Source organism: Aeromonas sp. 61P (assembly GCF_051919545.1).
Taxonomy (GTDB): domain Bacteria; phylum Pseudomonadota; class Gammaproteobacteria; order Enterobacterales; family Aeromonadaceae; genus Aeromonas; species Aeromonas veronii.
Genome location: NZ_JBQBEL010000001.1, coordinates 4,308,038 through 4,364,197, shown reverse-complemented (window position 1 = coordinate 4,364,197; position 56,160 = coordinate 4,308,038). Strand labels below are relative to the sequence as shown.

General features: G+C 60.8%; 49 protein-coding genes, 4 pseudogenes and 2 riboswitches (2 of these 55 only partly in view). Of the genes and pseudogenes, 36 read left to right on the top strand and 17 right to left on the bottom strand.

Going from position 1 to position 56,160, the window contains the following annotated elements:
* The 4 genes from ACTG2O_RS20240 to ACTG2O_RS20225 all read left to right on the top strand — a co-directional run.
* On the top strand, positions 1–599 hold the 3' portion of the coding sequence (locus ACTG2O_RS20240; RefSeq protein WP_279489000.1) for a substrate-binding periplasmic protein. Its footprint begins 166 nt before the window's first position; only the last 599 of its 765 coding nucleotides appear in the window; the start codon falls outside the window, past its left edge; its stop codon occupies positions 597–599.
* Positions 600–691: 92 nt separating this feature from the next.
* Positions 692–2,176, top strand: a complete 1,485-nt coding sequence (locus ACTG2O_RS20235; protein ID WP_040066667.1) for a L,D-transpeptidase family protein — start codon at positions 692–694, stop codon at positions 2,174–2,176.
* 164 nt (positions 2,177–2,340) lie between these two features.
* Positions 2,341–2,886, top strand: a complete 546-nt coding sequence (locus tag ACTG2O_RS20230) for a DUF882 domain-containing protein (protein WP_005338458.1) — start codon at positions 2,341–2,343, stop codon at positions 2,884–2,886.
* 47 nt (positions 2,887–2,933) lie between these two features.
* Positions 2,934–3,185 carry a DUF3862 domain-containing protein gene (locus ACTG2O_RS20225; protein ID WP_439976548.1) on the top strand — a complete coding sequence of 84 codons (252 nt, stop codon included), beginning with the start codon at positions 2,934–2,936 and terminating at the stop codon, positions 3,183–3,185.
* 85 nt (positions 3,186–3,270) lie between these two features.
* Here ACTG2O_RS20225 and ACTG2O_RS20220 read toward each other — a convergent pair whose 3' ends face one another.
* Together ACTG2O_RS20220 and cysZ are read right to left on the bottom strand one after the other, a co-directional pair.
* Complete coding sequence (locus ACTG2O_RS20220) at positions 3,271–3,885, bottom strand: trimeric intracellular cation channel family protein (RefSeq protein WP_323874729.1); 615 nt, start codon at positions 3,883–3,885, stop codon at positions 3,271–3,273.
* 147 nt (positions 3,886–4,032) lie between these two features.
* Positions 4,033–4,797: a sulfate transporter CysZ gene (cysZ, locus tag ACTG2O_RS20215; RefSeq protein ID WP_421208767.1), complete on the bottom strand. Its 765-nt coding sequence runs from the start codon at positions 4,795–4,797 to the stop codon at positions 4,033–4,035.
* A 213-nt stretch (positions 4,798–5,010) separates the two neighbouring features.
* Here cysZ and ACTG2O_RS20210 point away from each other — a divergent pair, with 213 nt between their 5' ends.
* From ACTG2O_RS20210 to ligA, 3 genes are all read left to right on the top strand, one after another.
* Entirely contained in the window at positions 5,011–8,385 is a 3,375-nt protein-coding gene (locus tag ACTG2O_RS20210; RefSeq protein ID WP_439976547.1) for an AAA family ATPase, read from the top strand.
* A gap of 15 nt (positions 8,386–8,400) precedes the next feature.
* Positions 8,401–9,570, top strand: a complete 1,170-nt coding sequence (zipA, locus tag ACTG2O_RS20205; protein ID WP_439976546.1) for a cell division protein ZipA — start codon at positions 8,401–8,403, stop codon at positions 9,568–9,570.
* 99 nt (positions 9,571–9,669) lie between these two features.
* Positions 9,670–11,676: an NAD-dependent DNA ligase LigA gene (gene ligA / locus ACTG2O_RS20200; RefSeq protein WP_439976545.1), complete on the top strand. Its 2,007-nt coding sequence runs from the start codon at positions 9,670–9,672 to the stop codon at positions 11,674–11,676.
* 78 nt (positions 11,677–11,754) lie between these two features.
* Here the strand turns inward: ligA and ACTG2O_RS20195 are convergent, their stop codons facing one another.
* Positions 11,755–12,729, bottom strand: coding sequence for an ABC transporter substrate-binding protein (locus ACTG2O_RS20195; RefSeq protein ID WP_439976544.1), 975 nt, complete (start codon positions 12,727–12,729; stop codon positions 11,755–11,757).
* 441 nt (positions 12,730–13,170) lie between these two features.
* Between ACTG2O_RS20195 and nrdD the strand changes: the two genes are divergently transcribed.
* The 4 genes from nrdD to ACTG2O_RS20175 all read left to right on the top strand — a co-directional run bounded on the left by nrdD (position 13,171) and on the right by ACTG2O_RS20175 (position 16,702).
* A complete protein-coding gene (gene nrdD / locus ACTG2O_RS20190; protein WP_042079841.1) occupies positions 13,171–15,288 on the top strand; it encodes an anaerobic ribonucleoside-triphosphate reductase in 2,118 nt (705 codons plus the stop codon).
* 100 nt (positions 15,289–15,388) lie between these two features.
* Complete coding sequence (gene nrdG / locus ACTG2O_RS20185) at positions 15,389–15,898, top strand: anaerobic ribonucleoside-triphosphate reductase-activating protein (protein WP_439976543.1); 510 nt, start codon at positions 15,389–15,391, stop codon at positions 15,896–15,898.
* A gap of 64 nt (positions 15,899–15,962) precedes the next feature.
* Positions 15,963–16,133, top strand: a complete 171-nt coding sequence (locus tag ACTG2O_RS20180; protein WP_005338440.1) for a YqaE/Pmp3 family membrane protein — start codon at positions 15,963–15,965, stop codon at positions 16,131–16,133.
* Between the two features lie 176 nt (positions 16,134–16,309).
* The gene (locus tag ACTG2O_RS20175; RefSeq protein WP_236285312.1) at positions 16,310–16,702 is read left to right on the top strand and encodes a TonB family protein; all 393 of its coding nucleotides are present in this window, start codon (positions 16,310–16,312) and stop codon (positions 16,700–16,702) included.
* Between the two features lie 56 nt (positions 16,703–16,758).
* Here ACTG2O_RS20175 and ACTG2O_RS20170 read toward each other — a convergent pair whose 3' ends face one another.
* The 5 genes from ACTG2O_RS20170 to ACTG2O_RS20150 form a co-directional block, all read right to left on the bottom strand.
* On the bottom strand, positions 16,759–17,115 hold the full coding sequence (locus ACTG2O_RS20170; protein ID WP_236285313.1) for an MliC family protein: 357 nt from the start codon (positions 17,113–17,115) through the stop codon (positions 16,759–16,761).
* Between the two features lie 141 nt (positions 17,116–17,256).
* Positions 17,257–18,021, bottom strand: coding sequence for a substrate-binding periplasmic protein (locus ACTG2O_RS20165; protein ID WP_120415013.1), 765 nt, complete (start codon positions 18,019–18,021; stop codon positions 17,257–17,259).
* 172 nt (positions 18,022–18,193) lie between these two features.
* Positions 18,194–19,291, bottom strand: a complete 1,098-nt coding sequence (locus tag ACTG2O_RS20160; RefSeq protein ID WP_439976542.1) for a DUF2955 domain-containing protein — start codon at positions 19,289–19,291, stop codon at positions 18,194–18,196.
* On the bottom strand, positions 19,281–20,336 hold the full coding sequence (locus tag ACTG2O_RS20155; RefSeq protein WP_439976541.1) for an HlyD family secretion protein: 1,056 nt from the start codon (positions 20,334–20,336) through the stop codon (positions 19,281–19,283). The genes ACTG2O_RS20160 and ACTG2O_RS20155 overlap by 11 nt, the downstream gene beginning before the upstream one ends.
* A 1-nt stretch (position 20,337) precedes the next feature.
* Positions 20,338–20,850: a MarR family transcriptional regulator gene (locus ACTG2O_RS20150; protein ID WP_064337040.1), complete on the bottom strand. Its 513-nt coding sequence runs from the start codon at positions 20,848–20,850 to the stop codon at positions 20,338–20,340.
* Between the two features lie 298 nt (positions 20,851–21,148).
* Here ACTG2O_RS20150 and ACTG2O_RS20145 point away from each other — a divergent pair, with 298 nt between their 5' ends.
* The 5 genes and pseudogenes from ACTG2O_RS20145 to ACTG2O_RS20125 all read left to right on the top strand — a co-directional run bounded on the left by ACTG2O_RS20145 (position 21,149) and on the right by ACTG2O_RS20125 (position 27,011).
* Positions 21,149–21,319: a hypothetical protein gene (locus ACTG2O_RS20145; RefSeq protein ID WP_088869905.1), complete on the top strand. Its 171-nt coding sequence runs from the start codon at positions 21,149–21,151 to the stop codon at positions 21,317–21,319.
* A gap of 517 nt (positions 21,320–21,836) precedes the next feature.
* Positions 21,837–23,153, top strand: coding sequence for a 2-hydroxycarboxylate transporter family protein (locus tag ACTG2O_RS20140; protein ID WP_088869904.1), 1,317 nt, complete (start codon positions 21,837–21,839; stop codon positions 23,151–23,153).
* Between the two features lie 23 nt (positions 23,154–23,176).
* Positions 23,177–24,726: pseudogene (locus ACTG2O_RS20135) on the top strand (NAD-dependent malic enzyme).
* Positions 24,727–24,743: 17 nt separating this feature from the next.
* Positions 24,744–26,312 (top strand): ATP-binding protein, encoded by a 1,569-nt coding sequence (locus ACTG2O_RS20130; protein ID WP_021229142.1) that lies wholly within the window; start codon positions 24,744–24,746, stop codon positions 26,310–26,312.
* 3 nt (positions 26,313–26,315) lie between these two features.
* Positions 26,316–27,011, top strand: coding sequence for a response regulator (locus ACTG2O_RS20125; RefSeq protein WP_075115718.1), 696 nt, complete (start codon positions 26,316–26,318; stop codon positions 27,009–27,011).
* A gap of 76 nt (positions 27,012–27,087) precedes the next feature.
* Here the strand turns inward: ACTG2O_RS20125 and ACTG2O_RS20120 are convergent, their stop codons facing one another.
* Positions 27,088–27,987, bottom strand: a complete 900-nt coding sequence (locus tag ACTG2O_RS20120; protein ID WP_076493474.1) for a DMT family transporter — start codon at positions 27,985–27,987, stop codon at positions 27,088–27,090.
* 233 nt (positions 27,988–28,220) lie between these two features.
* Here ACTG2O_RS20120 and ACTG2O_RS20115 point away from each other — a divergent pair, with 233 nt between their 5' ends.
* Complete coding sequence (locus ACTG2O_RS20115) at positions 28,221–29,006, top strand: helix-turn-helix transcriptional regulator (protein WP_139493602.1); 786 nt, start codon at positions 28,221–28,223, stop codon at positions 29,004–29,006.
* 80 nt (positions 29,007–29,086) lie between these two features.
* On the opposite strand, the gene exaC is transcribed toward ACTG2O_RS20115, so the two are convergent.
* Positions 29,087–30,604 (bottom strand): acetaldehyde dehydrogenase ExaC, encoded by a 1,518-nt coding sequence (exaC, locus tag ACTG2O_RS20110; RefSeq protein ID WP_439976540.1) that lies wholly within the window; start codon positions 30,602–30,604, stop codon positions 29,087–29,089.
* A gap of 236 nt (positions 30,605–30,840) precedes the next feature.
* On the opposite strand from exaC, the gene ACTG2O_RS20105 reads away from it, so the two are divergent.
* The 11 genes and pseudogenes from ACTG2O_RS20105 (at position 30,841) to ACTG2O_RS20055 (ending at position 40,835) form a co-directional block, all read left to right on the top strand.
* Positions 30,841–32,520, top strand: coding sequence for a sigma-54-dependent Fis family transcriptional regulator (locus ACTG2O_RS20105; protein WP_439976539.1), 1,680 nt, complete (start codon positions 30,841–30,843; stop codon positions 32,518–32,520).
* Positions 32,521–32,649: 129 nt separating this feature from the next.
* Positions 32,650–33,060, top strand: a complete 411-nt coding sequence (locus ACTG2O_RS20100) for a VOC family protein (RefSeq protein ID WP_058056713.1) — start codon at positions 32,650–32,652, stop codon at positions 33,058–33,060.
* A 101-nt stretch (positions 33,061–33,161) separates the two neighbouring features.
* Positions 33,162–33,851, top strand: a complete 690-nt coding sequence (gene phoB / locus ACTG2O_RS20095) for a phosphate regulon transcriptional regulator PhoB (RefSeq protein ID WP_005338414.1) — start codon at positions 33,162–33,164, stop codon at positions 33,849–33,851.
* 8 nt (positions 33,852–33,859) lie between these two features.
* Positions 33,860–35,153 (top strand): annotated as a pseudogene (phoR, locus tag ACTG2O_RS20090) (phosphate regulon sensor histidine kinase PhoR).
* Positions 35,154–35,331: 178 nt separating this feature from the next.
* Positions 35,332–36,306: a PstS family phosphate ABC transporter substrate-binding protein gene (locus tag ACTG2O_RS20085; RefSeq protein WP_005338411.1), complete on the top strand. Its 975-nt coding sequence runs from the start codon at positions 35,332–35,334 to the stop codon at positions 36,304–36,306.
* Between the two features lie 181 nt (positions 36,307–36,487).
* Entirely contained in the window at positions 36,488–37,294 is an 807-nt protein-coding gene (locus ACTG2O_RS20080) for a M48 family metallopeptidase (RefSeq protein WP_040066701.1), read from the top strand.
* Complete coding sequence (locus tag ACTG2O_RS20075; RefSeq protein ID WP_005358874.1) at positions 37,282–37,788, top strand: GNAT family N-acetyltransferase; 507 nt, start codon at positions 37,282–37,284, stop codon at positions 37,786–37,788. Before ACTG2O_RS20080 ends, ACTG2O_RS20075 begins: the two co-directional genes overlap by 13 nt.
* Before the next feature lie 108 nt (positions 37,789–37,896).
* A pseudogene (locus tag ACTG2O_RS20070) lies at positions 37,897–38,800 on the top strand (ROK family protein).
* A 41-nt stretch (positions 38,801–38,841) separates the two neighbouring features.
* Positions 38,842–39,567, top strand: a complete 726-nt coding sequence (locus ACTG2O_RS20065; protein ID WP_236285330.1) for a copper homeostasis protein CutC — start codon at positions 38,842–38,844, stop codon at positions 39,565–39,567.
* Positions 39,568–39,720: 153 nt separating this feature from the next.
* Entirely contained in the window at positions 39,721–40,332 is a 612-nt protein-coding gene (locus ACTG2O_RS20060; RefSeq protein ID WP_005338405.1) for an FKBP-type peptidyl-prolyl cis-trans isomerase, read from the top strand.
* Between the two features lie 188 nt (positions 40,333–40,520).
* Positions 40,521–40,835, top strand: coding sequence for a DUF2845 domain-containing protein (locus ACTG2O_RS20055; RefSeq protein ID WP_005338404.1), 315 nt, complete (start codon positions 40,521–40,523; stop codon positions 40,833–40,835).
* Positions 40,836–40,887: 52 nt separating this feature from the next.
* Here ACTG2O_RS20055 and ACTG2O_RS20050 read toward each other — a convergent pair whose 3' ends face one another.
* Positions 40,888–41,106, bottom strand: coding sequence for a DUF1107 family protein (locus ACTG2O_RS20050; RefSeq protein ID WP_005338403.1), 219 nt, complete (start codon positions 41,104–41,106; stop codon positions 40,888–40,890).
* Positions 41,107–41,309: 203 nt separating this feature from the next.
* On the opposite strand from ACTG2O_RS20050, the gene yfcD reads away from it, so the two are divergent.
* Positions 41,310–41,792: an NUDIX hydrolase YfcD gene (yfcD, locus tag ACTG2O_RS20045; RefSeq protein WP_139477490.1), complete on the top strand. Its 483-nt coding sequence runs from the start codon at positions 41,310–41,312 to the stop codon at positions 41,790–41,792.
* Between the two features lie 83 nt (positions 41,793–41,875).
* Here yfcD and ACTG2O_RS20040 read toward each other — a convergent pair whose 3' ends face one another.
* On the bottom strand, positions 41,876–42,802 hold the full coding sequence (locus ACTG2O_RS20040) for a phenylacetate--CoA ligase family protein (RefSeq protein ID WP_439976538.1): 927 nt from the start codon (positions 42,800–42,802) through the stop codon (positions 41,876–41,878).
* A 155-nt stretch (positions 42,803–42,957) separates the two neighbouring features.
* Here ACTG2O_RS20040 and ACTG2O_RS20035 point away from each other — a divergent pair, with 155 nt between their 5' ends.
* Together ACTG2O_RS20035 and ACTG2O_RS20030 are read left to right on the top strand one after the other, a co-directional pair.
* Positions 42,958–43,431: a peroxiredoxin gene (locus ACTG2O_RS20035; protein WP_216949474.1), complete on the top strand. Its 474-nt coding sequence runs from the start codon at positions 42,958–42,960 to the stop codon at positions 43,429–43,431.
* Between the two features lie 126 nt (positions 43,432–43,557).
* Entirely contained in the window at positions 43,558–44,526 is a 969-nt protein-coding gene (locus ACTG2O_RS20030) for a calcium/sodium antiporter (RefSeq protein WP_005343920.1), read from the top strand.
* Positions 44,527–44,614: 88 nt separating this feature from the next.
* Here the strand turns inward: ACTG2O_RS20030 and ACTG2O_RS20025 are convergent, their stop codons facing one another.
* The gene (locus ACTG2O_RS20025; RefSeq protein ID WP_236285333.1) at positions 44,615–45,781 is read right to left on the bottom strand and encodes a type III PLP-dependent enzyme; all 1,167 of its coding nucleotides are present in this window, start codon (positions 45,779–45,781) and stop codon (positions 44,615–44,617) included.
* Between the two features lie 421 nt (positions 45,782–46,202).
* A riboswitch (glycine riboswitch) is annotated at positions 46,203–46,276 on the top strand.
* An 11-nt stretch (positions 46,277–46,287) separates the two neighbouring features.
* Positions 46,288–46,403: riboswitch (glycine riboswitch) on the top strand.
* 107 nt (positions 46,404–46,510) lie between these two features.
* Between ACTG2O_RS20025 and ACTG2O_RS20020 the strand changes: the two are divergent.
* Positions 46,511–47,837: pseudogene (locus tag ACTG2O_RS20020) on the top strand (alanine/glycine:cation symporter family protein).
* A 135-nt stretch (positions 47,838–47,972) separates the two neighbouring features.
* Positions 47,973–48,167, top strand: coding sequence for an alanine:cation symporter family protein (locus ACTG2O_RS20015; protein ID WP_439976678.1), 195 nt, complete (start codon positions 47,973–47,975; stop codon positions 48,165–48,167).
* Positions 48,168–48,243: 76 nt separating this feature from the next.
* Here ACTG2O_RS20015 and ACTG2O_RS20010 read toward each other — a convergent pair whose 3' ends face one another.
* Both ACTG2O_RS20010 and ACTG2O_RS20005 read right to left on the bottom strand, forming a co-directional pair.
* Entirely contained in the window at positions 48,244–48,996 is a 753-nt protein-coding gene (locus ACTG2O_RS20010; protein ID WP_439976537.1) for a lipoyl protein ligase domain-containing protein, read from the bottom strand.
* A gap of 103 nt (positions 48,997–49,099) precedes the next feature.
* Positions 49,100–50,497 (bottom strand): nucleobase:cation symporter-2 family protein, encoded by a 1,398-nt coding sequence (locus ACTG2O_RS20005; RefSeq protein WP_040066712.1) that lies wholly within the window; start codon positions 50,495–50,497, stop codon positions 49,100–49,102.
* A gap of 245 nt (positions 50,498–50,742) precedes the next feature.
* Here ACTG2O_RS20005 and ACTG2O_RS20000 point away from each other — a divergent pair, with 245 nt between their 5' ends.
* Positions 50,743–51,864, top strand: a complete 1,122-nt coding sequence (locus tag ACTG2O_RS20000) for a GGDEF domain-containing protein (protein WP_005349944.1) — start codon at positions 50,743–50,745, stop codon at positions 51,862–51,864.
* Between the two features lie 33 nt (positions 51,865–51,897).
* Here the strand turns inward: ACTG2O_RS20000 and ACTG2O_RS19995 are convergent, their stop codons facing one another.
* Positions 51,898–52,146 (bottom strand): YciN family protein, encoded by a 249-nt coding sequence (locus ACTG2O_RS19995; protein ID WP_005338382.1) that lies wholly within the window; start codon positions 52,144–52,146, stop codon positions 51,898–51,900.
* 123 nt (positions 52,147–52,269) lie between these two features.
* On the bottom strand, positions 52,270–53,649 hold the full coding sequence (locus ACTG2O_RS19990; RefSeq protein ID WP_439976536.1) for an MATE family efflux transporter: 1,380 nt from the start codon (positions 53,647–53,649) through the stop codon (positions 52,270–52,272).
* Between the two features lie 120 nt (positions 53,650–53,769).
* On the opposite strand from ACTG2O_RS19990, the gene ACTG2O_RS19985 reads away from it, so the two are divergent.
* Together ACTG2O_RS19985 and ACTG2O_RS19980 are read left to right on the top strand one after the other, a co-directional pair.
* Positions 53,770–54,627, top strand: coding sequence for a helix-turn-helix transcriptional regulator (locus ACTG2O_RS19985; RefSeq protein ID WP_439976535.1), 858 nt, complete (start codon positions 53,770–53,772; stop codon positions 54,625–54,627).
* A gap of 69 nt (positions 54,628–54,696) precedes the next feature.
* A protein-coding gene (locus ACTG2O_RS19980; RefSeq protein WP_005338379.1) for an NAD-dependent malic enzyme crosses the window boundary here: on the top strand, positions 54,697–56,160 show its 5' portion. 231 nt of this gene lie beyond the right edge of the window; the window shows 1,464 of its 1,695 coding nt (coding positions 1–1,464); its start codon is at positions 54,697–54,699; the stop codon falls past the right edge of the window.

Below are 56,160 nucleotides of genomic sequence, written 5' to 3'. Positions count from 1 at the left end.
TGACGGCTGTGCTCACTTCCATGCACTGCAAGGTCAACTATGTGGAGCTGCCCTGGAAGCGGGTACTGCACGAAATGGAGCATGGCGAGATAGACATGGCGATGGAGGCGAATATCAATGATGAGCGCGCTCGTTATGCCTGGTTTTCCGACTCCTACAATCCGGGTCGCACCTTGCTGTGGATCCGCAAGGGCAGCCACTACCCCGAGCAGGATCTGGCGAGCTGGCTGGCCAGTGGTTACTCCCTCGGTGTCACCAAAGAGTACTTCTATGGCGATGAAGTGATGTCGCTGCTCGGTCGCTATGCCAAACAGGTGAGTGCGGTGAGCGACCAGCAAAATTATGAGAAGCTGGCCCGCGGCCGGATCGACGGTTTCCTTGGTGACATGCTGGCTACCCCCAGCGCCCTTAACAAGGAGGGGATGAGCGGTCTGTTCACCAGCCATCCCATGGTGGTATCTGAATCGCCGAGCTTCTTTATGTTGGGCAAGCGCAGCTTTTCGCCGCAATTCTTGCAACAATTCAATCAGGCGTTGGCGCGGTTCAAGGAGACAGATGCGTATGACATTATCTGGCAGCGTTATGCCCCCGGGCGCTAGCAAAGTATTGGCCGTTCACGCATCATGAGCGGCCTGAGCATCGGGTCTGCTTGTCAGGCCCGACAGAGTGAACAAACCGTTTTGAGGTACCCATGGGGATGAAGTATTGGCTGGCCCTTGCCAATCTGGTGTGGCTGGGATGTTTGCCCGCTGGCGCGGTACATGCGACCGAAGCACAAGTCGTGGTGGCGGCCAGTGAAACCGGACACGACTGGTATCAGGGCAGTCAGGCCGAACAGGCCCGTGTCGAGCTGGAGCAGCAGCTGCAAGAGGCTGTGCTGGCCCAGCTGCATCCCGATTTTTTCACGCTGTGGAAGCGCCTGCAGGCCACCCCAGCAGACAAGCGTGGCGCCATCTATGACGACATTTTTGCCAAGCTCAGTCGTTTCCAGCACGCCTGGCGGGGGATGGATCTGGTCTCTCGCGAGCAGATGAAGACCCTCAAGCTCGATTTGAACCGCCCTGTAGTGACCCAACCCAGCGATGATGACCTGCTCACCCAGGTGAAATCCCTGCGCCCTCAGGTGGCGGAATACGAGGCGGTGCGGGCCAAGGTGCACAAACTGCTGGCGATGCCGATGGCCAGCAAGTGGCCAACCCTCGATATGCCGACCCTGCGTGCCGGAGAGAGCTCCGCCGAGCTCGGCCAAATCCGCGCCATGCTCAACGAGCTGGGCGACAGCGCCCCGAGCCATGGTGATCAGATTTACGATGGTGATACCGAGCAGGCCATCAAGCAGTTCCAGCGTCGTCATGGTCTCACCGCGGACGGCATTATCGGTCGTCAGACCCGCTCCTGGCTCAATACCGGCCCGCAAGTGCGCGCCAGCCTGCTGCTGCGCAACCTGTGGCGTCGCGATCTGGTGGATCAACTCGCCGGTGGCCGCTACGTGCTGGTCAATATTCCCGACTACCGCCTGAGCGTGGTGGAGTCCGGCAACGAGGTGTTTACCAGCCGGGTCATCGTCGGTAAGGAGCAGCGCGCCACCCCCATTCTGGCCAGCGAAATTCGCTCCATCGTGCTCAACCCCTCCTGGCATGTGCCGCGCTCCATCCTGAGCAAGGACATCCTGCCCAAGCTGGGTCGCGATCCCGCCTATCTGAGTCGCGAGCAGTTCGAGGTGATCGACAGCGAGGGCAATCCGGTCCAGTTCACCGAAGAGGGGTGGCATCAGGCGCTGGCCGCCGGTTTCCCCTATCGCCTGCGGCAAAAGCCGGGGGATCACAATGCTCTGGGGCGCTACAAGTTCTACCTGCCCAACAATGACGCCATCTATCTGCACTCCACCCCGCGCAAGGCGCTGTTCGAACAGGGGGCGCGCGCCTTCAGTTCGGGCTGCATCCGGGTGGAACATGCGGACGATCTGGCCGAGCTGTTGTTGGCGGACTCCCGCTATCAGCCGGACAAGGTGGCCAATATCCTCAAGGAGAGCCAGACCAAATGGTTGCCGCTCACCACGCCGATCCCGGTCTTTACCGTCTACTGGAGCAGCTGGATCGACGAAAATGGTCGCCAGCAACTGCGTAACGACATCTACGGATTTGATCGGGTCAGCTTCCAGAGCCGCCTGCTGTGATCCCTGCCACAGAGTGAAAAGCCCGGCCTGTGCCGGGCTTTTCTATGGGCGATTGAGGTTTGACAGGGCGCCCCGCCGGAGGGTAGTTTCAAGCGCCTGTATCACATTCAATCAGTGATCTTATTCAACTATTTTCGCTTGAATCTGCGATGGACGAACCCCTTATGCTGGAACAAGAGATAAGTCGACGTCGCCTGTTGTTGGGAGCCGGTTGCCTGCTGGGCAGCTCGCTGATCTCCTTCCCTGCACTGGCCAGCCGCAGTACCACCGGGCGTGAACTCAGTTTCTTCAATCTCAATACCGGCGAGCGGGTGCGCGCCAGCTATTGGGAGAACGGCCACTATCTGAGCGACGGGTTGGCCGAGCTCAACCACATCTTCCGCGATTACCGGCGCAATGAAGTGTTCAACATCGACAAGAAGCTGTTTGATCAGCTGTTTCTGTTGCAGCACAAGCTGGGTCGGCGCAGCGAAATTCAGCTGATCTCCGGCTATCGCGCCCCGGCCACAAATCGCCAAAAGCGCCACAAGAGCCGCGGCGTGGCCAAGCACAGCTACCACACCCTGGGGCAGGCGGTGGATGTGCGGATCCCCGGCGTACAGCTGGCCCATCTGCGCAAGGCGGCGCTCCAGCTCAAGGTGGGTGGGGTTGGTTACTATCCTCGTGACAACTTCGTTCACCTCGATACCGGCCCGGTGCGCAGCTGGTAAAGGGGTTGGCAAACTGCCAAGCTCTTCCCACCAGAGAGGAGATTGCGATGAACAAGATAGTGATTGGCGGCCTGATCGCCCTGTTGTTGACCGGTTGCAGCAAGCTCAACCGTGGAAATTACGACCAGTTGAAGATGGGGATGAGTTACGCCGAGGCCAGCACCATTCTGGGCAAGGCGGAGCGCTGTGATGATGCGCTGGGCACCACCAGCTGCCTCTGGGGCGGGGAAGGGAAGAACATCAAGATCCGCTTTATCGCCGACAAGGCGACCTTCTTCAGCTCGGAAGGGATTAACTGAGTCGCAGACCGTCCATGAAAAAAGCGCCGCTCGGGCGCTTTTTTGTTGCTCGCAATCCAACCCGCCTCGCCAGAAGCTGGCGTACTCAGTGGGTCGCGTACTGGTAGTTGAAGGTGGGTAGACCCCACTTGAAGCGAACCGCCAGCAGCCGCAGTACAAAGCCGATCCCGATGGAACCGAACGCGGCCCAGTTGGTCGGCAAGCCCTGGTCCAGCGCCAGACAGTAAAGCGCTGCGGTGATCAGCGAAATGGCTGCATAGAGCTCGCGACGAAATACCAGTGGAATCCGCTGGCAGAGCAGATCCCGCAGCACCCCGCCAAAGACCCCGGTCACTACCGCCATGATGCAGGCAATACCGGCGCCGTGGCCCATATCCAGCGCCCGGGCCGCACCGAAGATGGAGAAGACCACCAGTCCCAGGGCATCGAGGGCCATGAACAGCTTGCCGAGGTAGCGCATCAGGGGGGCGGAGACCACACCTGCCATCGCGGCTGCGGCAACCAGCAGCACATATTCCGGATGTTCAATCCAGAGCAGCGGATAGTGGCCCAGCAGCACATCGCGAATGGTGCCACCACCGATGGCCGTCGCCGAGGCGATGATCACCACACCAAACAGATCCATCCGTCGCCGACCCGCGGCCAGCGCGCCGGTCATCCCTTCGGCCACCAGGCCCACCAAGAAGAGTGTATGTAACATGAGATATCCCAGGGAACGAGAAAGGCCAGAATCCTACCAACTCGTGTCATATGGGACAAGCATATCGAATGCATGCATTAATTTAATTCATGCTAAATACGAAAAAGGCACCGTTTCGGGTGCCTTTTTCTAATCAATGTTCAAGGGTTAGCGTCCCAACTGCTCCTGCCGGTAGTGATCGACCCACATGGCGGTGGCGCCACAGATGGCGACCGGCATCACGAAGAGGTTCACCACCGGAATGGCGGAGAAGAGGGTCACCAAAGCGCCGAAGCTCAGACACTTGCCGCGGCGCTGCTTCAAGGCGTCGCGCATGGTGATGAAGTCGATCTTGTGGTTGTCGAACGGATAATCCACATACTGGATCGCCATCATCCAGGCGCTGAACAGGAACCAGAGCACCGGCGCCAGGGTCTGGCCCACCACAGGGATCAGGAACAGGATCAGGCAGCCAATGGCCTTGGGCAGGTAATACTTCAGCTTGGTCCATTCGCGGCCGAAGGTGCGTGGCACATCCTTGACGATATCCAGCATGCTGCCGTCATTGGCGGGCTGACCGGTGAGGATCTGCTCCACCTTCTCCGCCAGCAGGCCGTTGAAGGGGGCGGCTACCCAGTTGGCAACCGAGCTGAAGATAAAGGAGAAGACCACCAGTATGGTGATGAGAGCGATGGGCCACAGCAGGTAGTCCAGCCAGTCGAGCCAGGCGGGGATCTGCTGGTGGAGCCAGGCGAACAGGCCGTCCAGTTGCAGCAGCAGGGCATAGAAGGCCCCGGCAAACAGCACGAAGTTGACCAGCAGGGGGATCAGCACAAAGGTGCGGATGCCCGGTTGGCGAATAAGGGAAAAACCGCGCAGAAAGTAGTCTGCACCGCTGATTGAATCTTTGACCATATGGGGTGATTGGCTCATGTGAGCTCCATCTATGCATGGGAGAACTGCCAGCATATTACAAACAAGCCTTTGATTTGGTAAAGTCGCCGACTATTCCTTATTTCGTGCCGTGGCGACCAAAAATCGGGCATGAATGGGGATGATGCCTGCATATTACAAACAAAGCCGGGTCTGGATTTGGTAAAGTCACCTGCCCGCATCCTCTTTATTTAGCCACTGATACAGGTCGCCATGCGTCTGAAACTGATCAAACTCGCCGGCTTCAAGTCGTTCGTCGAGCCGACCCGCATCGAACTGTCGGCAGACATGACCGCCGTGGTGGGCCCCAATGGCTGTGGCAAATCCAACGTCATCGACGCGGTGCGCTGGGTGCTGGGGGAGAGCTCCGCTCGCCATCTGCGCGGCGAGAACATGACCGATGTCATCTTCAACGGCTCCATCAATCGCAGTGCGCACGGGCGCGCCTCGGTGGAGCTGGTGTTCGACAATCCCCATAACCGGGTGCCCGGCGAGTTCGGCCGCTTTACCGAGATCTCGGTGCGCCGCGAAGTGCTGCGCGACGGCTCCAACCACTATCAGATCAACGGCCAGAAGTGCCGCCGCAAGGATGTGACCGACCTCTTCCTCGGCACCGGTCTTGGCCCCCGCAGCTACGCCATCATCGAACAGGGCACCGTCAGCCGACTGGTGGAGTCACGTCCGGCCGATCTCAAGCTCTTTATGGAAGAGGCCGCCGGGGTTTCCCGCTACAAGGAGCGGCGCCGCGAGACCGAGCAGCGCATTCGCCACACTCAGGAGAACCTGGAGCGCCTCGGCGATATTCGCGGCGAGCTGGGTTCGCGCCTTGACCACCTCAAAGCCCAGGCCGAAACGGCCGAGCGCTATAAACAGCTCAAGAGTCGTTCGCGCGCCGCTCGTGCCGAGCTGATTGGCTCCGAGTTGTGGGCGCTGGAGACGCGCCTTGGCGAGGCTAAAACCGAACTGGCGCAGGCCGAGCAGGCGCTGGCGGCGCTCGATGCCAAGCGCACCGCTGATGAGGGGCGCCACGTCACCCTGTCGGTCGCCAGACAAGAGGCGCAAGCCGAGCAGGCGAGCCGCCAGCAACAGATTTTTCTCGGCGGGCAGGCCATCGCCCGTCTCGAGCAACAGCAACTGCACCAGAGTGAACTGGGGCGCGACTGGCAGGCCCGTGCAGAGGCGCTCGGTGAGCGGATTGCTACCCGCAAGGCGCAGCTTGCCAGCCAGCAGGATCAACTGACCGAAGGGGTATTGCGCGCCGAGCAGGAGAGCGCCCGGCTGGAGCAGTGTGAGCAGTTGCTCACCGAGCAGCAGGAGGCCCGCCAGCACGCCAGCGAGCAGCTGGAACAGGCCCGCTTGCGCCAGCAGCTGTGGCAGCAACAGTTGGCCGGGGTGCAGGGGCAGCTCAACCAGACCCGTACCCGGTTGGGTGGTCTGCAGGAGCTGCAGGCCAAGACCCGGCTGGCCCGCCTCAAGCTGGAAGATGAACGCGCTGGCCCCCTCGGCACAGAGGCCGACGATCTGCAACCGGCCCTCGATGCCCTGAGTGGTGAGCTGGAGCTGACGCGGGCGGCCAATGGCGAGCTGACCGAGCAGCTGGCACAGGCGGTCGACGCCCATGAACAACTCAAGCAGCAGCATGGCCAGCAGTTGAGCCTGCAACGGGAGCTGGAGGCGCGGCTGGCGACCCTGGATCAGATCCTCGGCGAACAGATGGAGGGGGCGACCCTGGCGGATCGACTGCAGGTTGCCCCCGAGTGGGCACAGGCACTCGACAAGGTGCTGGGTCGCTGGCTCACCGCAACGCCGGCGGACGAGTGCGATCTGATGCAAGATGGGCTCTGGATTGGCCCGGCGCAACCGGCGGTTGCCGGTACGCTGGCGGCGCAACTGGGCGGCGAGCACATTCCTGCCTTCCTCAATGCCATCTGGCTGGTCGAGAGCCGGGAGGCCGCATTGGCCCGCCAGCCAAGCCTTGCGGCCGGTGAGTCGGTACTGACTCCTGCTGGCGACTGGCTGGGGCCAAACTGGGCAGATCTGGGGCATGGCGCGGCGCTTGGCACCATGGCGCTGCTGGGTGAGCGTGAGCGGTTGCATACCGAGCAGGAGAAGGTTGCCGCGGGGCTGGCACAGCTGAGCGAGCAACTTGTGGCTGCCGATGCCCGGCGTGCCCAGCTTGCCAGTGCGCAGGAGTTGTCGCAGCGAACCTTGCGCGAGCAAGAGCAGAAATGGCAACAACTGCGCGAAGCCTGGAGTCTGCAACAGGGTCAGCGGCAGGAGCGGTTGCAGCGGCTCGGTCAGCTCGGCGAAGAGCTGATCCGGCTTGATCAGGAGCAGGCCGAAGAGGCAGAGCGACTGGCCAGCGCCCGCGAACAACTGGAACTCGATGAGGCGCGCCTTGCCGAGCTGCAGGAGCAGGGGGAGCCGCTGACGCAAGGGGTGCAGCTCGCGCAGGAGCTGCTGACTCGCTGCGAGCGGGCGGTCGACGAGGCCCGTGCGCGCCGCGAACAGCAACAAGCGACCTGCCAGCGTTTGCAACTGGAGTTGGGCAATCTGCGCCAACTCATTACCTTGGGCGAAGAGGAGTTGGCGAGGCTCGGACTGGAGCTGGCCGGGTTGAAAGGGCCGGATAGCGAGGCAGTGCCGGATCTGGCGCCCCTGCTGGCCGAGCAGCGCAATCTGGAGGCGCAGCAGCTTGCCTGCCATCAACGGCTTGCGGAGCTGGAGCGCCAGCTCGGTGAGCTGGAACAGGCCAGAAGTGCCGATCACAAGCAGCTGGTGACGTTGCAAGAGAAGCTGGCGACCCTACGTCTTGAGCGCGAACGCAACCTCACCCGTCGACAGGGGCTGCACGAGCAGTTCGAAGAGCTGGGGGTTCGACTGGTCGATCTCGATCAGGCGGTGCTCATCGCCGCTGATCGCAGCAAGTTGCGGCAGGAGATCCAGACCCTGGAGGGGCAAGTGGAGGCGCTCGGCGCCATCAACCTGGCGGCGCTGGAGGAGTACGAAGAGGCGAAAACCCGGGCAACCTATCTTGAAAATCAGTGTCAGGATCTCGAGCAAGCGCTGGAAACCTTGAGCCAAGCCATTAAAAGAATTGATAAAGAGACACAAATACGGTTCCGGGACACTTTCGATAAGGTCAACGAAGATTTAAAATCCCTGTTTCCGAAAGTGTTCGGTGGGGGCAGTGCCTGGCTTGAGCTTACCTCCGATGATCTTTTGGAGGCCGGAGTGAGCATCATGGCGAGACCTCCGGGTAAGAAGAATGCTACCATTGCCCTGCTTTCCGGGGGGGAGAAGGCGTTAACCGCGCTTGCGCTGGTTTTTGCCATCTTCAGACTCAACCCAGCACCTTTTTGTCTGCTGGATGAGGTGGATGCACCGCTCGATGAAGTGAACGTCGGTCGCTTCTGTTCTCTTGTCAAAGAGATGTCGAGCACAGTACAGTTCGTTTACATCAGTCATAATAAGGTCTCCATGGAGATGGCTGAGCAGCTGGTTGGCGTCACGATGCAAGAGCCCGGGGTTTCTCGCATTGTGTCGGTCGATATCGGTGAAGCCGTCGCTTTGGCTGAGCAAAACTAGAAAGAGAAGCAGCTAATGCAGGAATTGCGTTACATCTTGGTTGCCCTGGGCGGTATTGCTATTGCGGCATTGCTCATTCACGGGTTGTGGAGCAACAAAAAGAATCGTCAGGCACCGATCAAAGAGAAACCGATTGGACGGATGGACTCCAAGTCGCGGGATCGTGATAACGACGCCTTCGACAGCGATGGCATCGGCCAGGTACGCGTGGTCAGTGGTGGCCGTCGTGCCGAGCCCAAGCTGCGCAGTGAAGAGAGCCGCCAGCCGGAACTCGGTCGTCGCCCTTCCGTCCCCACCTTTGATGATGAAGATGACGAGGACGATCTGCCGCCGCCCGTAGTGCGCAAGCCTGCTGCCCGCCCGGTTCCGCCGCCTCCTGTCTATGAAGAGGAGGAAGCGTTCGACGAACCGCTTCCCGAGGAGACCGACGAGGCGCCCGCCGCGCCGGTGCGCAAACCTGCTCAGGTCAATCGCCGTACCCCGGTCTACCGTTCCCGTCCTCAGCGCGAGCCCATGATGCAGTCGCTGGACGACGAGCCGCTGGTCGAGCCCGCTTACGCGACCGCCCCGACTTTTGGTGCCCGTGCAGAGACAGCCCGTACCGCCGACACAGTGCGTGCCGAACCGGTGCGTGCACCCGAGCCAGAATATCAGCCGCAGCCCCGTCATGTTGCTCCCGAGCCTGTTTATGAAGAGCCGGCCTATGTGGCACCTGCACCGGTGGTGGAAGAGCCGCGCATGGCGCCCCAGCCGGTCGAGAAGATCTGGCAGGATGTCTATGTCATCAACCTGATGGGCCGTCCGGGTCACGACTTGCAAGGTGCAACCCTGCTCTCATCCCTGATGGCGCTGGGCTTCAAGTTTGGCGAGATGGATATTTTCCACCGTCACGAAGATCCCAACGGCAAGGGTGAAGTGCTCTTCTCCATGATCAATATGGTCAAGCCGGGTACCTTCAACCCGTACCGGATGGAACAGTTCACTACGCCGGGTGTCTCCCTGTTCATGCAACTGCCGCTGCGCAGCAATGCCGCGTTTGCCTTCGAGGATATGCTGCAGGCTGCCGATCAGCTAGCCAGCGATCTCGATGCCATGCTGACAGATATGGATCGCAGCCCGCTGAGCGACGAGACCATTGCCCGTTACCGTCACGAGCTGGCTGCCTACGAGGCCAGTCGAGACTAATACGCCATGCGGGTCGAGTGAAGAAAAAGTGCGGTACCTTGGTACCGCATTTTTGTTTCTACCCCGGCCGTATGTTCAATCACACTTCGAGACTTTTTCATGAGCGACACCCTCTCCCGCCACCGTCAATTGTGTGAACTGCTTACCGAATATGGTCACCAGTACTATGTGCTGGATAACCCCACAGTGCCGGATGCCGAATACGATCGCCTGATGCGCGAACTGATTGCGCTGGAAGCCGAGAATCCCGAGCTGAAAACACCGGCGTCACCCAGCGTGCGGGTCGGCGGTCAGCCGCTGACGGCGTTCAGTCAGGTGCGTCACGAGATCCCCATGCTCAGTCTGGATAACGTCTTTAGCAGCGAAGAGTTGCAGGCGTTCGAACAGCGCATGAGCGATCGCCTCAAGCGTGACGTGCGTTTCACCTTCTGCTGCGAGCCCAAGCTCGACGGTCTGGCGGTGAGCCTGCTCTATGTAAATGGTCAGCTGGTGCAGGCCGCGACCCGGGGCGATGGCGCCACCGGTGAGGAGATCACCGAGAACGTGCGCACCATCAAGGCCATTCCGCTCGCGCTGCGCGGCACTGGCTGGCCAGAGCGGCTCGAGGTGCGTGGCGAAGTCTTTATGCCCAAGGCCGGTTTCGAGGCGATGAACGCCAAGGCGCTGGCAGCGGGCGAGAAGGTGTTCGTCAACCCGCGCAACGCCGCCGCTGGCAGCCTGCGTCAGCTCGATTCACGTATCACCGCCAGCCGTCCCCTGAGCTTTTACGCTTACGGTGTCGGTGTTGGCGGCGAGCTGCTCGGTGACTCTCACTTTGGTCGCCTCAATCAGCTCAAGGAGTGGGGGCTGCCGCTTAGTCCCGAGGTGAAGCTCAAAGAGGGGGCCGCCGGTTGTCAGTCGTTCCACGACGACATTCTGGCCCGCCGTGGCGAGCTCCCTTACGAGATCGACGGCGTTGTCTACAAGGTGGATGCCATCGCCCTGCAGGATGAGCTCGGCTTTGTGGCCCGCGCCCCGCGCTGGGCGACCGCCCACAAGTTCCCGGCGCAGGAGGAGATGACTCTGCTTGAGAACGTCGAGTTCCAGGTCGGCCGCACCGGCGCCGTGACCCCGGTAGCCAAGCTCAAGCCGGTGTTTGTCGGCGGCGTGACTGTTTCCAACGCCACCTTGCACAACGCCGACGAGATTGAGCGCCTCGGCGTGATGATTGGCGATACCGTGATCGTGCGCCGGGCAGGGGATGTGATCCCGCAGATCGTCGCCGTGGTGGAGGCGCAGCGCCCAAGCGATGCCCGCGCGATCCTCTTCCCGACCGAGTGTCCGGTCTGTGGCTCTGCGGTGGAGCGGCTGGAAGGGGAAGCGGTTGCCCGCTGCTCCGGTGGCCTGTTCTGCGAGGCGCAGCGCAAGGAGGCGATCAAGCACTTCGCAGCCCGTCGCGCCATGGATGTGGACGGCCTTGGCGACAAGATTGTCGAGCAGCTGGTGGACAAGGGGCTGGTGAAGACTCCTGCCGATCTCTTCAGCCTAAACGCCATCCAGCTGGCCGGTCTTGAGCGGATGGGGCAAAAATCGGCCCTCAATCTGGTAGCCGCCATCGATGCTGCGCGCAGTACCACCCTGCCGCGTTTCCTGTTTGCCCTGGGGATCCGCGAAGTGGGGGAGGCGACTGCGCTCAACCTTGCCAACCACTTCCTCACGCTGGATGCCCTGCGCGCGGCCTCGGTGGAGCAACTGCTCGAAGTGGCCGATGTGGGTGATGTGGTGGCCAAGCATGTCTACTACTTCCTGCGTCAGCCCCACAACGTGGAGGTGCTGGAAGCCTTGCTGGCTGCCGGCATCCACTGGCCGGCCATCGAGAAGAAAGAGGCCGCGGAGCAACCCTTTGCCGGCAAGACCTTCGTGCTGACCGGCACCCTGACCACCTTGTCGCGCAACGACGCCAAGGCTGCGCTGCAGGCGCTGGGGGCCAAGGTGGCGGGTTCGGTATCTGCCAAGACCGATGTGCTGGTCGCGGGGGAAGCGGCCGGTTCCAAGCTGACCAAAGCACAAGAGCTCGGCATCACCATCTGGACTGAAGAGGAGCTGCAACAGGCGTTGCAGGGCTGATAGCCCTCACCAATCCTAACCGCAGCACCCGATAAAAGAGAACCCGGCATGGCCGGGTTCTCTTTTTTGTTTCGGCGGTCACTCACGCCAGAGGATCTTGTGGCGCCATTTGTCGGGTACTGTGAGCTGCCAGCGGGCCAGCTCGCTCTTGCTGAAGACATATTCGCCGCGTAAGGCCGCTCGCGGGGAGATGGTACGGGGCAGGGTGCCCGCCAGAATGGTATTGATGAGGCTGGCTGCCTGTATCCCCTGATCGTGGCCGTCCAGCACCAGCCCGCCGATGGACATATCCTTGCCGACGGTAAATTCCCAGAAACAGAAGAGCGGCACCGGCGTGTTGGCGCTGGTCCACTCCAGCACCGTCTTTTCGCTCACATGCTTGCCATTGTCATCGACCAGCGTGTGGTAGAGGCCGAGGAAGATTGCCTGATAGCCGTTCTTCTTGGCGTTGAGCACCGCCTCTTGCCAGAGGCTGTAATCCCCCATCAGCTGGCTGTTGATCCTGGTCTGGCCGACTCGCAGCTCGGTCTGGGTCTTGAATTCATCCTCGATGGCGGTGAGGGCCACATTGCTGGAATCAAACAGCACCAGCGCCTTGTCGAGCACCCCCATCATCTGGCTTATTTCGCTGATGTTGCGCTTGAGCAGGGGGCGCTCCAGCACGCCGGTGATCTTGGGGTGGCCGACAAAGCCCTTGAGGCGCGGATTCTCGTTCATGCCAAGAAATACCACCGGGGTACCCAGCGAGGCGATCTCGTTGGCCAGATAGTTGATGGCATTGTCATCCCCCAGTACCACCAGATCCGGTTTGCTCTTGAGATAAAAGGCGATGGCTTGCTGGGCGATTTCGTCGAACTTCTCCCGTGGATGGCGTTTGGTATCCATATAGAAGTGAGTGATCTTGTGCTCCCCCTGCAAGCCATCTAGCAGCCCTTTGTTGTAGCTTTGGTCCCACAGGTATTCGGGATGGTAGCTGCTGATCACCAGAATGTTGGCGGCCCAGAGCGGCAGAGAGAGGGTTGATAACAGTAGCAACAGCAGGGAGGTGCGCATGGGTTGTCCCTTGTCGAGGGGGAGAGAGTTCTTGTTCAGTATGGGCGGTTTTGGTTGGCGCTGTCATCTCGAAACCGGTGCGGCGGGGGGCAATTTTTTTCGGGTGGGCGGATCGGACGCCAGCCCGCACCCTGCTTGAGGTTGGATTTGAATGGGGCTTTTTTAGGTTGGTCGTGAACTGTCCCGCTCGCTGAAAAACCTGTTCTGGATCAAGAAATGAGGCTGCGCTTTGGTGCCTAATAGACACCACATATAGGGACGCATTCGTTTTTAATCCCTATATGTTGTGTTATTAAGCTGTGTATAAGCTGTTCCCCTCCTATCTTCAGCCCAGGCTTGTCAAGCCTCGGCTGAATTTATTTGCGTCCAGGACGAGATGCCGGGAGGGGGGCCCAACAAGGGTGAGCCAGAGGCAAATGCCCCTTTTAACGGGGAAAATTCATGAAACCGGTTGTGATCAAACGTGACGGATGTCGCGCACCATTCAATGCCCAGCTGATTGCAGAGGCGGTCAGCCGTGCGGCGGAAGCGGTCAATCAGGCCAATCCGGCACTCGCCTCCCGCATTGCCAATGCGGTGAGTCAGGAGCTGGAAGGGCGTGGTGAAGTTGATATCCACGAGATCCAGAACCGGGTCGAAAACCACCTGATGGCTTCCGACGACAAGGCCATCGCCCGTGCCTATATCGAATATCGTCACGATCGGGATCAGGCCCGCGAGGCGCGTGGCCGTCTGGCGCAGGAGATCCGCGGTCTGGTCGAGCAGACCAACGCTGCCCTGCTCAACGAGAATGCCAACAAAGACTCCAAGGTGATCCCGACCCAGCGCGACCTGCTGGCCGGTATTGTCGCCAAGCACTATGCCACCAGCCACATGCTGCCCCGTGATGTGGTTCAGGCCCACGAGAGTGGTGATCTGCACTTCCACGATCTCGATTACTCACCTTTCTTCCCGATGTTCAACTGCATGTTGATCGATCTGAAAGGGATGCTGACCCACGGCTTCAAGATGGGCAATGCGGAGATCGACACCCCGAAATCCATCAGCACCGCCACCGCCGTGACCGCCCAGATCATCGCTCAGGTGGCGAGTCACATCTATGGCGGCACTACCATCAACCGCATCGATGAAGTGCTGGCGCCCTATGTGACCATCAGCTGGCAGAAGCACCGTGAAGTGGCCGAAGAGTGGGGCATTGCCGACGTAGAAGCCTACGCCATGGCCCGCACCGAGAAAGAGTGCTACGACGCCTTCCAGTCGCTGGAGTACGAGGTCAACACCCTGCACACCGCCAACGGTCAGACCCCTTTTGTCACCTTTGGCTTTGGCTTGGGGGACAGCTGGGAGTCGCGGATGATCCAGCGCGCCATCCTCAGCAACCGTATCGCTGGTCTTGGCAAGAACAAGAAGACCGCTGTGTTCCCGAAACTGGTGTTCGCCATCAAGGATGGCCTCAACCACAAGCAGGGCGATCCCAACTACGACATCAAGCAGCTGGCGCTGGAGTGTGCCTCCAAGCGGATGTATCCGGACATCCTCAACTACGACCAGGTCGTGAAAGTGACCGGCTCCTTCAAGACCCCCATGGGTTGCCGCTCCTTCCTCGGTGCCTACGAGGAGAATGGCGAGCTGATCCACGAAGGTCGCAACAACCTGGGTGTGGTGAGCCTCAACCTGCCGCGCATTGCCCTGAAATCCCGTGACGAAGCGGATTTCTGGGATCGTCTCGATGCCTCCCTGCGGGTCGCCAAGAAGGCGCTGATGTACCGCATCACCCGTCTGGACGGGGTGAAAGCACGGGTTGCTCCGATCCTCTATATGGAAGGGGCTTGCGGCGTGCGCCTCAAGGCGGACGACAACGTCAGCGAGATCTTCAAGAACGGTCGTGCCTCCATTTCCCTCGGTTATATCGGGGTTCACGAGACCATCAACGCCCTGTTTGGTGACAAGGTGCACCTGTTTGACAGCGCCGAGCTGCAACAGAAGGCCATCGCCATCATCGCCCGTCTCAGGGCAGCCATTGACGAGTGGAAAGAGGAGACTGGCTACGGCTTCAGCCTCTACTCCACCCCGAGCGAGAACCTTTGCACCCGTTTCTGCCGCATCGATGCCAAGGAGTTTGGCGTGGTATCCGGTGTGACCGACAAGGGTTACTACACCAACAGCTTCCACCTCGATGTGGAGAAACAGGTCAACCCGTACGACAAGCTGGACTTTGAGGCGCCCTATCCGCCCATCGCCAGTGGCGGTTTCATCTGCTACGGCGAGTACCCCAACATCCAGCACAATCTGGAAGCGCTCGAAAACGTCTGGGATTACAGCTATGACAAGGTGCCTTACTACGGTACCAACACCCCCATCGACGAGTGCTACGACTGCGGCTTCACGGGCGAATTCGAGTGCACCTCCAAGGGCTTTACCTGCCCGCGCTGCGGTAACCACGACCCGGCCAAGGTGTCGGTGACCCGCCGTGTCTGCGGCTACCTCGGCAGCCCGGATGCGCGCCCCTTCAATGCGGGCAAGCAGGAAGAGGTGAAGCGCCGCGTCAAACATATGTAAGCGCACAAGCGATGAAGAGCTGGCCCCTGACGCAAGGGGCCATTTTCATTGGAGGGCGGCAACCATGCCGCCTTCCCGTGAACGAGGCAGGAAACAAGCGATGCACTACCACCAATACTACCCGGTCGATGTGATTAACGGCCCTGGCACCCGTGCCACCCTGTTTGTCTCCGGTTGTGAGCATCAGTGCCCGGGTTGCTACAACCAGAGCACCTGGCGGCTCGATGGCGGCAAGCCGTTCGATGGGGCGATGAGCGATCGCATCATTGCGGATCTCAACGACAGCCGCATCAAACGGCGAGGTCTGTCGCTCTCCGGCGGCGATCCGCTCCACCCGGCCAACGTTCCCCACGTGCTGGCGCTGGTGAAACGGGTGCGCGCCGAGTGTCCGGGCAAGGATATCTGGTGCTGGACCGGCTACCGGCTCGGCGAGCTGTCAGAGGCCCAGCGCGAGCTGGTGGCCTTGCTGGATGTGCTGGTGGATGGCAAGTTTGAAAAGACGTTAGCAGACCCGGGCCTGCTCTGGCGTGGCAGCAGCAATCAGCAGATCCACGACCTCAACGCCTGGCGTGATGCGGGTGAGCGAATTCCCTGTCTGGTTTGCAGTTGAAGCCAGGGATGTTTATGGTTAGCCCATTCCAATCCTGACGACATTTTTGACAAGGAGAGCCGAGATGAACAATCTGCTCAAGATCCTGCTGGCCATTTTCCTGCCCCCTGTGTGCGCGTTTATCCAGGTGGGCTTTAGCCTGCACTTTTTAATCAACATAGTGCTGACCCTGATGGGCGGTCTGCCGGGCATGGTCCATGCGCTCTGGCTGGTGGTGAGTGACAAGCGCGGCTGATACCTTCGGCTGGTTAGTGAGCTCATTGACGATAAAAGGGCCAACCTCTCGGGGTTGGCCCTTTTGTTCATGTTCATACGAATACTTTTTCGTTAGGATGGGTGACTGACCAAGCGGGCGGCGTTGAGCGCCCTGCAGTCCGGCAACAAGCACCGGCAAAGAACAAGGAGCGTTACATGAATTGGAAAGTCGCAGTATGGTCAGGTCTGGCAGTGACACTGTTGCTGGGGTGCTCATCCCGTCAGGAGGTGGCGCACGAGCGCGCTCCGATCGCTATCCCTCTCGAGCAGTTGTCCAGCTACTGGGTTCAGGAGAAGCAGTGGTCATGGCTTGGCAATGACGAGCCGGCCCTGCCGGCCAAACCGGTCAAGGGGTATGTGGAAGTTCGCTATCAAATCGACGCCAGCGGCACGCCGGTCAAGCCGGAAGTGGTGGCGGCCGAGCCCCCCGGCGAGCTGGAGCAGAGTGCGCTGGCGACCCTCTCGCAGATCCGCTACAGCCCGGCAGAGGGCAACCCGGATGCCATTCCGGTCGAGGTGACCAACCGCTTCGAGATCGAGATCAACTGATCCCCCACCACTCTGATGCCAGACAAAGAGAGACCCCGGTCAGGCCGGGGTCACGTCTATTGCTGTTTGCAGTCGTTGTAGGCGGTCTGCCACTCGCCATCCTGATCCCGCAGCTCGACAAAGCCCTCATCCCGCTTGTTCCACCAGACGGCCTCGTGTTCGTCTGTATAGCGGGCACCGGAGGCCGAGACGGCTTGGGGCAGGGTGTAATCCTTGCCGTCCGGCAGAGACAGCTTGATAAAGTTGAGGCTCTCGTCGGAGAGGGAGAAGTAGCGTACCTGCACCTTCTTGCCCTGTTCGCACTGGTAACTGACCGGTTCGCCACCAGTGACTGAGAGGGTATTGCCCTGATTGCAGCCGGCGAGCAGGCCGAGGGCCAGCGCACCAGCGGCCATCATATGTGCCTTATTCATGATTACAGCTCCATTGGTGTCATACGGGCGTGAGCCTAACAGGTTGCCGTTATTGTGCAATCAGCGTGGCCATTCGGTGCGTCGCTGGCTGTCCGTCATACCGCGTGAGTATGAGGGGGCGCAATCAGGAAGGTATCGCCATCAGTAGAGGCCAAGTCTGGTTTCAAACTGGCGGATCAGCGTCTCATAGATGCCGTTGTTTTTGATCTTCTGCAGCCCCTGCTCGAACTGTTTGGCCAGCGCTTCCCCTTGCGGGTGGTGGCGGGAGAAGGCGAGCCAGAAGCCATCGGTGGAGAGCTTGCCAACCTTGACCACCTTGCCGGTCAGCTGCTTCTGCTGGATCTTGAGGTAGCCCGGCATACCGTTCATCAGGATGTAGTCGACCCGGCCACGTACCAGCATCTCGAGGATCTGGGCATCGGATTTGGCCTGAAAGCGGGTGATCCTGGGGTTCTCCATAAAATCGGTGGGGTAGGTGTAGCCGAGGGTGATGCCCACCCGCTTGCCCTCCAGCGAGGTGAGTTTGAGATCCCGTTGCGGCTCGCTGGCGAGGGCGAAGATGGCAAGATCCTCCTCGAACATGGGGGTATCGTGCCAATGGTACTGGTAGCGGTTCTCTTCGGTGATGGTGGCGTTGAAGCACCCCGCAAGTTTGCCGCTTTTCGCATCGTGCATGCAGCGGGCGAAGGGGAGGGTGCGAAAGACAATCTCGATCCCTTCGGCGGCGAACACCGCCTTGACCAGCTCAGGCGCCAGTCCGTGGGGCTGGTCATCCTCATTGTCCTTGTCGCGCTCGCAGTAGGGGGCCCAGTCATCTTCGGCACCAATGACGAGCGGGGTGGCCCCGAGCGGGCTGGTAGCTAACAGCATCAGACAAACCAGCCATTTTTTTAACAACGGAACCATAGGTACACCTCATCGACAGCAGCCTTACAAGCATAGCCACACTTCTGCGCTGACTTGTAGTGGCAGGAGTATTGGTGAGGGAGGTAAACGAGGGCGAGAAAAAAAGCCCCGGCAGGCGACGGGGCGAAAAAGAGCTCATCCATGGGCTGACAACAGTGCTTACAAAAGGAGATCAATAACCGAAGCGGGTCGCCTCGAAGCGGTTGAGTAACCGGTGGACGAGGTAGCAGGCCAGCAGGGTGACCACGATGGCAAACAGGATGCTGCTCACCCGGTAGAGGGCGCTGAACACCAGATCGTTGCCAGGGGTGAGGTACTGGCCAAACAGGATGCCGAGGGTAGTGAGGGCACCAAAGCCGACCCCGGAGCCGCCTGCCTCCTTGACGTGAGCATGGCTGAACAGCATGGCGCCGAGCCACAGCAGTGGAGCGACCAGCAGCAGTTGCCCTGACCAGTCATAGAGCAACAGCTGGCCGAGCAGGCCGAAGGTGACCCCCAGCAAGGTACCCATCGCCCGTTTACGGGCATAACTCAGCGCACCGTTCCAGTGCATGGGGAACAGCACCAGCAGGGTCGTGGCCTGGGCAGACATGGAGTCGCGCAGGTCAAACACCTGAAACACCAGAAACGACAGGGTGGCCACTGTGGCCCCCAGCAGAGCTTCATGGCGCATCCGGTGCGACGCCTTGGGGGCCGAGGCGGGCTTGGGTCTGGCTTCCACATCCGGGATCAACATGGTCATCAGGTAGGCGATCAGCACCGACAGCACGCTCGCCCAGATATTGTTGAGGATCAGGTCGTTGAGGTCGGTCTGCGGATAGCTTGCAAAGTGCAGCATGATGCTGAGGCTCAGCACCCCGTTGGCCCCGAACAGAAACAGGCTGCCCCGCGACATGGCGGCGAAACGGTAGAGAAACAGCATGAAGGCGATAGGGGTCATCAGCGCCGGATGGCTGCCAAACAGTCCCCCCAGCAGCCCGACCTCCACCCCACAGACCACCGCAGCCGCGATCAGCTGGCGTGCGGCATGGCCATTCATCACCGGCACCATTCCCAGCAGTAGCACCGGTGTGACCGTATAGAAGACCCCGTAACTCCAGCCAAACAGCTTGCAGAGCAGAAAGCCCGTGGTGCAGCCAAAGGCGATGCGCAAGCACTGGCGTAGCTCGTTGCCGGTGAGGGGCCGATACCAGAGGTGGGTGGCAGCACCACCGACGGGGTGGGCTGGAGCAGTATTGGCCGACGGGTGAGTGGTGTGGTTAGTAGACATAATGGAGCAGGCTGAGCAGGTGGATCTGGCCCCGTGCCAGCATGGCGGTCAGGGCATTGTCCGGCAGCAGTTGCACCGTGGCCCGCGCCCCGGCTGGCAGATGGTCGGGGAGCTGGTCCAGCTCGAGGTGCAGCCGCATCCGCTGGGCATCTCTTACCCAGCGATCCGACTCCACCGGTGCTGCCAGTCGACCATTGGCATCAAACTGACCGGCGCTCACTCCGGCATCCAGACTGCTTACCCGGGCAGGATAGAGCTGACCCGGCTCGCCATCGAAGGCGACCAGTGCGCGGGTTTGCTCGCCAACATGGCGCAGGCTCTTCTCCCGAAAATCGGCAATGACGTCCACCTGTTCCGACACCAGCGCCAGCAGCGGGCTGCCCGCGCTGGCGATACTGCCTGGCTTAAGCTGCAGGTTGGTGATGCTGCCATCTTGATCCGCGTGAACCTGGCTGTAAGAGAGGGCCAGCTGTGCTTGCGCCAGCTTGTTGCGGGCCTGGCGCAGCAACAGATTATCCTCACCGGTCACGCCACGACTGGCCTTGATCTGGGCCAGTTTGGCCTGACTGGCGCGCAGGTTGGCCTGGGCGCTGCGCAGGGCGCTGTCAGCTTCATCTTTTTGTTGCAGCGAAACCATGTGACGTTGGTACAGCGCATCGATCCGCTCAGCCTCGCGCCACTTCTGGCTGGCCAGGGTCTCCTTGGCGTTGATCTCGGCAACGGCGGCGGTCAGGGCGGCATCCAGTTCACTGTTCTGCTGCTCTGCCTGCGCCAGCGCAAGGCGGGCCTGCTCCACTGCCAGTTCAAAAGGGGCCGGATCCAGCCTGAACAGCAGATCCCCCTTCTTGACCTGCTGGTTGTTGTGAACGGTGACCTCGATCACCTTGCCACTGACTTGGGGGGCCAGCTTGGTGACCACCCGAGTCGCCATCGCCTGAGGGGTGAGGGGCATCAGCAGGTCGGCTATCAGAAAATAGGCAAACAAGGTGGCAAAGCCAGCCATGGACCATTTGATCCAGCGGGTAAATTGTTGATCCGGGGTCATCTTATTCTCTCTCTGTGTCGGTCTCGGGAGGACTTGTATCGCCTCCGGCTTGTCGGTCGTGGTGTTGTTCAATTTTGCTGAGGGCGTTGGCCGAGATCCGCTGCACCGTGGCTTCAAACAGCTGCAGGGTCTGCTCGTCGATGCCCCCCAGCAGCTCCCGGCGGATATTCATGATGCGGTCGGCGATCTGATCGAGCAGGGTCTGGCCGGCCGGGGTCACGCAGACGATGCGGGCCCGCTTGTCCTGACTGCAGCAGTGGCGCTCAATCAGTCCCTGCTCTTCCAGCTGGCCCAGGGTGCGCATCAGGGATGGCAGTTCTATTTCGAGGGCTTCGGCCAGGGTCTTCTGGCTGACATGGCTCCCCATGCGGGAGAGTTTCCACAGCGCGGTCCAGCGGGGATGGGTGAGGCCAAGGGGGGCCAGCTCCAGATCGGCGGCAGTACGCCATAGCCGGTGCATCCGCGCTATCTGCTCGGCGAGCGACAGCTCGCGCAACCTTTCCAGATCCGTCATCCTCTCATCCTCAATGTACTTAGCCTGCTAAGTATCATACTTGTTTAGCAGGCTAAGTAAATAGTGTGATTCGGATCATGTTTCTGGTCGGATCTTTCGCTGGTGCGAGTTAGCATCGTTCGAGCCCCTGATATTATTCTCGGGGCTGATCCACTCGAGGCTCTCTTGCCGATTCGGATATTGCGCCGTGAATGGAGGATATCCGGTGGTTATTTTCATGAAATTTTCAGCTTCAGCGAGCAGCTCTTTTTCTATCCGCTAATATTGATGGGGTTATAAAACAAGGGGGAAACGGGTTGTGGATGGATATGACAGTGGATGTGTTTATCTGGCAATTGAAACGCTGTTGAGTGATGGAGAATATGGTGCAGAGTCACACCATGGCGTGAATCGGGAAGGCGCAATCAGAAGTACCGATATCAGTCATGATTTTGACCCCGCCAATATTCCATTGCTGTTGGCAGAATAGACCTGACCGTGTGTGATCCTTGTGAGTTCAAGCCAGTGCTCTGGTATTCGCTGGCTTGACTCATCACTATTTCAATCTCCCCTTTTTGCATCTTTCTTCTCACCATTCTTCATCGTGGGTGCTTCCTGCACGCCGACTTAAACCCTGATGTGGCAAGCCGTGGCACTCGCGTTATGGCGATGACGTTGCCCGCTGATTATCACTCACAGGATCTGTGGCGATAAATGGCCGCAGAGCTTGTCATCTGGCTCTGTTATTTCCCCGAAGGGGGGAGATCATCGCATCGTTATTACTGCTGATCACCCAAATATCCGCCATTATGGTCGCTCGTTTTATCACCCTATTTCCTGACTTGGTCGGGTATCGGATGTCTGGTGTTCTATTGTGCAGCACGCGCTGGCGGCACCATGATGTTTAAGTTTTTAATGTTTTTATATGGCTTTGCAGTCTGGCTAACCGACAGGGGCGAGGGGGATCAATAAAGTAGCGGCCACAATCACACGCAGAGTACATAACAATGAAAAACCTCTCCCCCCTACAAACCACACAAGAAAAGGCCGCCTTTATGGGCGGCCAACAAATTGCCGGTATGCCGCTCTTTATATTTCTGGGGCTGGCGACCTGCGTTCTCTTTTCCGGCTGGAACGGCTCGTTGCCGCTGGGCATGGTCGGTGCGCTGGCACTGATGTTTGTGCTGGGCACCCTGCTGACCGAGCTGGGGGAGCGGATCATGCCGATCCGCGAATACCTGGGGGGGGGCACCATCCTCGCCATCTTCGGCGGCGCCGCTCTGTTCGAATATCAGCTGCTGCCGGTGCAGGCGGGGCAGGTCATCACCAACTTCATGAAGGAGGGAGGGTTTCTCAACTTCTTTATCGCCAGCTTGGTGACTGGCTCCGTGTTCGGCATGAGCGGCGCTTTGCTGAAAAATGCCGCCATGCGCTACCTGCCGGTCATTCTTGGTGGCGTCGCACTGGCACTGCTGAGTGTGGGGCTGGTCGGCTCCCTGATGGGGTATGGCTTCAAGAATGCGGTGTTGCTGATCGGCCTGCCCATCATGGGCGGTGGCATGGGGGCTGGTGCGGTGCCCTTGGTGGAGATCCTCTCCGGCCCGATGCAGATGTCCAGTGCAGATCTATTGTCACGCATGGTACCGGCGGTGGTGATCGCCAATACCCTGGCCATTCTGGTGGGCTCTCTGCTGGCGCGGCTCGGTCGCCGTTACCCCTCCCTGACTGGCAACGGCAAGCTGATGGTTAAAGAGAGTAGCCAGAGCATTGCCGATGAGCAGGCCGAAGCGCCGACCCTGCAGAGTCTGGGTATGGGGCTTTTTATCAGCTCCAGCATGTTTGTGCTGGGTTCCCTGCTTGGCAACTTTATCCCCATGCACCCTTTCGCCCTGATGATTTTGGCCGTCGCCTTTATCAAGGTGAGCGGCCTGCTGCCGCGCCGTTATGAGCAGGCGGCGGCCGACTGGTATCAGTTTGTGGTGAGCAACCTCACTCCCTCCCTGCTGGTGGGGATCGGCGTCGCCTATACCAGTATTCCGGAGCTCATCAGCGCCTTCTCCATCAGCTACTTCGTGCTGGTCATGGTCACCGTGATCGGTGGCGCCCTCGGCGCGGCGCTGGTGGGCCGGATGATCGGTTTCTATCCCATCGAGGCGGCCATCACCGGCGGGCTCTGCATGGCCAACATGGGGGGGACCGGCGATGTGGCCGTGCTCTCGGCGGCCCAGCGCATGAAGCTGATGCCCTTTGCCCAGATCTCCTCCCGTCTCGGCGGCGCCGTGATGCTGATCCTGGCTACTGCTCTTATCTCCCTGCTCGCCTGATACCGGATTGAGGAACAAACAAAATGAACGACATCATGATGGGCACCAGCCTGCCCTATGCCGAACGCAAGCGTCAGGGCGTGCGGGGGCGTATGCCCCACAAGGAGGAGTCCCTCTCCCAGCAGCGGCGCCGGATCTACCGGTTGGTCAGCGCCATGCAGAGTCCGTTTGACCAGCATCTGCTGCTGCGCCAGCTGCAGGAGGACAACCCGGTGCTGTTCTACGATCTGGTGCGTCACCACCTGCCGGAGCTGCTGCCGATCATCTACACCCCGGTGGTGGGGGAGGCGTGCCAGCGCCACAGCGATCTCTATCTGCGCAGTCACGGTCTCTACCTCTCCTGGCATGACAGGGACGATCTTGACGATATCCTCGAGTCGGTGGAGCAGGAGGTGGACGTGATCGTCATCTCCGACGGCGAGCGGGTGCTGGGGCTTGGCGATCTCGGTATCGGCGGCATGGGGATCTGTATCGGCAAGCTGGCGCTCTACTCCGCTGCTGGCGGCATCAATCCGGCGCGCACTCTGCCGCTCTGTGTCGATGTGGGCACCAACAACCCCGAGCTGCTGGAGGATGACTCCTACCTCGGCTGGCAATCCCCGCGCATCGACGGCGAGAGCTACTACCACTTCATGGACAAGGTGGTGGCCGCCATTCGCAAGCGCTGGCCGCAGGTGGTGCTGCAGTTTGAAGACTTTGCCGGCAAGCATGCCGCCAACCTGCTGACCCGTTATCGCGACGAGCTCTGCATGTTCAACGACGACATTCAGGGCACGGCGGCAGTGGCTTCTGCCTGCGTGCTGGCCGGGTTGCAGCAGGCGGGTACCGCCCTGTGCGATGCCCCGGTGCTGATCGTCGGCGCGGGTTCTGCCGGTTGCGGCATCGCCGCCATGCTGGCCCAGCTTGCGGGGAGCCACGATGGCGTCTGGCTGTTTGATCAGGATGGGGTGGTCTGCTGCGATCGCCCTGCGTTGACCCGTGCCCAGCAGCCATTTGCCGTGCCGTGGAGGAGGGGAGCAGTTCGCTGCTGGAGACCATCCGGCAGGTGCGCCCGGCGGTCTTGATTGGTGTGAGCGGTCAGGGCGGCCTCTTTACTGGCGAGGTGTTGCAGGCGATGGGGGAGGTGTGCGATCAGCCGGTGATCCTGCCACTCTCCAACCCGACCCGCAGCGCCGAGGCCACCCCCGAGCAGGTGTGGGCCGCCACAGATGGCCGCGCTCTGCTTGCCACCGGCAGCCCCTTTGCGCCGGTAACGGTGGCGGGGGAGCGGCGGGTGGTCTCCCAGTGCAACAACGTATATGTCTTTCCGGGGATTGGCCTCGGGGCCTGCGCGGTCAAGGCGCGCCGCATCAGCGATGGCATGTTGCTGGCCGCAGTGCGGGCAGTTGGCGCCTATCCGCTGGTGGCGGGTCGGCTGCTACCCCCCATCGAACAGGTGGGAGAGGTGGCCCGCGCCGTCGCCAGAGCGGTGGCGCTCTGTGCCCGCGAGGAAGGATTGGCCGATTTTGTCGGCGATCCGGCACCTTTGATTGACCAGACCTGGTGGCATCCGCACTATTGGGCAGCGTCCTGACGTTTTAAGGTATGTGCATGAAACTTCGCCACCAGCTTGTCACCCTCTCTCTTGGGCTCTCCCTGCTGCTGATCCTCATTCTGGGCAGCCTGCTGGCCCTCTTTATCCGTCATCTGCTGGAGAGCAATCTGCAGGATAAGGGGAGCGATCTGGCTCGGGTCATGGCGGCGGATACCCGGGTGGTCGAAGCTCTGCGTCAGGGGAGTGATCCTACCCTGCGCGACTACGTGGAGGCCGTCTGCAACCGCACCGACGCCACCTATATGGTGGTGACCGACGAGCATGGTCGCCGCCTCAGCCACCCCAACCCCGAGCTGGTGGGGCAGAAGTTCCGCGGCGAGGATATTTGGCCCGCACTGCAGGAGCGGCGCAGCTACTGTTCCAAGGATCGGGGCACCATGGGACCGGCGATCCGCTGCTTCTCCCCGGTGGTGGGAGGGGATGGGCGCGTCATGGGGGCCGTGGTAGTGGGCTACCTGATGCAGCAGGTGGAGGGCATCTATATGGAGCGGGTAGCCCTGCTCATCAGCGCCATCGTTGCTGTGCTGGGGTGCGGCCTGCTGCTGGCACTCTGGGTGCAATATCTGCTGCGCAAGACCCTGCTCGATCTGGAGCCGGAGGCGATCGTGCGCCGCTTCACCCTGCAGGATCTGGTGCTGGAGCACATCACCGAAGGGGTGATTGCCCTCGATGGCCGCGGCAACATCAACATGATCAACAGCACCGCCAGCTATCAGCTGCGGCTGCCGGTTACCGGGCGCCATGCCCTGCAGGGGCAGTCGCTGGCGGAGCTGGTGCCACCCCTTGCCCCCTGTCTGGAGCAGGAGGGTGGGGAAGTGAGCTTCACCATTCAGGGGGAGTCCTTTGTCGGCCGCTGGCAGGCGGTGCAGGGCAAGGCACCGGGGCGGCTGCTGATCTTCAGCCGTCCGGAGGTGGCTGCCAGTCTGGGGGTACAGGTGACCCACCTGCGCCAGTATGCCGAGATGCTGCGGATGCAGAGCCACGAGTTCGCCAACAAGCTCAGCAGCCTCTCCGGCCTATTGCAGCTGGGCCATGTGGATCAGGCGGTGGAGCTGATCCAGCAGGAGAACGAAGCGTGCCAGACCATGCTGCAGGAGCTGCTGCGGCTGATCGACAACAAGCCGGTGGCGGGGCTTATTCTCGGCAAGTTCAGCCGGGCCCGCGAGCTCGGGGTGACTCTGGAGCTCGATCCCGATTCGGCGCTGGCGGAGTATCCGGCTTCGGTCTCGGCCGATCTCATCACCCTCATTGGCAACCTGCTGGACAACGGTCTGCAGGCGGCCTGGCGCAACCGCCAGCAGCGGCCGCCCAGGGTGCTGCTGTCCCTGTGCGATGTGGGGCGGCGGCTGGTGATCGAGGTGGAGGATAGTGGCGAGGGGGTCGACGAGGAGCTGGCCGATCATCTGTTCGATTACGGAGTGAGTCGCCAGAGCGGCGATCACGGGGTGGGTCTATTCCTGGTCAAGGAGACCGTGGGTCGGCACGAGGGTGTGATAGAATGGCGGCGAACCGCCGAGCAGACCACCCTGTTTGGTATCTACTTGAATAAAAACCAATTAATGTGAGCCATGGACCCAATAATCACGCTTGTTATTGAAGATGACGATCGGATCGGTGCCATCTTGTCAGAACTGGTGGCGGCGACACCCGGTTTCTCCCTGCTGGGGCGGGCTGGCACCCTGGCCCAGGCCGATGCCATGATGGCCGGTGTGGTGCCCCAACTGCTGCTGGTGGATGTCTCCCTGCCCGATGGCTCCGGCCTTGAGTGGGTGAGCCGCCTGCGCAGCCACAACCGCGAAGCCTATGTCATCATGGTGACTGCCTCGCGGGATGTGGAGACCATCCAGCAGGCCCTCAACCTGGGGGTTCATGACTACGTCATCAAACCATTGCGGCTGTTTCGCATCCAGCAGAGTCTGGACGAGATCCTGCAACTGCACAGCCGTCTGTGCGAGCGGGGTCGGCTGGAGCAGGAAGATCTCGACAAGCTGCTGGGCAAGGGAGGGCGCTCCCAGATCAAGGAGATGCGCGTCACTCCCAAGGGGATCGACAGCATCACCCTGCGTCAGGTGCTGGATCTGCTGGCGGGTGAGCCGGAGAGCGTCTTCTCCACCGACACGGTGGCGTTGCGACTCTCCCTCAGCCGCACCACGGCGCGCCGCTATCTGGAGTATCTGGAGTCGGAAGACCGGGTCGATGTGGATCTCAACTATGGTCAGCGGGGGCGGCCGGAGCGGCGCTACCGCTGGCGCCGGGCCGGTTGAGATGCTCACTGACGTGCATTGCAGAAACAACAAGGGAGCCATGGGCTCCCTTGTTGTTTCCGGACGATGTTGGTTCTCAGGCGGCTTCCCGTTCGGCCACCGGCGCACGCCCCTTCAGCTGGGAGGTCATCACCCCGCCCAGGATCAGCCCGCCACCCAGCAGGTGGTAGCCATGGATCGGTTCCCCCAGGCCGACGACGGCGATCAGCGCTGTACAGAGCGGCATCAGGTTCATAAAGACCGAGGTGCGCTCGGCGCCCATGCAGGCGAGGCCGCGCATCCAGCAGTAAGCCGCCAGCAGGGAGGAGGCGAGCCCGGCGAAGAGCACCAGCCCCCACCCTTCGGCTGGCACCGCCATCGAGTCGGCGCTGAGAGCGAGCGGTACCAGCAGCAATACGGCCAGCAGGATCTGCATGTAGAGGTTGAGCCAGGGGCCAAACGGCAGGTGCCAGCGGCGGATCAGTAGGCCGTAAAGGGCGTAGCTGGCGGAACCCAGCAGCATCATGCCATCCCCCGGGTTGATGCCGTTATGGAGCAGGGCGAGCGGCTCGCCTTTGCCAAGCAGCCAGAGCACCCCGAACAGGGAGAGACTCATGCCGAGCAGTGCCTGTTTGCCGGGACGCTGGCCGAAGAAGAGCGCCCCTTGCAGCAGGGTGAGCAGCGGAATGAGGGAGCCGATCACCCCCATATTGGTGGCCGAGGTGCTGTGGGCGGCGTAGTAGGCCAGACACTGATAGAGCACCATACCGAGCGCCGCCAGCACCAGCAGCTTGCCGAGCCAGGGGCGAACCTCGCTGCGTCGCCGCCAGAGGGTGGGCAGACAGAAGGGGGTCAGCGCCAGAGCGGCGATCACCCAGCGATAGAAGGAGATAGCCGCGGGGTCGAGCACACTGGCGGCCGCCTTGGACACCACGGTATTGGTAGCCCAGATCAGCACAGCCATCAGCGGAAAGAGAAGAGGGGAAAAGATTCGCATCAGAGGCTCCTTATTAACAGGGGGCCAAGTCTACCCTTGTCTTTATACTATCAAGTAGCGTAAAACAGACAGATGACCCAGCAGAAAAGACAACTCTTTCTGATGCACCTTATTCCGGCCCACCCGGACTGCGTTTGCCCGCAACTGATGGCTGCTTTTGGCCTGTGCCGGAGACCGAGCCAACAGGGCGTTGTATCAAGCCTGCTCCTCTCTCTCGCTGACAAGGGGCGCTGATGGCCACTCACCACTTTCAGCCGGTAGATGTCGTTCTGCCCGCTCCCAATCCGCTCTTTTTCAGTTACCAGCAGATGCTGGCCGACAGCGCGACCGTGCTGCACTCCCACCCCTGGGGCCAGCTCAACATGATCAGCCTGGGGATCATGGAGATAGAGCTGGGGGATCAGCGACTGGTGGCCCCTGCCGACTATCTTATCTGGGTACCGGCGGATCTCGACCACACCTCCTACAACGAGCAGACCCTTGACTACACCTCCATCTACGTCAGCCACGAGCTGGCGGCCAAGCTGCCGCCAGAGCCCAGATTGCTGCTGCTCACGCCACTTATTCGCGCCCTGCTGAGCGACTTTTGCGAACGGCGGGTAAGCCATATGGCGGATGAGTGGGATCAGCGTCAGGCCGAGTTGCTGGTGGAGCGACTGGCGCGCACCCGTTGTCAGGAGAGCTACCTGCCGATGAGTCAGGACAAGCTGCTGGCTCCCATGCTGGCGGCGTTACACAGCGATCCTGCCGATCCCCGAACTCTGGCCCAGTGGGCCGGACAACTGCACACCACAGAGCGCACCCTGGCGCGGCGCTGCCTGCGGGAGTTGGGGATGAGTTTCGGTCAGTGGCGGGCGCGGCTGCGGCTGCTCAAGGCGCTGGCCTGGCTCAAGGGGGACATGCCCATTCAGGAGATCAGCTGGCGGCTCGGTTACGGCTCCACCTCGGCCTTTATCGCCATGTTCAACCGGGAGCTGGGCTGCTCCCCCCAGCGCTATCGCCTACAGTCTGCCCGATAACAAATCGCCGGACATGTCATCTGGTGAAGCAAAACAAGAAGGGCGCCCACAGGCGCCCTTTCTGATGACATTCGCTTGCGCTAGAAGAAGCCGAGCGGGTTGATGTCGTGGCTCACCAGCAGGTTTTTGGTGTTCTGGTAGTGGTCCAGCATCATCTTGTGGGTCTCGCGGCCGATCCCCGACTTTTTGTAACCGCCAAAGGCGGCGTGTGCCGGGTAGGCGTGGTAGCAGTTGACCCAGACACGGCCAGCCTGAATGCCACGCCCCATGCGCCAGGCCAGATTGCTGTCGCGGGTCCACAGGCCTGCTCCCAACCCGTACTGGGTGTCGTTGGCAATGGCCAGAGCATCGGCCTCGTCCTTGAAGGTGGTGACCCCGAGTGCCGGCCCGAAGATCTCCTCCTGGAACACCCGCATCTTGTTTTGACCGGAGAAGATGGTGGGCTGGATGTAGAATCCCCCCTCCAGTCCGCTCACCTTGGCCGGGCCGCCGCCGATCAGCATCTTGGCCCCTTCGCCGCGACCGATCTCCATGTAGCCCAGGATCTTGTCGAACTGCTCGCGGGACGCCTGCGCCCCCACCTGAGTGGCGGTATCGAGGAGGTTGCCCTGCACTATGGTGCGAGCGCGGGCCAGCACCCGGTCCATGAAGTCGTCATAGATGCTGGCCTGCACCAGCGCGCGGGAGGGGCAGGTACACACTTCCCCCTGATTGAAGAAGGTCATCAGCATCCCTTCTACCGCCTTGTCGATGTAGCTGCTCTCGTGCTGCATCACGTCGGCGAAGTAGATATTGGGGGACTTTCCCCCCAGCTCCACGGTGGAGGGGATCAGCTTGTCGGCTGCGCAGCGCAGGATATGGGCGCCCACTTCGGTCGACCCGGTGAAGGCCAGTTTCTGGATCCGGTTGCTGGTGGCCAGCGCCTGACCTGCCTCGGCGCCGAAGCCGTTGACCACGTTGACCACGCCGGGGGGCAGGATGTCCTTGATGAGATCCATCATCAGCATGATGGTGACCGGGGTCTGCTCGGCGGGCTTGAGCACGCTGCAGCAACCCGCCGCGAGCACAGGGGCCAGCTTCCAGGCAGCCATCAGCAGCGGGAAGTTCCACGGGATGATCTGGCCGACCACGCCGATGGGTTCCTTGAAGTGGTAGCTGACGGTGTTCTGATCCAGCTCGGCGGCCGAGCCCTCCTGAGCGCGAATGCAGCCAGCGAAGTAGCGGAAGTGATCCACCACCAGCGGCAGGTCTGCGGCCAGGGTTTCGCGCACCGCCTTGCCGTTCTCCCAGGTTTCGGCGATGGCGAGCCGTTCGATGTTCTGCTCGATGCGATCGGCGATGCGCAGCAGCAGGTTGCTGCGCTCGGTGACGCTGGTTTTGCTCCAGCTGGTGAACGCCTTGTGGGCGGCATCCAGCGCCAGCTCGATATCGGCGGCGTCGGAGCGAGCGACCTCGCAGAATACTTTGCCATCCACCGGCGAGATGTTTTCAAAGTAGCGGCCGGCGCGAGGAGCCACCCACTCACCACCGATGAAGTTGTCGTAACGGGACTTGAAGCTGACCAGGGCACCTGCCTGACCGGGAGCGGTATAAATCATCTCATCATCCTTTATGTGTGTGATCCTGACCGGACTGGCTGACAGACCGGTTGCCAGCTGATATCGCAAGGGGCGTGCCAAAGGGTCTGACCAGCAGACAGAAGGTTACAAAAACGTTATCAAATGGGGTGTGGCAGCGTATCTTGGTTAACCAATGTCCACGGCTATTACGATAAAACTGTACCGTTTCTGGACAGTGGCCGAGACAGTCGTGCTGTTTGTGAACAGGAGGCGTGATGAGTGAGTCACTTCAACCCGGTCCCGGTCCGATCCAGCGTTCCTGGCAGCGCTGCCTGCATCAGGGGCTGAGCCGCCAGCAGAGCGCCGATCTGGACTTGCTGCCCCAGGGGGAGCTGTCGGCCCGTCAGGAGCAGCACAGGGCGCTGATTTCCTGCTTCCAGCGCTTCGTGCTGCCGCTGTTTGCCCAGTTGCTGGCCGGTCGCCCCTGTCGCCTGTTGTTGTGTGACGGTGAGGGGGCCATTCTGGCCGCCAGTGGTGATGAGGGTTTCGCCCGTCATGCCGAGCGTATCTTTTTGCGCAGTGGCGCCCGCTGGGGGGAGGCGAGCAAGGGTACCAACGCCATCGGTACCGCGCTGGCCGAGCAGAATGAAGTGCAGGTGCTCGGCAATCAGCACTTCTTCGCCCAGCACAGCTTTCTCAGTTGTAGCGCTTGCCCGTTGCTCGGGCCGGACGGGCAATTGCTGGGGGTGCTCGATATCTCCACCGATGCGGCCCATCACGATGGCGACATGCTGGGCACAGTGCGGCTGTTGGCCATGACCCTCGAAAACGCGCTGCTGGCGCGCCAGCCGGGCTGGCTGGTGGATCTCGATCCCCAGAGCCTCTGGTCCGCTCGCCTGTTGCTGGGAGAGGAGGGGGAACTGCTCGGCGCCAACCGGGCAGGCCGACTCTGGCTCGGCCAGCACCCTTTCGATGGCAGACAACTGCTGCGCGAGGGGCGTGGCTTGCGGCTGGTGCCAGAAGCGGACGAGACCTTTTCCCGCGCCGTCCTGCCTGGTCACTCAAGCCCGATGCCACATCCGCAGCAGGTGCCGCTCAAGATGCTGGAGCGCGGCATTTCGCTGCTTATCGAGGGGGAGACCGGCAGCGGCAAGGAGCATCTGGTGCGGGCCCTGCACCGAGCGTCGAGTCGGCGGGAGCAGCCACTGGTGTGCGTCAACTGTGGCGCGTTACCAGCAGATCTGGTGGAAGCCGAGCTGTTTGGGTATGTGGGCGGGGCCTTCAGCGGTGCCCGCAGCCAGGGCAGTCAGGGTTATCTGCGCGCAGCCCACGGCGGCATGCTGATGCTCGATGAAATTGGCGAACTGCCGCTGCAGGCTCAAACCCGACTGCTGCGGGTGTTGCAGGAACGCAGCGTGACACCGGTTGGCAGTCACAAGCCGGAGGCGGTGGATTTCTGGCTGGTCAGTGCCAGCCACCGGGATCTGGCTGCCATGGTGCAGAGTGGCGCATTTCGCGAAGACCTCTATTACCGGATCTGCGGCTGGCGCCAGCAGCTGATGCCGCTGCGCCGTTGGCCTGCCGCTGAGCGTCTGGAGCTGATCCAGCGACTGTTGGCGGAGATGGACCCGACCCTGCGTCTGACCCGCGATGCGGAGCAACAGCTGCTGGCCCATCCGCTGCCCGGCAACGTGCGCCAGCTCAAGCAGGCACTGGAAGTGGCCTGTGTGCTGGCAGAGGGGTTGGGTTGGATAGAACCCGCCCACCTGCATCTGCCCAGTGTGGCCACAGAGCCCGGCGCCTTGCCGATGGGGGAGGCGACCAGCTTGCGTGAACAAACCCGGCGGCAGGTACAGCAAACGCTGGTGGCGTGCGGCGGCAATGTGAGCGAGGCCGCGCGCCAGCTGGGGATCAGCCGCACCACCCTCTACCGGACGCTGCGCGAAGCCCCTTGAGTGCTCACTCCCCCTCACCGGTCGTTTTCAAGACGCACATGACGGCTGGAGCCCTGCCCATCCAGCCGCTATGATGCGCCCTTGCCGGGGCATTGCGCCCGTTGACTCATCCGTTGAGGATTTTCTGCCATGTCACAACACATAGGGGCGCTGACCCTGCTGGTGGCTGATTACGATCAGGCCATTCGCTTTTTTACCGAGGGACTTGGCTTTGCGCTCCTGGAAGACACTCGGCTCGACGAGCCGGGCAAACCGGGCAAGCGCTGGGTGCGGGTTGCCCCCAAAGGTGCCTCCGGTTCTGCACTGCTGCTGGCGAAAGCGGCCAATGCGCAGCAGCAGGCCGCCATCGGCCAGCAGGGTGGTGGCCGGGTATTTCTGTTCCTCGAGACCACTGATTTCTGGGGGGATTACCAGCGCATGCAGGCGTACGGTGTTCATTTTTGTGAACAGCCTCGTGACGAGCCTTATGGCACCGTGGTGGTGTTTGAGGATATCAGCGGCAACCGGTGGGACTTGTTGCAACGTACTGCTGCCAACTGAATCTGAAAACGTTTATCATCCCGCCTGTCATAAAGTCATAAAAGTGTCACAGAAAATTCTAATAATTGGCGCACCCATCTTCACAGAGGAGAGAGAAGGGAATGGCTAAGCGAATTCTGGTGGTCGAGGACGAAGCACCGATCCGCGAAATGCTCTGCTTCGTGTTGGAGCAGAAGGGATATGAGACGATTGAAGCGGAAGATTACGCCGATGGACTGGCGAAGGTGCGCGAACCCTACCCCGAACTCATCGTGCTCGACTGGATGATGCCGGGCGGCAGTGGCATCCAGTTTATCAAGCAGCTCAAGCAGGATGAGGTGACGCGCCAGATCCCGGTGGTGATGCTCACCGCTCGTGGTGAAGAGGAGGACAAGGTGCGTGGTCTGGAGGCCGGAGCCGACGACTACATCACCAAGCCGTTCTCGCCCAAGGAGCTGACCGCTCGCCTCCATGCGGTGATGCGCCGCGTGTCGCCCACCTCGGTAGACGAGGTGATCGAGGTGCAGGGGCTGAAACTCGATCCTGTCTCCCACCGGGTCAGTGCCGAAGAGAAGGCGCTCGACATGGGGCCGACCGAATTCAAGCTGCTTCACTTCTTTATGACTCACCCCGAGCGGGTCTACAGCCGTGAACAGCTGCTCAATAATGTCTGGGGTACCAATGTGTACGTCGAGGACAGAACCGTGGATGTGCATATTCGTCGCCTGCGCAAGGCGATTGAAGAGACAGGGCACGACAGATTGATCCAGACGGTGCGTGGAGCCGGATACCGCTTCTCAACCCGTCTCTAGAGGCAGTTATGTTGCAACCTTACGCCTGGCGGCGACAGTTGTGGCGAATGGCGTTTTTTTACGCCCCCTTCGCATTGGTTGGCTGGTTGATTGATCATCTTGCCCTCTGCCTGTTGGTGGCGGCCGTGTTGCATCTGGGCTGGCACTATCGCTTCCAGAAGCGGCTCTCTGACTGGCTGTGGCACGACCGCAGCCTGGTGCCCCCCAGCGGCAATGGCAGCTGGGAGTACATCTTCAACGGTATCTACAAGCTGCAGCAGCGTCACCGCGCCCGTCGCCGCGAGCTGGCGGGGCTGACGCCGCTTCCGGGAGGGGGCCGAGGCGCTGCCCGATGCCGCTGTGGTGTTTCGCACCGATGGCAGCATCCTCTGGTGCAACCGGCTGGCGGAGCAACTGCTCGGTTTTCGCTGGCCGGAGGATGCCGGCCAGCATATCGGCAACCTCATTCGCAATCCGGCCTTTAACGCCTATCTGGGCAAGGGATCGTATGACGAGCCCCTCGAGATGCACTCCCCGGTCAACGAGGAGAAGTTTCTCGAGTTTCGGATCATGCCCTACGCCTCGGATCAGGCGATGCTGGTGGTGCGGGATGTCACCCGCTTGCGCAGTCTCGAGAAAACCCGCAAGCACTTTGTCTCCAACGTCTCTCACGAGCTGCGCACTCCGCTGACCGTTCTCAAGGGTTATCTGGAGATGACCGAGGAGCCGCCCCCGCCCGCCATGTGGGCCAAGGCGCATCGGGTGATGATGGAGCAGACTATCCGGATGGATAATCTGGTCAATCAGCTGCTCACCCTCTCCCGTATCGAGGCGGCCCCGACCGTGGATCTCTCCCATCTGGTGGACATGCCGGCCATGCTGGGCCTGCTGGAGCAGGAGGCGCGAGCGCTCTCGGGCGAACGGGCCCACCAGCTCGAATTTGTGGTGCAGCCCAATCTGCTGGTGCGCGGGGATCAGGAGCAGCTGCGCAGTGCTGTCTCCAATCTGGTCTACAACGCCATTCACTACACCCCGGCGGGGCGAAAAATTACCGTGGAGTGGCGCAAGCAGGGGGCGATGGCGCTGTTTGCCGTGAGCGATGAAGGGGAGGGGATTGCCCCCGAGCATCTGGCGCGGCTGACCGAGCGGTTCTATCGGGTCGACAAGGCACGCTCGCGCCACACCGGCGGCTCAGGCTTGGGCCTTGCCATCGTCAAGCATGCCCTCAGTCATCACGACTGCCAGCTCGATATCGAGAGCCGGGTCGGCCTTGGCAGCCGCTTCAGCTTTCTCATCCCGAGTCGCATGGTGGTGATTAAATAGTCTTTTATGGCAATGGGTTAGCTGCAAAAAGAGGGCCTTTGAACGGGCCCTCTTTTCATTTGTTCAAATCTGTCGCCATGTCATTAAAGTGTCACATTAAATCCATAAATTTGTCACTGCCAGGTCAGATACTGGCGCCGTCTTAAGAACGGACCTTCTGTAACTTTGGAGAGATTGGATGAAACTCAACAAACTGGCTGGTGTAATCGGATTCACCGCAGCAACCCTGTTTTCTGTCAGCGCCCTGGCTGCCGGTGTGGATAAAGACCTGCCGGATTACACACCGACCAGCGGCATTTCGGGCAACCTGTCCTCTGTCGGCTCGGACACTCTGGCCAACATGATGACCCTGTGGGCCGAAGAATTTAAGCGTTTGTACCCCAACGTCAACGTGCAGATCCAGGCCGCCGGTTCTTCTACCGCCCCGACTGCCCTGACCGAAGGTGTTGCCCAGTTCGGTCCGATGAGCCGCGCCATGAAGGCCGGTGAAGAGGAAGCATTCGAGAAGCGTTACGGCTACAAGCCGACTGCCATCCGCGTTGCAGTCGATGCCCTGGCGGTGTTCGTCAACAAGGACAACCCCATCAAGGGGCTGACCATGCCGCAGATCGACGCCATCTTCTCCAGCACCCTCAAGTGCGGCGAAGCCAAGGCTGCCACCAAGTGGTCTGATCTGGGTCTGGACGGCAACTGGTCCTCTAAGGATCTGCAACTGTTCGGTCGCAACTCCGTATCCGGTACCTACGGTTACTTCAAGGAGCACGCCCTGTGTAACGGCGACTTCAAGAGCGGCGTGAACGAGCAGCCGGGTTCTGCCTCCGTGGTGCAGTCTGTTTCTGCCTCCCTGAACGGCATCGGCTACTCCGGTATCGGTTATGTCACCTCCGGTGTGCGTGCAGTACCGCTCTCCAAAGATGGCAAGACCTTCATCGAAGCGACCTCCGATAACGCCATCACCGGCAAGTATCCGCTGTCACGCTTCCTGTACGTTTACGTGAACAAGCATCCGAACAAGCCGCTCTCCCCGATGGAGCAAGAGTTCGTCAAGATGATGCTCTCCAAAGCAGGCCAGAACATCGTTGCCAAAGATGGCTACGTGCCGGTGCCGGCCAAGGTGGTACAGGCTGACCTGAAAAAGCTGGGTATCATGTAACTGCCCGCAGTCAGCATGCCCTGATAAAACGAGCCCCAAGCGGGCTCGTTTTGTTTTTGGCAGCTGTCAGTTTTGTTAATAGCGCAGGATGGATATTTTTCCGCCAGCCGGGGGCTGGCTCCCTTGCGCAGCAGGACGGCATTTCCGAGAATAGGGCAACGTTATGGCAAAGGATCCCTTCATGATTGCGTCCCTCTCCAAGTTTGGCCTGGTAGCCCTCTGTAGTTCCCTGCTGGTCGCCTGCGCCCAGTCGCCGACCGGCCGCAGCCAGATGCTGCTCTATTCTCCCCAGCAGATGAACCAGTTGGGCGCCGACTCCTTCGAGCAGATGAAAAAGCAGGAGAAGGTGAGCAAGGATGCCAAACTCAACGCCTATGTCTCCTGTGTCGCCAAGGCGGTGACCGCCCAGGTGCCGGCCAGCTATGGCATCACCAACTGGGAAGTGGTGGTGTTTGACTCCAAACAGGTCAACGCCTTCGCCCTGCCCGGCGGCAAGATCGGGGTTTACAGCGGCCTGCTCAAGGTGGCCAAGAATCAGGATCAGCTGGCGACCGTCATCGGCCACGAGCTGACTCACGTGCTGGCCCAGCACTCCAACGAGCGACTCTCGCGCAGCCAGCTGGCGGGGATCGGTCTGGCGGCTGCGGACATTGCCATGGGCACCAGCGAGTATCGCGGCGCCACCATGGCCGCCCTTGGCCTCGGGGTCGAGGTGGGGGTGATGCTGCCCTATGGCCGTACTCAGGAGAGCGAAGCGGATCGGCTGGGGCTTGAGCTGATGGCGCGCGCCGGGTTCAATCCGGCCGAGGCGATCCCCCTGTGGCAAAACATGAGTGCCGCCGCCGGTGGCAACACCCCGCCGCAACTGCTCTCCACCCACCCGAGCAACGAGAACCGGATCGCCGAGTTGCAGGCGCAACAGGCGCAAGTGCTGCCGCTCTATGAGCAGGCCCGAGCCAATGGTCTGGTGCCCCAATGCAAGGCATAAGCCTGCGCATGGCGCGCAGCGACGATGCCGCCGCCATGACGGTGATGCAGCGAGCCAGCTGGCTCGCTGCCTATGGCCAGGTGCTCGGTGCCGACCTGCTGGAGCAGCTGGACGTTACCGCCCATCTGCAGATTTGGCAGAGCCGTCTGGCCGAGCCGGGCCCAAGGCCCATGCTGCTTTGTCTCGATGAGGTGGTGATTGGCCTGCTCTACTGGCAACCACAGCAGGAAGCGGGACAGAGCAGCGCCCTGATCCGCGCTTTTTACCTCCATCCCGACCACTGGCGACAAGGTTATGGCAAACGGCTGTGGCAGGCGGTGGCGATGCAGATGCGCCGCGCCGGTTGCCATAGCGTCAAATTGTGGCTGCTCGATGGCAACCACATCGGTGAGGGATTCTACCTGCGCCGCGGCTTTGTCTTTGATGGTGCAGAGCGCACCCTGATAAGCCTCGGGCAGCCCTGCCTGCAGCGACAAATGAGCCGTTTGCTCTGATCACTCTCCCGTTTTTCGCCTTCGGTCACTTTATTTTTTTTGCGAATTAATACAATGTCCCCCTTGGAACAGAGTTGGATAAACACGGGCTGACAAGGGAGTGCTGGCATGTACTACGGCTTTGATATCGGTGGCACCAAGATCGCCTTTGCGGTCTATGACGGTGCATTGAACCTCTGCCACGAGGAGCGCTTGAGCACCCCGGGCAACGATTACGAGGGGTTGCAGCAGCTGATCCGCTCCCGGGTCGAGCAGGCGGATGCCCGCTTCGGCGCACGGGGCTCGGTCGGCATCGGTTTCCCCGGTGTCATCAACAGCCAGGATCACAGCATAGTGGCGGCCAATCTGCCCTCCATCAATGGTCGCCATCTGGGCGCCGATCTGGCCGAGCTGCTGGAGCGGCCGGTCAAGGTGGATAACGACGCCAACTGCTTCCTCTGGTCCGAAGTGCATCAGGGTGCCGCCGACGGCGCAGGCAGTGCGCTTGGTGTCACCATCGGCACCGGCATCGGCGGCGCTGTTTATCTGGCGGGCAAGCTTATTCAGGGGCGCAACTGGCTGGCTGGCGAGATTGGTCACTACCCCTTGCCCGCGACCATGCTGATGAAGTACCCCGATTTGCCCCGTCCCCGTTGCGGCTGCGGCCGTCTGGTCTGTTTTGAAAACCTATGCCTCCGGCACCGGTCTGGAGCGTCTCTATCACCATTTCCATGGCCAGCGCGCCACGGGTCACCAGATTGTGGGACGCTTCGAGGCCCATGAACCCCATGCGGTCGAGACGGTCGACTGCTGGCTGGAGATCATGGCTGCCGGGCTTGCCACCGCCATTTCGGTGATTGATCCCGAGGTGGTGGTGTTGGGGGGCGGCCTGAGCGGCCTGCCCGCCCTCTATGAACAGCTGCCGCTGCGTCTGCCCGGTCACTTGTTGCCCGGGGTCGCCCTGCCCGAGATCCGCCAGGCTCGCTTCGGCGGTGCCGGTGGTGTGCGCGGCGCAGCCTTGCTCAATCTATGAGATCAGATGTGGGGTCTGATCTCCCCGAAAAAGGAGTCCTCATGACCCGTCTTGAAATCTGTATCGACAACCTGGAATCCCTGTTTACTGCCCAGCAATCCGGGGCGGATCGCATCGAGCTCTGCTCTGCGCTGGGTCTGGGCGGCCTGACCCCCTCCTACGGTTTTATGCAGCAGGCAGCCCGCCACGCCACCGTGCCGGTTTATGCCATGATCCGCCCGCGTGCCGGGGATTTTTGCTTCAACGACGGCGAGTTCGAGATGATGCTGCAAGATATCGCGGCCGCACGTGCTGCGGGGCTGCAAGGGGTGGTGGTCGGTTTGCTGGATGAGGAGGGGCGGGTGCCTGCCGCCAAGCTCAAACAGCTGGTGGATGCAGCAGGCCCGTTGGGAGTCACCTTCCATCGCGCCATCGACCTCTCCTCCGATTGGCGCCTCGATCTGGAGACCATAGTTGCTGCCGGTTGCGAGCGCATTCTGAGCTCGGGCCATGCGCCGACCGCGTTGGCGGGGTTGGAAACCCTGCAGGAGATGCAGCAGGCGCTGGCGGGGCGTGCCAGCCTGATGCCGGGGGCCGGGGTCAATGCCGACAACGTGCGTACCATCATCGAGTTCACCGGGGTGAGCGAAGTGCATATGTCCGGCATGGGCTGGCGCGGTGGCATGGTGCCGCACGGAGTGAATATGGGCACTTCGGATGATGGTCGGGTCAATATCACCGATGGCGCCAGGGTGGCTGCGGTCAGAGCCTTGCTGGATCGCGGTTAAGCAGATCGCCGCCGTTGGGCGGCGTTCATCCGCATCTTGTGTGAAGTTCCTCCCACTGACGGGGAAATCAGGGGCGGCGCCCCCGGCAGCACCCCGGCCAAAAGTCTGATATTATCCCGCCTCTTTACTACATGGATCTGGAGCAACATCTCAATGTCCCAATACGACTCTATCGAACAGAAGGCCAGCTATGGCATCGGCCGCAACATGGGTGATCAGCTGGCGCAGCAAGCCTTCGCCGGTCTCGATATCCCGGCTCTGCAACAAGGTCTGGCAGATGCCCTGAATGGTCTGGAGTTCGCGGTCAGCCGTGACGATATCAATGATGCCTTCCAGGTGATCACTGCGCGTATGCAAGAAGAGCAGGAAGCTGCCGCCAAGGCCGCCGCTGCTGACGGCGAAGCCTTCCTGGCTGACAACGCCAAGCGCGCTGAAGTGAAGGTGACCGACTCCGGTCTGCAGTACGAAGTGCTGGTAGAAGGCAACGGTGCCGTTCCGGTAGCCGGTCAGTCCGTGCGTGTGCACTACCACGGTACCTTCACCCACGGTGGTGTATTCGACAGCTCCGTCGCTCGCGGCCAGCCGGCTGAATTCCCGGTGACCGGCGTGATTGCTGGCTGGGTTGAAGCGCTGCAGCTGATGCCGGTTGGTTCCAAGTGGAAGCTCTACATCCCCCACGATCTGGCCTACGGTGCCCGTGGCGCGGGCTCCATCCCGCCTTACTCTGCACTGGTATTTGAAGTCGAGCTGCTGGACATCCTGTGATCCTGCTGGCTTGATGCAAACGGCGACCCTCGGGTCGCCGTTTGTTTTTGGGTTATGTGATAGACAGCATTTGTCGCGACCAGCGGGCTGGAGAGCAGAAAAGGGCGGCACTTTTGCGCTTTTTACTGGTTTTTTCAGAAACGGGAACAGGCATACTGCGACTCATTAGAGAGGATAAGGAGAACCCGATGAGCAAGAAGATGAAGAAAGTAGCGGGGCTTGCTCTGTTGCTGCTGAGTATTCCGGCCAGTGCTGATGCCATGCGCTGCAAGAACGCCCTGATCACCGAGGGAGACACCACCGCCGAGATGCTGCTCAAGTGCGGTGAGCCGATGTTGCGTGAAGAGCTCAACCGCAACGAGGAGAACCAGTTTGGCAACATGGTGCAGGTCAAATATGGTGAACGCTGGACCTACAACTTCGGCAAGAACGAGTTCATGCGCTTTGTGACGGTGCGCAACGGCATCATTACCGATATCGAAAACGGCCCGCGCGGCCAGTAGCCGGCGGGCAAAGCATGGATGCACAACAGACAGTAGGGCAAGACCCTTTGACTCACATGTCCGGCAAGGGGTCGCGGTGACCAAGTTGTCTGACAGCCAGATTGATCTGGCGAGCCAGTCTTAGCCGCTGGCGGCAGGTCAGGCCATGGAGGCTGATCCTGCCCGCGTTGAATTCAAATGTCCCCAGCGACTCGATGGCAAAATAGCCTCGATGAAAGCTCTTGATGTAGCGAGCGATCTGCCGTGGGGATAACTGCTTGAATACCTTCATCACACGGTTCCCTGATTGCCTGGACAGGGCACACTATGGTGTCGGTCGATGACACTGATATGACGGTTTATAAAGATTTGCATGAATCCTTATTTTGCCAGTGAGTTCGGCAAATTGACGGCGTCATCGAAAAAGTTGTGCCATGGCAAACCACCGCACCGATATACTGCGGGTTTGAATGGAACAAATAAAAGGGCCTGTGCGTGGAATGGGTTGATGTGGTGGACGGGAACAACCGGGTGATTGGTGTGGCCGAGCGAGCCGAGGTGCGGCGGGAGAATCTCTGCCATCGTGCTAGCTATATTCTGGTGCTCGACGACGCGGATCGGATCCTGGTGCAGCGACGCACCCTCAGCAAGGATTTCTGCCCCGGCATGCTGGATGCCTGCGCCGGTGGCGTGGTCACCACCGGTGAGGAGATGGAGCGCTCCGCCCGCCGCGAGCTGGCCGAGGAGCTGGGGATTATGGATGTTCCTCTGCAGGGCTTTGGCAGCTTTTATGCAGAAGGGGAGGGCTACCGGGTCTGGGGCGGCCTCTTCAGTTGCCGCTATCAGGGGCCGCTGCAGTTGCAGGCCGAAGAGGTGAGCTCGGTGCACTGGATGAGCCTGGCCGAGATCGCTGAGCGCGCCAGTGAATTTACCCCCGACTCCCTGCTCGCCATCGCCACCTGGCAGGCGAGACGCTGACCAACTTCATATATCCTCTTCTCCAGAGACAAGACGGGCAGCCTGATGGCTGCCCGTCTGCCTTTGTGCATTTACTTGGTCTGCTACACCAGCTTGAGGCGCCGGTTGGTGCGCCCGCAAGCGCTCGGTTTGGCGAGCCAGTGACCTTGCCAGTCGGTGGCCAGACGCAGCAGCGGATACTCCAGATCGAGCCGGGTCACCACCAGCTGGCCCGTTTCATCGCCACTCACGGGATTGCCGCTGGCGGGATCGATGATCTCGACGATGCAGCTCTCGTTGACGATAAAGCCCTGACCGGGCTGACTCTCGTAGGCTACCACCCCCACATCCTGCCACACCAGACAGTTGAGGGCCGCAATGCCGTGAATGGCGCGCAGCGGCGCGGTTTCGGGATGGGTGGCTTCGCACAATAGGGCGCGGCGCAGCGAGTCGCTCGGGATCTCCGCCGCTTCGGCCGCTTCCAGCAGGTCGAGCAGGGTCACCAGCGGGCCGACGTAGCCGGTGGGTTGATAGCGCAGCAGTGCCTCCAGCTGGCGCTGGGTATCGTGGGGCCCGCAGGGCACCACGGGAGCCCCCAGCTGGCGGGCGCCGTTATCGAAAATAAAGGCTGTGGGGCCAGCGTGATAGTCGTGGCCGTTGAGCATCACTTCCCCCGCCTTGAAACCGGCGGCAAACAGCGCCCGGGCGGCGCCCCACCAGTCTGCCCCGGCATATTCGGGGATGGCCAGCTGGCCCGGACAGGAGAAGACCCGCAACGCCTGACTGGCGGGGCGGCCGGTGAGACCGGCAAAGGGGGTATGAGCCTGCTGGGCGGCAAAGAGCTCTTTGCTGTCGAGCAGTGGCAGGGTGGCCAGCTCTGCCAGATCCTCGAGGCGGCACTGGCGATAGGCGCTGGAGTAACCGGCGCAATATTGACTGACATGGGTAAGCTGATGATTGAGCTGGTCCAGTTGCTGCTGTTCGCGCATGGCGGGGGGACGAATTTCCAGACCATCGTAATAGTGTTGCATGGGGCCTCCTGGCGCCGTGAAACCAGCTCAAGAGTAGTCTGCCCAAGGGGAAAATGCTTGCCGCTATCCATGGTCAGGCTCAGAGCCGCTGTTAGGCGGCATCATCACTCTGGGATAAACTGGCGACTTCCCATCACGACTCAGGACGAGAAATCATGATTGCTGTAGGACACCCCCTGCCTGCTGGCGAATTTACCTTTATCACCGCCGAGGGCAAGCAGCTGCGGGATAGCCAGACGCTGTTCGCCGGTAAAAAAGTGGTGCTGTTTGCGGTACCCGGCGCCTTTACTCCCACCTGCTCCAATGCTCATCTGCCCGGTTATGTGGTGCTGGCCGATCAGTTTATGGCCAAAGGGGTGGATGCCATCTGTTGCCTCTCGGTCAACGATGCTTTCGTGATGCGGGCCTGGCAGACGGCCCAGAATGCCGAGGCGATCACCATGCTGGCGGATGGCGATGGCAGCTGGACCCGGGCGCTGGGCCTGGCCAAGGATACCGGCGCCTTTGGCGGCATCCGCGCCCAGCGCTTTGCGTTGATCGCCAATGATGGTGTGGTCGAGCAGCTGTTTTTGGAGGCGCCGGGCAAGTTTGAGGTCTCCGATGCCGCGAGCCTGCTGGCTGCACTGTGAAATGTTAATCACGGTTTGATTTCCCCTTGAAATGGGAGGTGGCACAGCTACACTGGCGCCACTTTCCCATGGTGCCTGCCCGTTTGGGCTGGCGCTTCGTTGCAGATAACAAGAGATGAAGATCCTATGACCCTGGCTTTTGTTGCCCTGATTGCCGGACTGGCGCTGCTGGTCTGGAGTGCAGACAAGTTTGTCGATGGCGCTGCCGCCACCGCCCGTTATGCGGGGATGCCGCCGCTGCTGATCGGCATGGTGATCATCGGTTTTGGTACCTCGGCCCCGGAAATGGTGGTCTCGGCACTGGCGGCGTCACAGGGCAATCCCGGGTTGGCGCTTGGCAATGCCTATGGCTCCAACATCACCAATATCGCGCTGATCCTGGGTCTGACGGCACTGATCAGCCCTATCGCGGTGGCCTCTCAGGTTGTGCGCAAGGAGATCCCGATCCTGCTCGGTATTACCCTGCTCTCCGGCGCCCTGCTGATCGATGGTCATCTGGGCCGGATGGATGCGGTCATTCTGGGGGCCGTCTTCGTTGCCCTGATGGGCTGGTCCATCTGGGCTGGCATGAATGGCAAGGGAGATGCGCTGGATACCGAGACCGCCGAGGATATCGAGAGCGAGGGGATGTCCCTCAAGAGCGCTATCTTCTGGCTGGTGGTCGGGCTGGTGCTGCTGATCGGTGCTTCCCGTCTGCTGGTCTGGGGGGCGGTGACCATCGCTCAGGCGCTAGGTATCAGCGATCTGGTGATTGGTCTCACCATAGTCGCGGTAGGGACCTCTCTGCCGGAGCTGGCCTCTTCGCTTATCGCCATTCGCAAGAACGAGCATGATCTGGCCCTTGGCAACGTGCTCGGCTCCAACCTGTTCAACACCCTGGCGGTGGTGGGGATTGCGGCGGGCATCCACCCGCTCGATGTGGCGCCGGAGGTGCTCACTCGTGACTGGAGCATCATGATGGGGCTGACCCTGCTGCTGCTGGTGATGTGTCTGGGCCGCAAGGGGCAGGGCCGCATCAACCGGCTGGAGGGGGGCGTGCTGCTGACCTGCTTCGTCGCCTACACCGGCTGGCTGCTGACCAGTCAGTTTATCTGATAGGGGTTGGTGAAAGAAGAGAGGGGGAAGCGCAAGCTTCCCCCTCTTGTTTTTGCCCAGTGAACCTGTTGGCGAGCGAGTGGTGTGCTCAGGCTACTGCCACCAGCTTCTGCCCCTTCTGGCTGCTGTCCAGAATGAGGATGCTGGCCTTGGGGAAAAAGTTGAAGGTGGAGGCGGAGGCCCAGGTGTAGGCGCCCATCACCTTGCCAACCACCAACTCGCCGATAGCCAGATCCGGCAGCATGATGCCATCGCGGATCACATCCACGCTGTCGCAGGTGGGGCCGGAGAGCACCGAGTTGTGTTGCTCGCCACTGGCATAAGGCGTGCTCACCGGATAGGTGACGTGGTCATAGAGCTGGCCGTTGTAGCTGCCGTAGAGACCGTCATCCAGGTAGTACCAGATCTTGTCGCCGCGGTGGGCCTTGCCCATCACGCTTGATACCGAAGTCATGGCCGGCGCGCTGATAAAGCGGCCCGGTTCGGCAATCTTCTGCACGGTTGTGGGCAGCTTGGCCAGTGCTTCGCGGATCGGCGCGCAGAAGCCGTCGATATCGAACTCGCCCCCTTCATAATCCACCGGGAAACCGCCGCCGATATCCAGCACCCAGGGCTTGAGCCCGAGCGCCCAGGCCTGCTCCATGATCTCGCGGCAGGCGTCGATGGCCTGCACATGGCGACGGGCGTGGGGTACCTGGGAGCCGACGTGGAACGACAGCCCCATCACCTTGATCCCCTTGGCGTGGGCCAGTTGCAACAGCGGCAGCGCCTGCTCCGGAGTGCAGCCGAACTTCTTGGAGAGATCGACCTTGGTCTCGGGGTTGGGGAAGCTGACCCGCAGCAGCAGTTTCACTTCGTCCTTGTAGGGAATGAACTTTTCCAGCTCCAGTGGGTTGTCGTAGACAAACACGGTGCAGCCAAACTCCAGCGCGTAACGGATATCGCTGTCGCGCTTGATGGGATGGGTATGAATGCAACGTCCCGGGCGAACCCCCTGACTGCGCACCAGATCCACTTCGCCATTGGTGGCCAGATCGAAACAGGCCCCCTCTTCCTTCAAGACAGAGACCACCGCCTCATGGGGCAGGGGTTTGAGTGCATAGTGCAATCGTACATCGGGCAGGGCGGCGGCCAGGGCCCGATACTGTTTGCGGACGGCTGCCTTGTCGAGCAGCAGCAGGGGGGAGCCGAATTGTTCAACCAGCTGACGGTAATCTTGTGCGACCACATCTTTTGCAACCAGGGTCTCGTTCATTCTCTTTTGGTCATCCTTAGGGGGCGTGACATGCCCAAGCCATATGCGATTGAACCGGCGACGGCCGGGTCAGGCGAGCGGTCCGGTGGGACCAACCGAACACAGTGCATAAATTGATGGCAAAGTGCTTGGTTATGCAGCGGATTATCGGCTTATTGATTCTGTGTGCAAGCATTTTGATTGGATATGTCGGCAAGATTTTCTTGGCGAAACGAGAGGGATCACTGTTCTCTATCCGCCATTTTTCCCGTTTGGGCCACATTTGATCCGTGAGAGCCTAACTTGTTGATAGTTAACTAACATTTAACATTCTTGTCGCTGCTCTGGCGGCCACTAAAAAATATAAATGGGGGCGGCCAAGTGCGAGACAGCTCACATTTTTTGGATTAACATGCCGACTTCCTAATCCAAACTAGTTCGGATGAAGGTTGCAGGAGAGCGATGGGCAACCATCCACCGAAGAAGTGAATCTTTCAGGTACCGGGCAACCGGTGTGGACTGCTACTGGACGATACTCTGGAGAGACCCGTTAAATCGGGCGCCGAAGGAGCAAGGCACCATGACTACCCGCAAGGGCAGGCTGGCGCCGGAAACTCTCAGGCAAAAGGACAGAGGGGATGGGATGGTTGTACCTGGGCTTGGCCCGCATCCGATCGCCTCTGGCCGATCGCGACACCTATGGGAAGATCATCCTTCTCCTCCTTAATTTCTGTTTCTTAAGGAGGATGCATGTCATCAATTCAATCGGCGTTAACCGCCATCGATAGCTTTATCTGGGGGCCGCCCCTGCTGATCCTGCTGGTCGGGACCGGTATCTATCTCACCCTGCGTCTGGGTCTGCTTCAGGTCGTGCGCTTGCCGCTCGCTCTGCGGCTGGTCTTTGGTCGCGATCAGGGGCAGGGCAAGCAGGGGGATGTCTCCAGCTTCGGCGCCCTCTGTACCGCCCTCTCTGCCACCATCGGTACCGGTAACATCGTCGGGGTGGCCACCGCCATCAAGCTCGGCGGCCCCGGTGCCCTGTTCTGGATGTGGATGGCGGCGCTGTTCGGCATGGCCACCAAGTACGCCGAGTGTCTGCTGGCGGTCAAATATCGCGAGCAGGATGCCAACGGCCAGATGGCGGGTGGCCCCATGTACTATCTGGAGAAGGGGCTCGGTTCCAAGCCGCTCGCCAAGCTGTTTGCCCTGTTTGGTATCGGTGTGGCCTTCTTCGGGATCGGTACCTTCCCGCAGGTCAATGCCATCTCCGACGCCATGAGCCTCTCCTTCTCGGTGCCCCGTGAAGCGACCGCCGTGGTGCTGACCCTGATCGTGGCGCTGGTGACCCTGGGAGGGATCAAGTCCATCTCCAGTGTGTCGAGCAAGGTGGTGCCCTTCATGGCCATCTTCTACATCGTCGCCTGTCTGGGCGTGCTGGTGAACAACGCCAGCGCCCTGCCCGATGCTGTCATGCTGGTGATCGAGAGTGCTTTCACCGGCCATGCGGCGACCGGTGGCTTCGTCGGTGCCAGCATCATGCTGGCAATCCAGTCCGGGGTGGCGCGCGGGGTCTTCTCCAACGAATCGGGACTGGGCTCTGCGCCCATCGCGGCGGCGGCAGCCAAGACCGATTCGTGCGTGGAGCAGGGGCTGGTCTCCATGACCGGTACCTTCATCGACACCATCATCATCTGCACCATGACCGGCCTGACCCTGGTGGTCACAGGCGTGTGGAGCGGCGATGCAAGCGGCGCGGCCATGACCAGTCTGGCCTTTGCCCAGGGGCTCGATGCTCATGTCGGCCAGTATCTGGTGAGCATTGGCCTGCTGTTCTTCGCCTTTACCACCATCCTTGGCTGGAACTACTACGGCGAGCGCTGCACCGAATACCTGTTCGGGGTGAAAGCCCTATCGTCTGGTCTATCTGGCGCTGGTTGCGAGCGGTGCTTTCCTCCATCTGGACATGATTTGGCTCCTTGCCGATATCGTTAACGGCCTGATGGCGGTGCCCATGATTGGCCTGCGCCATGTGGTGATCTGGTCTAGCGAAGCAGAACCGGAGCCGCAGACGGCCTGAACGCCTCAGCCCGTTTCACGTTCCCATTGAAAAGAACAAGCCACGACTCCGGTCGTGGCTTTTTTGTGCGCCGTGTCTATGGACGGGGACTTTCCCTCTCCCTTCGGAATAAGGTCAGGATGGGGGGGATAGCCCCTGGCGCTGGTTGCGAGCGGTGCTTTCCTCCATCTGGACATGATTTGGCTCCTTGCCGATATCGTTAACGGCCTGATGGCGGTGCCCAACCTCATCGGCCTGATTGGCCTGCGCCATGTGGTGATCGCCGAGACCCGCGCCTACTTTAGCCGGGATCTGGATAGCGAAGCAGAACCGGAGCCGCAGACGGCCTGAACGCCTCAGCCCGTTTCACGTTCCCATTGAAAAGAACAAGCCACGACTCCGGTCGTGGCTTTTTTGTGCGCCGTGTCTATGGACGGGGACTTTCCCTCTCCCTTCGGAATAAGGTCAGGGGGGGGGATAGCCCCTCGCTCAGCAGGCTATCCAGACGTGCTCGCACTTTCTCCACCAGTGCCTGATCGCTACCGCTCCAGCCGATGCACCTTGCCAGCGTGGTGGAGGTTCCCGCCATAAAACGCAGCTCGCCGCCCGCCAATTCGTAGAAGCGGCTCGCCATTCTGGTTCCCTCATCCACATCACCCGCCACCAGCAGCATGGCTTGCGCCAGCACGGCGCCCTGGTGATCCTGCCCCGGTGCCAGCCAGCGCTGGGCGGTGCCGGTGATCTTGCGTCCCCCGATCACCAGATTGTACTGACCATCGCAAAAGGATCCGGGCACGAAGTCATAGCTTCCCTCAAGGCCGTACTCCGCCAACAGGGTCAGCAGCGGCGCCCCCAGCAGCCGGTAGTAGTGGGCGAGATCTGTGGTGGTGCGGGGCAGCAGCAGGGATAGATTGAGGATCCCCGCCCCGTGGGGCACGGCGGTACCGCCGCTGTCGCGCACATGCACCGGCCAGCCTTCGTTTGCCAGCTGTTTGCAGGCGGCTTCGTAATGGGGGAGGCGGGTATCTTTGCGAGTGACAATCAGGCATTGGGGCGCCTGCCAGAGGTGAGCGCGGGGCTGGCCGTCATGGGCACAGTCGCGCAACCAGCACTGCTCTTGCGTCAGTATCTGTGCGGGTGAAGCGGTATCGGGGAGGGGAGAGAGCAGGGGATAGGGCATGGCGGCATCCTCAAAAAAGGCTGCCCAGCACACTACCCGTGGCGACAGGCAAGGTAAAGCCCCGCAAGTGCGGGGCTTGGGTTGGCTATCGGTGGACGATGTCTCAGGAGTGACGCGCTTCGCGCTTGGGCAGCAGCAGGTTGAGCACGATGGCGGTAATGCCACCGGTGGCTACGCCGTAGGAGAGTACGCTCTTGGCCAGCTCCGGCAGGTGTTGCAGCACTTCCGGCACCTGCGCGACTCCCAGCCCCATGGCCAGCGACACTGCCAGGATCATCAGGGCGCGGCGATCCAGCTCCTCGCGGGCAATGATGCGCACGCCAGCGGCGGCGATGGTGCCAAACATGACGATGGTCGCTCCGCCCAGCACGGGCTCGGGGATCTGCTGTACCAGGCTGGCGACCGCCGGGAACAGGCCGAGCAGGGCCAGCATGGCGGCGATAAAGAGCCCGACGTGACGGCTGGCGACGCCGGTCAGCTGAATGACGCCGTTATTCTGGGCGAAGGTGGACATGGGGAAGGTGGAGAAAACCGCTGCCAGCATGGAGTTGGCACCATCGGCCAGCACGCCGCCTTTGATCCGCTCCATATAGACAGGCCCTTCCAGTGGCTCGCCGGAGATATCCGAGGTGGCGGTCATGTCGCCGATCGCTTCGAGCGCCGTCACCACGAAGATGATGGCGAGCGGCACGAACAGCTGCCAGTCAAAGCCGAGACCGTAGTGGAGCGGAATGGGCACCATCACCAGCGGGCCGTCGAAGGTGGGGGCACTCACTTTGCCCAGCAGCAGCGCCACGGCATAGCCCGCCAGCATGGCGATCATGATGGCGGAGAGGCGCAACCAGGGGTTGCGACTGCGTTGCAGCAACACGATAAGGCCGAGCACCAGCAGGGAGAGGAAGAGGTTGGTGTGGCTGGCGAAGCTGCCATCAGAGAGGGCTGCATAGCCGCCGCCCATGCTGATCAGGCCCACTTTGATCAGGGTCAGGCCGATCAGCAGCACCACTATGCCGGTCACCAGCGGGGTGATGATCCGTTTCACCAGATGGAGGAAGCGGCTCATCACCACGATAGTGAGTGCGGCAACCATCATGGTGCCGAACAATGTACCCAACAGATCCTCGGTGGGCATGGCCGCCTGTTTGAGGGCGAGACCGGAGGCAATGATGGGGCCGAGGAAGTTGAAGCTGGTGCCCTGTACCGAGAGCAGGCCGGAACCGATGGGGCCGAAGCGGCGGGTTTGAATGAAGGAGGCGATGCCGGACATGACCAGCGACATGGAGACGATATAACGGGTGTCGGCGGCAGGGAGGCCGAGGGCATTGGCAATAATCAGGGGCGGGGTAATGATGGCGACAAACATGGCGAGCATATGCTGCAGGGCGGCGAACAGCGTCTGGGGCAGAGGCGGGACATCCTCTATGCCATAGACCAGTTCGCTATGGGCTCGCCTGGGTGGATGTGCCTCTCGATTGGCGCGTGTGACAGCAGCCTGTTCCATAAGTACCTCGAATTGTGTGGGGAGGGGAGAAAATTGGGCGCTATTGTAGTGATTGAAATGAGGCTGACCAGCGCTAATTATGCAAAAAAAGGTTTATTTTTTGATGGGTTGAAACGTTTGCGCGCTGCGATTATCATCTGTCGGTTTGTGTGACCGACCTCTCCTTTTTATTCTCCCCGCTAATGACATTTTTACCACTTTGTAGGTGTAGAATGAGCCCTCAGTATTCATCGTGGAGACTCTGGATGCTCAAGTTGTCAGAGTTCTGGAGTGCGAGGGTTCACTCCGAAGACTTTACTCGTACTCGCATGGGCTTTATGACGGTGCGTTTGCGCCTGCTGACCTGCTTGCTGATGCTCGGATTGCCCGCCTGGGCCGTGGTGGATTGGTTGACCTTGCCCGCCGTTCATTTCGAGCAGCTGTTCCAGGCCAGGATCTTCTGCACCCTGGCGCTCTCGCCACTTATTCCGCTCTCGTACCTCATCCACTTCAAGCGGGAGCGGATGAAGCTGGCCCTTGGCTACCTGATGGCCGTGATGATGCTCTTCTCCCTCTTCTGCCTGAACAGCTTTGGCGCGGGACAGGAGTTACAGGCGGGCTATGCGGCCTTTCCCTATCTGCTGATCACCCTGTTTGCCATCTTCCCCATCCCTCTCTCCCTCGGCTTGCAACTGGCAGGCGTGGTACTGGTGACCATGCTGCTGGGCCACTGGCTGCTGGTGGGGCAGAGCATCTGGAGTCAGGCCACCCTGAATCAGGTGTGGGTGCTCGGCATGTTTACCATGGCCAGTTGCTGGGTGCAGTGCGGCCAACTCAACATGCTGCTGCGGCTCTATCGGGAATCGACCACCGATGAGCTGACCGGCATGATGAACCGCCGCCTGCTGATGAAGCAGCTGGAGCAGGCCAGAATCCGGCTGCAACTCAAGAAGAAGCCCTTTGCGGTGATGCTGCTGGATCTCGATCGCTTCAAGCGGATCAACGATATCTACGGCCATCTGGCGGGGGATGCGGTGCTCAAGGAGGTGGCGACCACCCTGGGGGAGCAGCTGGAGCCTGATATGGTGCTGGGGCGTTATGGCGGCGAAGAGTTTGCCATCCTGATGCACAACTGCGCCGATCCGGCGCTGGCGAGCAAAATGGCCGAGCGGCTGCGCATTGCCGTCGAGGCGCGGCTGGTGAAGAGCCCCACTTCGGACGAATTGCTGGAGGTGACGGTGAGTATCGGGATTGCCATGGCTCGTTCCGATGACACCATCGACATTCTGATCAACCGTGCTGACGAGTGCCTCTATCAGGCCAAGATGGCGGGACGCAACTGCGTGGTGGTCGAGGGTCAGAACCGCGCAAAAACAGATGCCGCCTGAGGGCGGCATCCTGTTGGCAATGAGCTGGTGCGATCAGGCCAGCTTGTACTTGCCGGAGAGCTGCTGGGCCAGCAGCTTGAACATGTTGAAGACCGCCATGGTCTTGCCGGTCGGGGTGCCATCTTCGGCCAGGAAATACTCCCCCTTGAACACCAGAATATCCCCCTTCTGCTCCACCGAATCGGCGCGCATACCGTGGATGAAGTCTTCATGCTCTTTGATGATCTTGTTGGCCATCTCAAGCAGGGCCGTCTCGGTGATCAGCTCTTTCTGTGGTTGCATGCTCGTCTCCTTAAACGACTACTGGACAGGGAGATCGTGGATCCCTGCCTCTGATTGAAGAGGCGCCCAGCATACTGCAAACAGGGTTTTTCTGTCATTGATATGACCCCGATTTGTGGCTGTTTATCCGATCACCAGATTCTTCAACCAGCAGCGTTGGTGAATACGGCGCTGCACCAGCAGCACCTTGCTAAGCTCCTCCAGCAAGACCACCGCCACCACCCAGGAGAGGGGCCAGCCGAGCAGCGTGACCGCCACCCAGGCGAACGGGATGCCGATGCACCACATGCCGACGATGTCGATAAAGATGCTGTAGTTCACATCACCGCCAGAGCGCAGCACCCCGATGATCCCCACCATGTTGAACACCTTGAGCAGCATCCCGAGGCACATGATGCCGAGCACCTGTCCAGCCTCTGTCATCAGCTCGGGGGGCAGGTTGCCGACCCACTGCAACAGGTTGGCTTGCAGCAGCCAGACGATGATCCCCACCAGCAGAGCGCCAATCGGTGCCAGCAGCAGGAACAGCTGGGAGTGCTGCCAGGCAATCTCGTACTCCTCGGCCCCGAGCCGGTGGCCGAGCAGGGTCGAGCAGGCTACCGCCAGTCCGAAGAAGAGGGAGATAAGGATGCTCTCCAGGGTGCCGAGTGTGGTCATGATGGCCAGCGAATCGGTGCCAAGATGGGCGTAGAGAAAGCCGTAAATCAGCATGCCGAAGGCCCAGAGGCCGTCATGGAACAGCAGCGGCAGGGCGATCAGGGTAAAACGCACCACCTCCTTGCGCTTGAAGGCGGCCAGCCAGTCTGGTGCGCGCGGGATCAGGCGCGCTTCATAACGCTTTACGTAGAGCAGTAGCAGGGCTGTCTGCAGCAGCCGTGAAATGGTGGTGCCCCAGGCCGAACCGGCGACCCCCATCGCCTCGAAGCCGAAGTGACCGAAGATGAGGGCGTAGTTGAGGATGACGTTGGCGATGATGGCGATAATGCCGATGCGAGTCGGCGCGGCGGCATTGCCGACCGAGCGCAGGGCTGACTCCAGCGGCACCACGATGGCGGTACAGAGGATGGTGGCGCCGGTGATCATCAAGAATTGATCCGCCAGTGCCCGCAGTGTCGGATCCTGACTGGCAAAACCGAGTACGCTGCCCGGTGATAACACATAGATGAAGGCAAAGGGCAGGGTGACCAGCAAGGCGCCCACTATGGCCAGCGCCAGGGAGCGGCGCACCCCGGCCATCTCCCCGCGCCCGAAGTATTGTGCTGCCAATACCGAGACCCCGCCCGCGAGGCCCGCTATCACCAGCAGATTGAAGAAGAAGACCCGGTTACCCAAGCCGACCGCCGCCACAGCCGTGGTGCCAAGCTGGCTCACCATCATGATATCGATGAGGCCGAGCAGGGAGAACATCATGGATTGCAGCGAGACAGGCAGAGCCAGCCGCCACAGTCGGGTCATGAACTCGCGATCGGTGGTTTGTTTTAAAATCGCTTGCCAATAATTCATAGTTGTTAACCGGGTATGAGAAAAGCAAGGTTTGTCAGGGGTATGATAGGGGCTGATGAGGCTCTTCTCACTGTGAGTAGCTCTCGGTTTTCTTGTGTGAAACTATCCTGTTGAGGTGTTATGCCATTTGCCAGCGAGTGTCTGGAGATAGCGCCAGCCTGTGAAGAGCAGATGCTGGGACGTGAAGGGCTGCCCCTGCTCGGCGAGGCAGGGATCTTTCTGACCGGCCTCTCCCGGGTGCAGGATCACTACCTGATCCGCCGCAATCGCCCCGAGTTTCACATCCTGATGGTGAGTCACGATGAGGGGGGGGCGCTGCTTACCGACGAGGGGGAGCAAGCCATTCCGGTCGGATCACTGATTTTCCTGCCCGCCGCCGTGCCCGGTGGTCTCAAGCTGATTGGCGAAAGCTGGCAGATCAGCTGGATTTTGCTCGATGACGTGCCGCGCTGGCAGCACCTGCATCGCCTTGGTCACCGTATCTGGCAAGGGGATGGCGGCGATCAGCTCTACCATCTGCTCAGCCTGATGCAGGGGGAAGGGGTTCGCTCTTCGCTGCAACCCCAACTGCTCAGCCTGTTGCTGGCGCTGCTGGAGCGCACCCTGCAAGGGGAGGTGCGCGGCACCCCTGAACTCAGATTGCAGGCACTGTTTCGCCGGGTGGAGGCGCGCCTGGACGAACCCTGGAGTGTCGCCCTGCTGGCCCGACAGATGGCTTGCTCGGTGCCCCATCTGCATCGCCTCTGCCAGCAAGCGTTCGGTATGGGGCCGATGGCGAGGGTGACCGAGCTCAGAATGAACAAGGCGCGCCAGCTGCTGCTCTATACCAACTGGCCACTTGGCGAGCTGGCGGCCCGGGTCGGTTACAGCGATGGCGCCAACTTTGCCAACCGCTTTCGTCGTCTGACTGGTCAGACCCCCGGCGCCTTTCGTCGACTGGGTCGCAAACCTTTTGCAACGGATGTGCAAACTCTTTGAAATTAATGTGACAAGCCCCTAGGATCGGCGGGTCCCTGCGTCTAGCTAACCGTTTAGGTACCAAGATCCATGTTTGAAGATAATAACCAGAAACGTCCTCTCTACATTCCCTACGCCGGTCCCGCCCTGCTGGAGACCCCTTTGCTCAACAAGGGCAGTGCCTTCACCAGTGAAGAGCGCAGCAACTTCAACCTCGAAGGTCTGTTGCCCCAGAATATCGAGACCATCGAAGAGCAGGCCGAGCGCGCCTATCGCCAGTTCATGGCGTTTGGCAACGACATGGACAAGCACATCTACCTGCGCAACATCCAGGATACCAACGAGACGCTCTTCTACCGTCTGCTGCACAACCACCTGACCGAGATGCTGCCCATCATCTACACCCCGACGGTGGGCAAGGCGTGCGAAGAGTTTTCCAACATCTATCGCCGCGCCCGTGGCCTGTTTATCTCCTATCCGGACAAGGACAGGATCGATGACATGCTGCAAAACGCCACCAAGCAGAACGTCAAGGTGATCGTGGTGACCGATGGCGAGCGGATCCTGGGTCTGGGTGATCAGGGGATTGGCGGCATGGGCATTCCCATCGGCAAGCTCTCCCTCTACACCGCCTGTGGCGGCATCTCGCCCGCCTACTGCCTGCCGGTGGTGCTGGATGTGGGCACCAACAACCAGCAACTGCTGAATGACCCCTTCTATATGGGGTGGCGCAATCCGCGTATCTCGGGAGATGAGTACGCCGAGTTTGTCGATGCCTTCATTCAGGCGGTCAAGCGCCGCTGGCCCGATATCCTGCTGCAGTTTGAGGATTTCGCCCAGAACAACGCCATGCCACTGCTCAACCGCTACAAGAACGAGCTCTGCTGCTTCAACGACGATATTCAGGGCACTGCTGCCGTGACCCTCGGCAGCCTGATCGCCGCCTGCAAGGCCTCCGGCGCCAAGCTCTCCGAGAAGCGGGTTGCCTTCCTCGGTGCGGGCAGCGCCGGTTGCGGCATTGCCGAGCAGATCGTGGCACAGATGAAGGCCGAGGGGCTGACCGATGCGCAGGCCCGCAGCCGTGTCTTTATGGTGGACAGATTCGGTCTTATCACCGACAAGATCCCCAACCAGCTCGACTTCCAGCGCCGTCTCTCCCAACCGGTGGAGCGCATCGCCGACTGGCCGGTGGGTGACAACATCTCCCTGCTGGAGGTGATGGAGCATGGTCGCCCGGACATCCTGATCGGGGTCTCCGGCCAGCCGGGGCTGTTTACCGAAGAGGTGGTCAAGACCATGCACAAGCACTGTGCCCGTCCCATCATCTTCCCGCTCTCCAACCCCACCTCCCGGGTCGAGGCGACGCCGGCAGATCTCATCCGCTGGACCGACGGTCAGGCGCTGGTGGCCACCGGCAGTCCGTTTGCACCGGTGGAGCACAAGGGCAAGCGCTACGTCATCGCCCAGTGCAACAACTCCTTTATCTTCCCGGGGATCGGCCTTGGCGTCATCGCCTCCGGCGCCACCCGGGTGACCGACGCCATGTTGATGTCG

Excerpts from the sequence above, each read along its gene's own strand:
- phoB (WP_005338414.1), top strand. The coding sequence starts at position 33,162 with ATGGCTAAGCGAATTCTGGTGGTCGAGGACGAAGCACCGATCCGCGAA.
- ACTG2O_RS20165 (WP_120415013.1), bottom strand. The coding sequence starts at position 18,021 with ATGGTTCCGTTGTTAAAAAAATGGCTGGTTTGTCTGATGCTGTTAGCT.
- ACTG2O_RS20040 (WP_439976538.1), bottom strand. The coding sequence starts at position 42,802 with ATGCAACACTATTACGATGGTCTGGAAATTCGTCCCCCCGCCATGCGC.
- ACTG2O_RS20100 (WP_058056713.1), top strand. The coding sequence starts at position 32,650 with ATGTCACAACACATAGGGGCGCTGACCCTGCTGGTGGCTGATTACGAT.
- ACTG2O_RS20125 (WP_075115718.1), top strand. The coding sequence starts at position 26,316 with ATGGACCCAATAATCACGCTTGTTATTGAAGATGACGATCGGATCGGT.
- ACTG2O_RS20105 (WP_439976539.1), top strand. The coding sequence starts at position 30,841 with ATGAGTGAGTCACTTCAACCCGGTCCCGGTCCGATCCAGCGTTCCTGG.
- ACTG2O_RS19990 (WP_439976536.1), bottom strand. The coding sequence starts at position 53,649 with ATGAATTATTGGCAAGCGATTTTAAAACAAACCACCGATCGCGAGTTC.
- ACTG2O_RS20170 (WP_236285313.1), bottom strand. The coding sequence starts at position 17,115 with ATGAATAAGGCACATATGATGGCCGCTGGTGCGCTGGCCCTCGGCCTG.
- ACTG2O_RS20175 (WP_236285312.1), top strand. The coding sequence starts at position 16,310 with ATGAATTGGAAAGTCGCAGTATGGTCAGGTCTGGCAGTGACACTGTTG.
- ACTG2O_RS20010 (WP_439976537.1), bottom strand. The coding sequence starts at position 48,996 with ATGCCCTATCCCCTGCTCTCTCCCCTCCCCGATACCGCTTCACCCGCA.
- ACTG2O_RS20050 (WP_005338403.1), bottom strand. The coding sequence starts at position 41,106 with ATGAAGGTATTCAAGCAGTTATCCCCACGGCAGATCGCTCGCTACATC.
- ACTG2O_RS20055 (WP_005338404.1), top strand. The coding sequence starts at position 40,521 with ATGAGCAAGAAGATGAAGAAAGTAGCGGGGCTTGCTCTGTTGCTGCTG.
- ACTG2O_RS20220 (WP_323874729.1), bottom strand. The coding sequence starts at position 3,885 with ATGTTACATACACTCTTCTTGGTGGGCCTGGTGGCCGAAGGGATGACC.
- ACTG2O_RS20140 (WP_088869904.1), top strand. The coding sequence starts at position 21,837 with ATGAAAAACCTCTCCCCCCTACAAACCACACAAGAAAAGGCCGCCTTT.
- ACTG2O_RS20230 (WP_005338458.1), top strand. The coding sequence starts at position 2,341 with ATGCTGGAACAAGAGATAAGTCGACGTCGCCTGTTGTTGGGAGCCGGT.
- ACTG2O_RS20115 (WP_139493602.1), top strand. The coding sequence starts at position 28,221 with ATGGCCACTCACCACTTTCAGCCGGTAGATGTCGTTCTGCCCGCTCCC.
- ACTG2O_RS20155 (WP_439976541.1), bottom strand. The coding sequence starts at position 20,336 with ATGACCCCGGATCAACAATTTACCCGCTGGATCAAATGGTCCATGGCT.
- ACTG2O_RS20035 (WP_216949474.1), top strand. The coding sequence starts at position 42,958 with ATGATTGCTGTAGGACACCCCCTGCCTGCTGGCGAATTTACCTTTATC.
- ACTG2O_RS20235 (WP_040066667.1), top strand. The coding sequence starts at position 692 with ATGGGGATGAAGTATTGGCTGGCCCTTGCCAATCTGGTGTGGCTGGGA.
- ACTG2O_RS20075 (WP_005358874.1), top strand. The coding sequence starts at position 37,282 with ATGCAAGGCATAAGCCTGCGCATGGCGCGCAGCGACGATGCCGCCGCC.
- ACTG2O_RS19995 (WP_005338382.1), bottom strand. The coding sequence starts at position 52,146 with ATGCAACCACAGAAAGAGCTGATCACCGAGACGGCCCTGCTTGAGATG.
- ACTG2O_RS20080 (WP_040066701.1), top strand. The coding sequence starts at position 36,488 with ATGATTGCGTCCCTCTCCAAGTTTGGCCTGGTAGCCCTCTGTAGTTCC.
- ACTG2O_RS20180 (WP_005338440.1), top strand. The coding sequence starts at position 15,963 with ATGAACAATCTGCTCAAGATCCTGCTGGCCATTTTCCTGCCCCCTGTG.
- ACTG2O_RS20130 (WP_021229142.1), top strand. The coding sequence starts at position 24,744 with ATGAAACTTCGCCACCAGCTTGTCACCCTCTCTCTTGGGCTCTCCCTG.
- ACTG2O_RS20150 (WP_064337040.1), bottom strand. The coding sequence starts at position 20,850 with ATGACGGATCTGGAAAGGTTGCGCGAGCTGTCGCTCGCCGAGCAGATA.
- ligA (WP_439976545.1), top strand. The coding sequence starts at position 9,670 with ATGAGCGACACCCTCTCCCGCCACCGTCAATTGTGTGAACTGCTTACC.
- ACTG2O_RS20065 (WP_236285330.1), top strand. The coding sequence starts at position 38,842 with ATGACCCGTCTTGAAATCTGTATCGACAACCTGGAATCCCTGTTTACT.
- zipA (WP_439976546.1), top strand. The coding sequence starts at position 8,401 with ATGCAGGAATTGCGTTACATCTTGGTTGCCCTGGGCGGTATTGCTATT.
- ACTG2O_RS20000 (WP_005349944.1), top strand. The coding sequence starts at position 50,743 with ATGCTCAAGTTGTCAGAGTTCTGGAGTGCGAGGGTTCACTCCGAAGAC.
- ACTG2O_RS20225 (WP_439976548.1), top strand. The coding sequence starts at position 2,934 with ATGAACAAGATAGTGATTGGCGGCCTGATCGCCCTGTTGTTGACCGGT.
- nrdD (WP_042079841.1), top strand. The coding sequence starts at position 13,171 with ATGAAACCGGTTGTGATCAAACGTGACGGATGTCGCGCACCATTCAAT.
- ACTG2O_RS20030 (WP_005343920.1), top strand. The coding sequence starts at position 43,558 with ATGACCCTGGCTTTTGTTGCCCTGATTGCCGGACTGGCGCTGCTGGTC.
- ACTG2O_RS20120 (WP_076493474.1), bottom strand. The coding sequence starts at position 27,987 with ATGCGAATCTTTTCCCCTCTTCTCTTTCCGCTGATGGCTGTGCTGATC.
- ACTG2O_RS20005 (WP_040066712.1), bottom strand. The coding sequence starts at position 50,497 with ATGGAACAGGCTGCTGTCACACGCGCCAATCGAGAGGCACATCCACCC.
- ACTG2O_RS19985 (WP_439976535.1), top strand. The coding sequence starts at position 53,770 with ATGCCATTTGCCAGCGAGTGTCTGGAGATAGCGCCAGCCTGTGAAGAG.
- nrdG (WP_439976543.1), top strand. The coding sequence starts at position 15,389 with ATGCACTACCACCAATACTACCCGGTCGATGTGATTAACGGCCCTGGC.
- ACTG2O_RS20060 (WP_005338405.1), top strand. The coding sequence starts at position 39,721 with ATGTCCCAATACGACTCTATCGAACAGAAGGCCAGCTATGGCATCGGC.
- ACTG2O_RS20025 (WP_236285333.1), bottom strand. The coding sequence starts at position 45,781 with ATGAACGAGACCCTGGTTGCAAAAGATGTGGTCGCACAAGATTACCGT.
- ACTG2O_RS20160 (WP_439976542.1), bottom strand. The coding sequence starts at position 19,291 with ATGTCTACTAACCACACCACTCACCCGTCGGCCAATACTGCTCCAGCC.
- ACTG2O_RS20210 (WP_439976547.1), top strand. The coding sequence starts at position 5,011 with ATGCGTCTGAAACTGATCAAACTCGCCGGCTTCAAGTCGTTCGTCGAG.
- cysZ (WP_421208767.1), bottom strand. The coding sequence starts at position 4,797 with ATGAGCCAATCACCCCATATGGTCAAAGATTCAATCAGCGGTGCAGAC.
- exaC (WP_439976540.1), bottom strand. The coding sequence starts at position 30,604 with ATGATTTATACCGCTCCCGGTCAGGCAGGTGCCCTGGTCAGCTTCAAG.
- ACTG2O_RS20085 (WP_005338411.1), top strand. The coding sequence starts at position 35,332 with ATGAAACTCAACAAACTGGCTGGTGTAATCGGATTCACCGCAGCAACC.
- ACTG2O_RS20195 (WP_439976544.1), bottom strand. The coding sequence starts at position 12,729 with ATGCGCACCTCCCTGCTGTTGCTACTGTTATCAACCCTCTCTCTGCCG.